The following is a 55,408-nucleotide window of genomic DNA, read 5'->3' on the forward strand; positions in this document are numbered from 1 at the left end:
TTTGCGCGAACAAAACTACCAGATGCAGCAGTAAGCTTACTTCGTGCCGCATAAAAGCTTGTTTTTGATAAGGCATGTTGCTGGCAAAACTCAGTAATAGTTAAATCGCTGGCTTGTTGTTCTTCAATAATACTGCGCCATTGTTCAAGGCTACGCATTTTTCTCATGGCTATCTCCTAATTGAAATTAAGAAATAGTTTAATCGGTTTGACGAGTTACTGGCAGGTGCACTTTGCTAGACGCTTACAATACAACAGATTATTGTTCTTTTTATTTTTTATAGCTGAAAAGTCCAGAGGACGATCTGGAGTTAAGATACGTTCAATCAGTCAATGCACGCTTCACAGCCTAAACCATAATAAACAGCTATGTCCACTTTCTTAAGAAAAGCAGGTGTTCGTTTAAGGTGGAACAAACTAACATAATTCTCTCTTAGCAGAATTTAACTTAAATCTAATTACTTCAACATCCTTTAATATATTTCATGTGCACTTTATAACCAATAAATGCTAGCTTAGTGGCAAATTAATTGAAGGAAATAATTATGAAACTTGAGTCTTTAGCGCTGCATCACGGTTATGAATCTGAACCTACAACTAAATCGGCGGCGGTGCCGATTTACAATACATCATCGTATACGTTTGATAATACTCAGCATGGTGCTGATTTATTTGATTTAAAAGTACCCGGGAATATTTATACCCGTATTATGAACCCGACTAATGCGGTGCTTGAACAGCGTATTGCGGCCATGGAAGGGGGCATTGGTGCGCTTGCTGTGGCCTCTGGTATGGCGGCCATCACTTACGCAATTCAATGTTTATGTGAAGTGGGCACTAATATTGTCAGTACCAGCCAAGTGTATGGTGGTACTTATAACTTATTTGCCCATAGTCTACCTCGCCAAGGTATTGAAGCGCGAATGATTAAAGCGGATGACTTTGCCGGTTTTGAAAACGCGATTGATGAGAATACCCGTGTGGTTTTTTGTGAGTCGATTGGTAACCCTGCAGGGAATATTGTTGATATCGCTCGATTAGCTAAAATAGCCCATAGCAAAGGCGTGCCGCTGATTGTAGATAACACGGTAGCAACGCCGTATTTATGCCGGCCATTTGAGTTGGGTGCCGATATTGTGGTGCATTCGCTTACTAAATATATTAACGGTCATGGTACTGCTATAGGCGGCATGATTGTTGATTCGGGTAAGTTTGACTGGAAAGCCAATGCCACTCGTTTTGCGATGATGAATGAGCCTGATCCGTCGTATCATAATGTGGTTTATACCGATGCTTTTGCTGAAGCGGCGTTTATTGGTCGCTGCCGCGTTGTTCCACTTAGAAATACCGGTGCGGCACTTGCGCCTAAAAACGCCTCTGACATTTTAATTGGTCTTGAAACTTTAGGGCTAAGAATGCAGCGCCACTGTGAAAACGCGCAACAGCTTGCTGAATACCTAGATAATCACCCTAAGGTGCTTTGGGTTAATTACGCGGGGTTAGCGTCAAGTCCCTATAACGCAATGAGTAAAACAACCACTAGTGGCAAAGCGTCTGGTATTTTAAGCTTTGGGATAGCGGGTGGCCTTGAAGCTGGCACTCGCTTTATTGATGCGCTGAATATGATTTTACGTTTAGTAAATATCGGTGATGCAAAGTCATTGGCTTGCCACCCAGCATCAACCACGCATCGACAATTAAATGATGAAGAATTGGCGAACGCAGGGGTTAGCCGCGATTTAATTCGTTTATCAGTGGGTATTGAAAACATCGACGATATCATTGCTGATGTAAGCCAAGCGCTCGATAAAGCTTAGTAATGTTAGCTACAGGGGTAAAGCGTGATCCACATTAATGTTTAAACATGCATTTTATGTTTTGCTTGTAAGGTAGGTTTTATTTATGACCTACCGCACAAATTTACGTTTATATTCGTATATTGATTTAAATAAAATGGAGTGCCTGTACATGAAACTATTAATTTTTTTAGGTTCAGTTCGAAAAAGTTCGCCACCTAAGCCGGCACGTCTCGGTGAAAGAGTTGCCAAGGCATGCCAACGCTGTTTGCTTGAGCAATACAGTGACCACGATATTGAACTGATAGATCCGCTAGACTACGATCTGGACCCTATATTTAAACCGCACTTTGCTTATTCACAAGCCGAGGTGCCTAAAAAACTCGATGACCTAGCGGAAAAAATTAAAGCCAGCGATGGTTTTATTATGGTCAGCCCTGAGTACAATCATTCAATGAGTCCAGCATTGGCTAATCTATTAAACCATTTTGGTAGCTCTTTATTTGCTTACAAACCCAGCGTTATTGTTACGTATTCTGCGGGGCAGTGGGGGGGCGTTCGTGCCGCTGTTGGGATGCGCAGTTTTTTAAGTGAACTTGGGTGTTTGCCGGTGTCGGCTATGATCCATGTGCCAAAAGCGCAAGATGTATTTATTGAAAGTGGTGAAACAAACAAAGAGGCAGAGCAAGCATCATGGCGCGAATATTTTTCGCGGTCGTTTAATCAGTTACTGTGGTGGGCTGAGGCAGCAAGTAAGCAACGTGAGCAGCTTGACCCTAAGCAATTAATTAAAGACTTTAAACGCGACCCGTCGCAACGCAATGCACCTTAATAATAAGCTATGGGGTATTAGCATCCTCTCTTGGAGTATCTAAAATAGCTTGTTTCTCTTGGTCTGATAAAATGATCCAGTCAAATATTTCGTCGCTAGTTCGGCCGCAGCCGCTGCAATAGCCTTTGAGACGGTGGCATTTCCCAATGCAGTCGGTTTTTAATAGCGATGAACTTTTTTGGGGTGTTGAATTCATAAATCCTTAGCCAAGTAGGTCAACATTTGCTGACCTGTTTTATGGTTTTAATGCTATTTATTTGCTACCGATTTACCTACTTCAAATGAGGTAGACCAAGGCGTTGAGCGAGATAATGTTTTTCCGGTATGAATTGAAATAGCTGGGTTTTTTTCATCAAGTACAAAGGTAGTGCGTAATGAATCAGCAGATTCTTTTTGTTGTTCGTGCCAGTTATTTTGCGCTAAACAAGCTCGGGTGAAATCAACAGCCTTTTGATGAATGGCCACCGCTTGCGTTTTTTCTTGGTAATTATCTTGGCAACGATAAGTCACTGTATCGGCATCCAAAGCACTGATTTGGCATGCTTCACCAACGAGATTGTATTTAGCTGTCCAGGTTTCTGCGTACTTTGTATTTACACGGGTGCGCTTTAACACTTCAAAACGTGAGTCGTAGGCGGCTAATAAACCATTGATTTTTTCACAAGGCGTGAGGTTATCAATACTTGCTTTTTGCTCTGTTGTTAAGCTGCTACAACCCGATAAAATAAGGCCTGTTAATAATACCGATAAATACTTTTTCATAGTGGACTATCCTTTTGTGATAGCTAATCCTTCGTAGTTGCTTAAAGGATACCTAAGGGCTTGAAAAAATGCCATTAAAGACGTGAAAATAAAATTATTGCATGACTTATATCAAACGTTTTAGCGCAATTTTTAAATTTTTTTGCCCCAAAACTAAGTATTTCTTTAAGCAAACGCAGCCACTTATAGATTTTGAATAGGCACATTTTTTATTGTAACGCTACCTGAACCATCAGCAAGTAAAGTAAAATCGCCTGCTTTGTTAACATAAATACCACCAGATCCATCGGTTACTGTTACTTTGCCGACAATGTTTTGCACATCGATATTACCCGATCCATCATGAATGATTACATCACCTTGAGTGTTTGCCAGTTCAATACTGCCAGAGCCGTCATGGATGTTTACACTGTCAGTAATATTGCTCGCAGTGATTGCGCCTGAGCCATCTTCAATGGTTAATTGACCCGAAATATTATTGATTATAATTGCGCCAGAACCATCATGAATGCTAGTTTCAGCTGCATTTTCAATCGAGATCTCGCCTGATCCATCGGTAATATCAAGCAAGAATGTTGCTGGTAGCGACACCGTTAGATCTATGCGCGTATGATCTTCACTGTGGTTATCACAATTATTCGCAGTTAATTTTGCTGAGTTGCCACTTTTATCTAAAGTAAGGCAGTAGTTGTCATGCGCTTCATATTGATAAATTTCAGCCTTTACCGTCACAGTGTCGGTATTACTGCCTACGATATGTAAAAAGCCCGAACCTGCTTCAACGTTTAATGCTGATAGTGATTGAGCATCAAGGGTAAGCTTTTTTGTGTCTTGTAGTGTCATCTCGTTATTCCAAGCCAAAGCTTGAGCAGATAGCAGTACAGTGCCAATCAGAGTCAATCGTGTGAATGCGTTAATCATTATTATTCCCTTTCATTTTTGTGGTGTTTTTAGTTTAGTCGTATAGAGCGACTAAAAAGGTTTAAAGGGGATTTGATAATTTTTATTTTAATGCGAAAGTTTGATGCGCTTTGCTTAACTACGGTACATGAATTTACGCCCGAGAAAGTACGAAGTTTAGGCAACAAAATAATCTTTCCCAACCTGTATTCGCTTGCTATTTTAATGTTAGTGATAACGAGTGAGGAAATGGAACAAGGTGAAAGTAAACCAAGAGACGCAGCGTTAAAAATGCTCTCACTGCCAGAAAATAAAGCTCTTGCAGCAATAGCGTGATTTAGACTTTAAAAGCTGACTTGGATGCAGTCTAGCCTTTCATATTCCGCAGTTGCATTTTCTGTTTTAACTATTTTATTTTAAAAGACTTTTTGCTTGGTATTCAGCGCGGCGCCTCTTAGCCTTTTTGTAAACAACTTACTTAAAGGTCTTTAAACAAAGCGCTGAGCAAACTCAGCGCTTAATAAACAAGAGCAGATAAACTTACTTATGTCTTCCTTGCAAACACGCTACTACGTCTTGTAGCTCTAGGCCTTGGCGCTGTAGCAATACGATTAAGTGATATAACAAATCAGCTGATTCGTTGGTTAGCTCTTCGTTATCATGTTTCATTGCAGCTAAAGCGACCTCAACGCCTTCTTCACCCACTTTTTGACAACTGCGGCTTAAATCTTTAGCAAACAAAGAGGCGGTGTAGCTTTTTTCAGGGTCGTCGTTTTTACGCGATACAATTACTTGCTCAAGCTGCGCTAAGAAGCTTAGGCTTGGTTTTGCAGCATCACCAAAACAACTTTGTGTGCCTAAGTGACAAGTTGGCCCAAGCGGGTTAGCCAGCACTAAAATAGAGTCATAGTCGCAATCAGTATGGACAGACACTACTTCTAAGTAATTCTCAGAGGTTTCGCCTTTGGTCCATAAACGGTTTTTTGAACGCGAGTAAAACGTCACTTTTTGCTTTTCAAAGGTGACTTCCAGCGATTCTTGATTCATAAAGCCTTGCATTAAAATAACCCCAGTACGGGCATCTTGCACGATGGCAGGGATCAATTCGCTTTTAGCAAAATCAACTTGGGTAAGGTTTTGTTTGGTTAGTTGCATAGTCGCGCCGCCACTTGGTTATCTATTAAATATTGTTTTAATTCGCCGATGTTGATCACATTTTTGTGAAATACGCTGGCTGCCAGTGCGCCATCAACGTGGCTTTGTTTAAATACATCGACAAAATCTTGCATGGTGCCAGCACCACCTGAGGCGATAAGAGGAATATCACACAAAGCACGCATTTTAGACAGCTGCTGGTTATCGTAGCCATTGCGTACGCCATCTTGGTTCATGCAGTTGAGTACGATTTCGCCTGCGCCTAAGTCTTGCACGCGTTTTACCCATTCTTGCGTTTTATAACGGGTGCGGCTTGACGCATTAGGATCGCCAGTAAGCTGATACACTAAATATTCGCCAGTTACTTCATCGTAAAAGCTATCAATGCCGACAACGACACATTGTTTACCAAACTCATCATGTAGTTCTTTGATAAGCTCAGGGCGGGCAATAGCAGGGCTGTTTATACTGATTTTATCAGCGCCGCGTTCTAATACGCGTGCTGCATCAGCCACTGATTTAATACCACCTGCAACACAAAATGGAATATCAATATGACGTGCTATGCTCTCTACCCAGTTTACATCGAGAAGGCGTTTTTCAACACTGGCGCTAATTTCATAAAATACCAGTTCGTCAGCACCAGCTTCGCTATACGCTTTAGCCATTGTTAATATGTCGCCAACCACTTCGTGGCCTTTAAATTTAACGCCTTTGACTACTTGGCCGTCTTTAACGTCTAAACACGGGATTATGCGTTTTGATAACATGCCAACGCCTCCTCTACATTAAATGCGCCATCAAGCAGTGACTTACCTAAAATAACACCGCCTACACCAAGCTCTTTGAGCTTTTTAATGTCATCAAGCGAGCTTACACCCCCAGATGCTTGTACTTTAATATTGCTGTTGTGTTTTATTAAGTCTTCATATAATGCAAACGAAGGACCAGTCATGGTGCCGTCTTTACTGATGTCCGTGCATAGAAAATCAATTACACCCAGTGCTACATAAAAATCGACTAATTCAAATAAGCCGAATTCTGATTCACTTAACCAACCGTGGGTGGCAGGTGCCCAGCCATTGTCGGTTTTATTAACGTCGAGGGCGATAACAAAGTGCTTGGCACCGAATTTTTCAATCCAGCTTTTTACTTCATCACGTTTTTCAACCGCCATAGAGCCAATTACTACTTGGTTAGCACCGGCTTTAAGCCAGTCGCTTACGTCTTGTTCAGTACGAATACCGCCACCAACTTGATACGGTACGTTAAGTACTTTGGTGGCTGCTTGAATGTGTTGCCATTGTTTTTTATTAGGATCGCGTGCGCCTTCTAAATCAACAAGGTGTAATTTACCTGCGCCGCTTTGTGCATACTCTTGTAAGCGCGCACCAAGCTCAAACGGGTAAAACTGTGCGGTATCGTATTTACCTTGATATAAGCGCACAATTTGATTTTGTAATACATCTAATGCTGGAATAATCACTTGAATTCTCTTTATTAATTTGTGTTGATACGCTTTATTTATAGCTGCCAGTCTAAAAAGTTCTGCAATAACTGAGTGCCGACTTTAGCGCTACGTTCAGGGTGAAATTGCATACCCGCGTAGTTATCGTTGGCAACAATCGCTGAGAAGGTTTGCCCGTATTCGCCACTAACCAATGTTGCATCATTCACGGTATGAGCAAAACTATGCACAAAATATACTTGCTTGTTTGCATCAAGGCCTTTGGTTAAAGCATGTTCACGATTAACGGTGAGGTTATTCCAACCCATGTGCGGAGACGTTAAACTACCCACATCAAGTGCTTTAACGTGCCCAGGTATTTTGCCAAGGCATTGCACATTACCTTCTTCAGTGCTTTCGCACAGTAACTGCATGCCTAAACAAATCCCCATCAGAGGGCGTTGGTATTCATTGATTGCCTGTTGCCAACCGCCTTCTACCAAGCGCTTCATAGCAACAGATGCATGGCCAACACCTGGTAAAATGGCGCGTTCAAAGTTTTTAAGTTGCTCTGGCGAGGTGATCACTTCTGGCGTTTGCCCTAAGCGCTCAAAAGCAAAGCGTACAGAGTTTATGTTGGCACAACCGGTGTTAATTATGGCAATCATAAACACCCCTTAGAGCTTGCTGTTTGTTGGCTGGCGTCAGCGGCAATGGCCATACGTAAAGCGCGAGAAAACGCTTTAAACAAACCTTCAACTTGGTGATGACAGTTACCGTCGCTAACCGACAATATTAAGCTGATCGCTGCATTGTCGCTTAAGCTTTTGAAAAAGTGCTCAACCATTTGTACGTCTAAATCACCGGCTTTTTCACGGCTAAAGTTAGCGTTTAATACAAACGAAGCACGACCTGACAAGTCAATTTGTGCCTCTGCTTTGCATTCATCCATCGGTAGGGCAAAACCATAGCGAGCAATTTGTGATTTAGTACCAAGGGCTTGTTTAAGCGCTAAACCAAGGGCAATGCCGATATCTTCAACAAGGTGGTGCTCGTCAATGTGCAAGTCGCCGCTGGCTTGAATATCAAGGCCAATATTGGCATGGGTGCGAATTTGATCAAGCATGTGATCAAAAAAGCCAAGGCCGGTGCTGATCTCGCCATTTTTACTTTGATCTAAATTGAGTTTTACATCAATTTGCGTTTCTTTAGTGTTGCGAGTCACGCGGCCTTGTCGATCAGCGGTGGTAAGTTTAGTGACAATTGCATTCCAATCACCGTCATACAAAATACCTTCACAACACAAGTTTTGTGCAAGGCCAATATCTGTTTGGCGATCGCCAATCACAAATGAGCGTGCTAAATCGACTTTACCTGAGCGCATTAACTCGGTAAGCAACCCTGTTTTTGGCTTACGACAATCACAATTTTGCTCATTAAAGTGTGGGCAAATTAATACGTCGTCAAATTTAATGCCTTGGCTTGATAAAATAGCCATCATCTTATCTTGGGCAATATCAAAATCAGCCGTTGGAAAGCTGTCAGTGCCTAAGCCATCTTGGTTTGACACCATCACTAAACGATAGCCTGCGCTTTGTAATTGCAAAAGAGCAGGGATCACGTTTGGTAAAAACGCTAACTTTTCAAGACTGTCTACTTGCTTGTCGGTGATTGGCTCTTCAATAATAGTGCCATCACGGTCGATAAATAAATACGGGTTGCTCATGATACTTCCTGCTCTTTAAAAGTGGCTGATTGGCTTAGGCCATCTAACCATATTTTTACTTGTTCTAGTTCTTGCTCACTGCCGATTGAAATACGTAGCCAATCGTTTTCGCCGTATAAAGTAAAAGCACGCATAACTAAGCCTTGCTCAAGTGCGATATTAAAGCTGTTTTTATCGGCGAGCTTTAGGGTGACAAAATTTCCTTCGCCACTGAGCACTTGTAATACGGCAGGGGAGGCTTCGAGCCACTGCTTTAGCTTTGCCCTTAGTGCATTTAAAATACTTACTTGGCGACGCATTGAAGTAATGGCATCTGGGCTGAGTGCATTTGCAGCAATGCTTGCCACTACCGTTGATACTGGATACGGTGCAATCACTTTACGGATTGGCGCTAGTACTGACGATTGGGCAAGAGTAAAGCCTGTACGCAGGCCTGCTAACGCAAATGCTTTAGAGAGCGTTCTAAGTACTACTATGTTGGCAAATTCGTTGATGAGTTTGCTTGCACTTTGCTCTGGGCAAAATTCAATATAAGCTTCATCCACAACGACCAGTGCTTTATCGGCAAGTGCTGTTGCAATAGCCTTTATTTTTTCAAGCGGTGTTAAGCTGCCTGTTGGGTTATTTGGATTACAAATAAACACTAATTTGCTATTACCAACAGCGTTGATTATTTGATCAACAGTAGCATCGAGTAATAATGCTTGGCTTAAGCCATTTATTGCTACGTTGTGAGTGTCGGCGGTGACTTTGTACATGCCGTACGTAGGTAAAAATAAAGCAACCGAATCTTGCTCTGGTTGGCAATAGGTGCGTACCAGTAGCTCAATACCCTCATCCGCACCACGGGTCATAAGTACTTGTTCAGCAGTGAGTCCTGCGTAATCAGCATAGCGGTTAATAACATTCATAGGCTGCGGATCAGGGTAGCGATTTAAATCATTAATGGTGATATCGATACTTTTAACATACGGGCTTTCATTTGCATTAAGCCACGTTGTGCCGGTTAGTTTCTCACTTTTTGCCGAGCTATATGCTGCTAATGCATCAATATTGGCCGGTAATAAAGGATTATTGCTCATTGTTCATCGCCTCTAAACGCACCTTAACGGCATTTGCGTGGGCATCAAGTCCTTCTGCATCAGCCAATGGTAAAATTGCTTTTGATAAGTTTTTTAAACCATTTTGAGTAATGGTTTGTACGGTATAAGTGCGAAAAAAATCAAGTAAGTTTAAGCTTGAATAAGTGGCACTGTAGCCATAGGTTGGTAATACGTGATTAGTACCAGAGGCATAATCACCAGCAGATTCTGGCGTGTAGTCACCCACAAATACAGATCCTGCATTTTTAACTTTGTTTAAATACGGGTTGGCATCAGCCAGTTGCAGTATTAAGTGTTCAGGGCCGTATTGTGCTGATACAGCAAATGCTTGCTCGATTGAATCAACCAAAATAAGCGATGAATTAGCCAATGCTTTTGCGGCAATATCTTGACGCGATAGTTTAGCTAATTGGCGTTCAATGGCTTGCTCGGTGCGGGCAATCATACGTTCACTGTTACACAGTAAAATTACTTGCGAATCAGCGCCGTGCTCAGCTTGAGATAATAAATCAGCGGCAATAAATTCAGGGTTTGCGCGCTCATCGGCAATCACTAACACCTCAGATGGGCCCGCAGGCATATCGATCGCCATGCCTGGTATGGTCTGAGCTACTAGTTGTTTAGCCATAGTCACAAAGCTGTTACCCGGGCCAAAAATTTTATTCACCTTGGGCACTGAGTCTGTACCATAAGCCATTGCGGCGATTGCACCTGCGCCGCCACTTTCTACGATTGTTTTGATACCGCATAGTTTAGCCGCATATAAAATTGCTGGGTTTATCGGTAAATCACCTTGCACCGGTGTTGCTAACACTACGGTTGTCGCACCACTTAGCTGCGCCAGTACACCTTGCATGATCACTGATGAAGGCAATGGCGCACTGCCACCTGGCACATATATTCCAACGGCTTCAATGGCTTGGTATTTTAGTTCACATAACACACCGGGCTGAGTCGACAATTTAATATCTTTGGGTAGCTGTGCTTGGTGAAAACGTTTTACATTAGCGTAGGCTGTGTCTATCGCGTATTTAAGCTCAGCGCTTAACTGCTGCTCAGCGGCATTGATCTCACTTTGCGGCACTAATAAGCGCGGATTTTCGCGGTTATCATATTGCTTAGCCATGTCGAGTAAGGCTGTGTCGCCTTGCTCTTTTACGTTTGCCATAATTGCTTGGCAAATAGCTTCTACTTCCACACTTGCACTAACAGCAGGGCGCATTAGCGCCGCTGCTTGTGCATCTTTGGAAACCTCATTCCAGCGCAACATTGACTTACTCCATCATTTTTTCAATTGGCATAACGAGGATAGAGTTGGCGCCTAGCGCTTTTAATTGCTCCATTGTTTCCCAAAATAATGTTTCACTGCTCACCATGTGCAGGGCTACGTACTCATCAGAGCCAGCAAGAGCTAATACCGTTGGTTGGCCAGAGCCTGGTAAAATATCGCAAATTTCATCCAGTTTATCTTTTGGCGCGTGCAGCATGATGTATTTGCTTTCTTTGGCTTGTCTCACGCCGCGTAAGCGTGGCATAAGTTTGTTGATAAGCGCTAGTTTGTCAGCATCTTGTAAGTCTTTATTTTGGATAAGGCAGGCGTTTGATTCTAAAATAGTATCGCCTTGCATAAGGCCGTTGGCTTCAAGTGTGGCACCGGTAGATACTAAATCACAAATTGCATCGGCAAGTCCTGCACGTGGTGCGACTTCTACAGAGCCAGTCAGCATTACTGTGCTGGCGTTTATGCCTTCACGCTTTAAGTATTGAGTTAAGATTTCAGGGTAGGTGGTAGCAATGCGTTTGCCTTCAAACCAGCTTTTATCTTGCTTGCCAAGTTCTGACGGCCATGCAAGTGCAAGGCGACAGTAGCCAAAATCAAGTTTAGACAGTTTAGTTACTTCACTTGGTACGCCTTGGCGCTGGCGCTCAGCTTGTACTTCAACGAGTACGTTTTCGCCTACTATGCCTAAATCACACACGCCGTCCATTACCAGACCTGGGATATCGTCATCGCGCACCCGTAGTACGTCAATCGGCATATTGGTCGAGTGGGCAATCAAACGTTGCTCACGCAAGTTAAGTTTAACACCTAGCTGTTTTAGTAAGTCTTGGCAATCTTTAGAAAGGCGGCCACCTTTTTGGATGGCGATACGTAGACGGTTGCTATTACTCATTATTCATTTTTCCTTTAATTTAAAAACTAAAAACCCCGAGGGAACCTCAGGGCGAAAAATGAATCATTGTATGTTGACTCGCCAGAGGTTCCTTTTAGGAATAACCTCTCAGCGAAAGACCTGACAGGTTATTCCGGTGAATGGTGGTGATGATGTACTGTTGTCAGGTTTAAGCGCATTATAATATATCCTAAATAACTTTCGTTTTATCATTGCTTCATGTAAACAAAAGTGTTTAATCTGTTTAAGTAAATTTCACATATAGAAAAACACATTTGTGGGGAAGCTGGCAAGTTTTTTTTGCATAAATTAAAGAATAAGCTATAACGGCCGATGATAAGAGTAACCAAAGGAGGAACGTATGGATATTATGATCCCTTATTTAGGGCAGATCACTCGTTTGCAACTTGAGTCGAAAGGCGCTTTTCATATTGCGGGGCTAAAAGATTCGAACGCGCAGCGAATTGAACGTGAAAAGCGGCAAAAACGTCAGTTGGAGCGCAAAGAACTACTGTCTAAAGAAAAGCTTGAAACAGCTAAGAAAGAGCGCAATACAGACGAGGAAGACGAAACCCATTTAGACACATGGGCGTAATATTTCTAGGATCTTATGCATAGAAAATGCATAACTAATTCTAGCACCGTAAGCATTAGCTTGCGGCGCCAGAAGTAAGTTTAAATGTTAGTTTTGTTGTTTGGCACTAATGCTACTGTGAATTAACGGCGAAATAGTGAGCCCTTGCACAATAATCGAAAATATCACCACAACGTAGGTAACAATAACAAGCAGGTTGTGTAAATCAGAGCCGCCCACAAATACCTGATCACGAGGAATTGCCGCAGCCATTGCTAAAGCAAGGCCACCGCGTAGGCCGCCCCAGGTTAAAATTTTAACTGAGTGTTTGTCGTATTTTCTAAATTTCTTAAATACCACAAATGGTGCGCCAACACTGATAAAGCGAGCAAGTAATACTGCAGGCACCATTAGTAGTCCTAAACCAATTTCAGCTAGGCTGATGGGCATAGTGACAATTAGCATCCCGATAATCAAAAATAACAATGCATTCAAAAAGCTGTCGGTGGCGTGCCAAAAGTCTTTTACGTAGCGAGTGTCTTCAGGCCCGGTGCGCTCTGTCGCTTTAGTACGGGTTATATTACCTAACAATATACCGCTAGTTACCATCGCCAGTGCGCCAGATATTTCCCATATATTGGCAGCGGCGAATCCTGCTGTCGGTATAGTTAAGGTTAGTAACAAGCGAATATTTACATCACGACTGTTGATGATCAGATAATGACCCACTAACGCAATCACTAAACCAAATGCAATCCCTCCCAGTGCGTCGACAAAGAATAGCTCTGCAATGCCTGCTGCACTGGCTTCAGTGTCGAGAAAAGCCACGGCAAAAATAGTGGTAAAAATAACTAAACCAATACCGTCATTAAATAATGATTCACCTTCAACTTGCACAGAAATTCCTTCAGGGGCACGCATTTGTTTAATAATTGCAAGCACTGCAATTGGATCGGTTGGACTTATTAATGCACCAAACAATAAACAATAGATAAAAGGCACCGCAAAGCCTAACGCGGCAAATAAGTAAAAGCTTAAAAAGCCAATGATAAAGGTTGAAGCTAAGGTCGAAAATAACACCAGTACGGTAATTTCAAAACGTTGTTTTTTGAGTGCCGCAAGGTTAATTTCCAGTGCGCCTGCAAACAGTAAAAAGCCGAGCATGCCTTTGAGTAATAATTGATTAAAATCGATACTTGAGACTATTTGTGTAATCTCCAGTGCGGTTGAATCGCCCAATAATTTTACCGCGAGTATTAATAACAATGAAATCACTACTGAGCCAGTTGTTATGGCAATAGTGGTTTGCATTTTGAGGATATACTGGTTAGCAAATGCGATAAAAATCGCTAATGCAGATAAAAAACAAATGAGGTACCAAGCATTCATTGTTTGACCTTAAATAATATATTGGAATGAGCAAAAAGGAATGTACTTTCGCGCAGGTATGTTACTCCTGAGACTTTCAAATGTCACCGCGATAATACTGTTAATTACACTTTTAATAGGCGTTTATGCTACTGACGCAATGACAGCGAAATTAATTGATGGTTTTGTTTGAAGTTTTATGGGTATGAACAGCTTCTAAACGTCAACAGCTTCTTTTTCTAGTCGTCAACATTTGCAGTTTGCTATCTATATCGGTAGTCCTATTGCCAATTAATTATAGAGCCGAGTAGCAATGACATTTAATGTATTACCAATAATAAAAACAAATGATATGTAACCACATGTTAATTTAATGTAATTATTTATTTACAGTTTTCCGGGGTTTTGTTAGTGATTAATTAACAATGTTGGTTTAAGTTGTTGTTTTAAAATGTTTCTGTTTTGGTTTTTTGTTATTTAATGTTAATTTTTTGTTTCATTTTCAATTTCACTGAAAGCAGTATAGGCTGAACTTGAATCGGGAACGGGTAGTGCCGGTTTAATACAAAAATATTAAATAAATAACAACTTAAATGGAGCGTAAACGTGAATTTATCTAAAATCACATTAGCAACACTTGCTGCTCTTGCGGTAACGCAAGCATCAAGTGCAGTAGCTGCAAATAAACAATATCTAAATGAACAAGCAGCCCTAACTACAGCTTTGCAAAATAGTGCGTCATCGGTACTTATGGCAAGCCCAATGCAGTTAGTTGGTTTAGATGCTGGCAATGAGTTAGTCGTATTAAAAGAAGTAAAAAGTAACAATGGTGATACGACACGCCGTTATCAACAACAGTATCAAGGATTACCAGTCATTGGTGATACTGTGAGTTTAACGTTTGATAATAACGGCCAATTAAAACGCGCTCATGGTGCTGCTGTATATGATATTAGTAGTGATATAAGCTCAGTGATGCCAAAACTCAGTAAAAAAATGGCTATTACACAGGGGTTAAAAAACTCCCCCGCAGCGGCTAAATCAGTAAGTCTTAAAAAACACAATGAACAATCGCGTTTAGCGATTTGGCTTGATGCGCAACATGTCGCACATTTAGTGTATGAAGTATCGTATGTTACTTATGGTGCTAATCCTTCTCGACCTTATCAGATCATTGATGCGAATTCTGGTGAGGTTTTGCATAGCTTTGATAACCTTCAACATGCCAATGCGACAGGCCCTGGTGGAAATTTAAAAACAGGAAAGTACATTTACGGGACTGATTTTAGTAGTTTAGATGTGTCGCAGTCAGGCAACACTTGCACCATGAATAACGCAAATGTTAAAACCATTAATTTAAATGGTGGCACCAGTGGCTCTTCAGCGTATTCCTTTACTTGCCCCGAAAACACCTTTAAGGAAATAAATGGCGCTTATTCGCCATTAAATGACGCGCACTACTTTGGTAATGTCATTTTTAATATGTATAACGACTGGATTGGTTCTCCTCCGCTGTCTTTTCAATTGCAAATGCGTGTTCATTACGGCAGTAATTATGAAAATGCTTTTTGGGACGGATCAGCAATGACTTTTGGTGATGGTCAAAATACCTTTTATCCATTAGTTAGTTTAGATGTTTCTGCTCATGAAGTTAGCCATGGTTTTACTGAACAAAATTCAGGGCTTGTATACAGTGGGAAATCGGGCGGCTTGAATGAAGCGTTTTCTGATATGGCTGGTGAAGCTGCCGAGTTTTATATGCTAGGCACTAATGATTGGTTAGTTGGCCAAGAAATTTTCAAAGGCAATGGTGCATTGCGTTACATGAATAACCCGACCCAAGATGGTAGTTCAATTGATAACCAATCGAGTTATTATTCTGGGATGGATGTACATTACAGCTCAGGTGTATTTAATAAAGCATTCTATAACTTAGCAACTAAAGCTGGTTGGGATACTAGAAAAGCTTTTGAGGTTATGGCGCGTGCAAACCAATTATATTGGACCGCTAGTACTAATTGGGACTTGGCTGGTAATGGTGTAATGGATGCGGCATGTGATTTAGATTACAGCCCAGATGATGTACAAAGCGCACTTGCGGCAGTGGGTGTAACGTCAAATTTAAGCCCTGGTAGTAGTTGTGGAGGAGTAGAGCCACCAATTGACGAGCCACTTAGCAATGGCGTGCCACGCACTGGGATCAGTGGTACAGAAAAACAGCAACTGTTCTTTACCTTAGAAGTACCAGCTAATGCCACTAATTTGCAGTTTAACACGGTAGGTGGCAGTGGTGATGCGGACTTGTATGTAAAATTTGCGCAAAGACCAACACTGAATAGTTTTGATTGTAACAGCACGACTTCAACCAGCACTGAAAGCTGTGCTATCAGCAATGTTCAAGCAGGTACTTACTATGTAATGGTTGAAGCCTGGAACCAAATATCGGGCGTTTCACTCACGGGGAGTTTTGATGGCGGTGATACGGGTACTACACCAATAAACCGTACTGAAACTAATGTAAGTGTTAGCTCAGGTGGTTGGACTCGTTTTAGTCAAGAACTAAGCGCAGGTTATTCAACATTGAATGTTGCTATAGCGGGTGGTTCTGGTGATGCAGACTTGTATGTTAATTTTGGCTCGCCATCATCAACATCGTCTTATCAATGTCGACCATATAAAAATGGTAACAACGAAAGTTGCGAAATTACTGCTCCACAAGCGGGCACTTGGTATATTGATTTACAAGGCTACAGTGCGGCAAGTGGCGTAACGTTAACAATAACGGCTAACTAATCCCTCACCTAAGGGAGCATTCGCTCCCTTTTTTACCCTTATATTTTCAGAGTCTGAATTTGGGTAAACACAGAAAAAAAGGAAACTGTTATGAATATCTTTGCACCAAGCGTCCTGCTTGGCACTGTGTCATTATTGGTAAGTCAGCTGGTAATAGCACAAGAGCCTGACAGTATTTGGGTAAGTATTGACCCTGTAGCAGCTAAACATTACAAATTAAACCAAACAGCTCATAAACACAGTACCGAGCTCCTCGCTCCACAAGCATCCAGCTTATCTTCTATTAATTTTATGCGTATTAAACAGACTGAAGTGGCTAATTTAAGTGAATTTATGCACGACAATTACCATCGCTGCGGTGGCTTTGTAGCACATGAATCATTGCTTGAGGCGCAGCTTTATACTGAGCAATTAGCTAAAGTACAGAATCAGTCAATCAACAGCTTGGCTATTAACTACACAATAGATAATGCGCAAACGGTACAGACACTGATCAATAACATTAGTCCTAATGATCTAACCAATACCGTTAATTCGTTGAGTGCTTTTAATAATCGCTATTACTCAGTACAAAGTGGAGTTGATGCATCTCAATGGTTAAAAGATTATTGGCAACAGTTAGCGAGCAACCGCGCTGATATTAGTGTTGATTACTTTAGCCATAGTTGGTCGCAATCATCTGTAATTGTGACTATTCAAGGCAGCGAAAAAGCGGATGAAATAGTAATTGTTGGCGGTCATTTAGATTCAATTAATCAATCAAATCCTAGTAATGGCAGAGCGCCCGGGGCGGATGATAATGCCTCCGGTATTGCGGTCTTGTCGGAAGTGCTTCGGGCAATCGTAGATAATAACTATCAACCACAAAGAACAATCCAAATTATGGGTTTTGCAGCTGAAGAAGTAGGGCTGCGAGGTTCAAAAGCGATTGCAACGGCGTATAAATCACAGGGCAAAAATGTGGTAGGTATGGTGCAATTTGATATGACCGGTAATCATGGCAGTAGCGATGATATTGTGATGATGACAGATTATACTAACAGCGGCCAAAATCAGTTTTTGGGACAATTGATCGATACTTATTTACCCACCCTAAGTTATGGTTTTGATCAGTGTGGTTATGGCTGTTCAGATCATGCTTCGTGGTATCAGCAGGGCTTTGCCGCCTCAATGCCATTTGAGTCGCGCATGGCTGATATTAACCCGCTAATCCATACAGCAAACGACAGTAATTTTGATGCTGATCATGCGAGTAAATTTGCCAAGCTTGCGGTGAGCTACTTAGCTGAAATGGCTAAAAATGCCGGCTATGAAGTACCACCCACTGACAATGAACTGGAAAATGGTGTCACAGTGTCTGGAATTAATGCGCTTGCTAAAGAGCAAGTTTTTTATACCTTAGCAGTCCCTGCAGGAAGTAGTAATTTAAACTTTACTACAGCAGGTGGCAGTGGCGATGCTGATCTATACGTTAAGTTTGGCGCACCGCCTACTTTACAAGACTTTGACTGTAACAGTACTAATTCAAACAGTAATGAAGCATGCGCTATTAGTAATATACAATCAGGTACATATCATGTCATGGTTGAAGCATGGAGCGCTATTACCGGTGTTTCCTTAACGGGTAGTTATGATGGTGACAATAATGTACCGACACCGGTTAATCGTACCGAGACGAATGTCAGTGTGGCAACAGGAGGTTGGACTCGCTTTAGTCAAAATATCAGTGCGGGTTACGCGTCGTTAAATATTTCTATTTTAGGTGGTAGCGGGGATGCTGATCTGTATGTGAATTTTGGTTCGCCGTCATCAACGTCAACATATCAATGTCGACCTTATAAAAATGGTAATAATGAAAGCTGTACTATTAGCAATCCCCAAGCTGGTGCTTGGTATATTGATTTACAAGGTTACACTGCGGCAAGTGGTATTACTTTAACGATCAACGCACAATAATAACAATAGCAAAGGAGCATTGCTCCTTTGCTATTTGCTTTGCGTATTCACTTGCCCTTGGGGCTAGGCTTACGTAAAATCCCGCTATTATTTTTAGCAAAGCGATCGTTATTATCAAACAGCTTTTTAGTGCAGCAGGCCCGTTAGCGCAATCTCTAGATGGTTATACGCCTCGCCAACCGCAGATCGATATGGCGGTTGCGGTGAGTGATGCATTGAAAAACCGCTCGCAATTAGTGGTTGAAGCGGGCACTGGTACAGGTAAAACCTACGCTTATTTAGCCCCCGCGCTAAAGTCTAAAGGTAAAACAATAATTTCAACCGGCACGAAAGCGCTGCAAGAACAATTATATCACCGTGATTTACCTCAATTAGTCAAAGCGCTTAGTGCGAGTAAAAAAACCGCGCTGCTAAAAGGGCGCAGTAACTATCTATGTACTTATCGGCTTAATCAGCATGTTGCCCATGTACCGACCGATGATTCTGATGTGATGCATCAATTGGCCATGGTGGCTAAATTTGCCAGTGAAACGCACACCGGTGATCTGGCTGATTGTATTGGTATCGAAGAAGATGCCAAAGTATTACCTTATGTAAGCTCCACTGCGGATAACTGCTTAGGTAAAGAGTGTCCTGATTTTCAAGATTGCTATATTCGCAAAGCCCGCTTAAAAGCGATGGATGCCGATATAGTAGTGGTTAACCATCATTTGTTTTTTGCAGACATGGCGGTAAAAGATACCGGCTTTGCTGAACTCATTCCCACAGCTGATGCCTATATATTTGATGAAGCACACCAATTAAGTGAAATTGCCAGTGATTACTTTGGTGAGAGTATCAGCACTAAAAAGCTGGTGGACTTAATTAATGATTTACGAGCAATTTATCGCTCTGACATTCCGGATATGTTGCAACTTGGTAAAACCTTAAATAAGCTTGAAACCAGTGTTGCAGACTTGCGCTTACAATTTGGCTTAGATGGTAGCCGAGGTGATTGGCGACAAATGCTGGCAAGTAAAGAAATTTGCGCCGCGTTACATAGGGTGATCAGCGATTTAGACTTTTTGTATCAAGTACTCAAACATTGTTTAGACCGTAGCGATAAAATAGAACACCCATTTGAGCGTACCTTAGCTTTTAAAGGGCAATTAGAGCGGGTGTTTGATATAAGCCAAACAGGTAACAGTTATTGGTATGAAACAACACGCCGCTATTTAACCGTACATATAACTCCGCTTAACGTATCAGTTAAATTTGCGCAAATGATGGCAGACACGGGGGCTGGCTTTGTATTCACCTCAGCGACTCTATCTGTCGATAATGCACTTGATCATTTTAACGCAAGCCTAGGCCTTAAGCCTGCCAAAAGTATGATGGTTGATAGTCCGTTTGATTATTATCAGCAAGCCTTATTATGTTTACCGCGTTATTTGCCTGAAACACATGCAGCGAATATGCCTCATGCGATTGTTAAGCTTACCCTCGATTTAATTAAAGCAGCAAAAGGGCGCTGCTTTGTATTGTTTACCAGCTATCGGATGATGCATTTAGTCGCCGAAGGGCTAAGTACGCAGATTGATTATCCTATTTATATGCAAGGGCAAATGTCTAAACGTATTATTTTAGAAAAATTTACCCGCCATGGTAATGCCGTATTATTAGGTACTGCGTCGTTTTGGGAAGGAGTTGATGTCAGAGGTAGCACACTCAGTTGTGTTATTATTGATAAGTTACCCTTTGCAGCACCCGATGATCCACTGCTCCAAGCTAAAATGCAAGATGCGCAATTACAAGGACATGATCCTTTTGCTTATATTCAATTGCCACAAGCGGTGATTGCACTAAAACAAGGCGTTGGACGACTGATCCGCGATAGTAAGGATAAAGGGGTGTTGGTGATTTGCGATAACCGTTTAGTGACACGCCAATACGGCCAAGTCTTTTTAAAAAGCTTGCCGCCGATGCGCCGCACACGTAGCCTTCAAGTGGCCAGTGAATTTTTAGAACACATTAACTAGAGAAATAATTACCATGAATAACGCAATCAGTACTAGTGATATTAATCTATTAGCATTTGACGCTTCTACCGAAGCATTGTCTTTAGTGCTCAATTATAATGGTCAGTTATTTCACCATTTTGAAGTATGCCCGCAACAGCATAGTCAAAAAATCTTACCGTTGGTTGATCAGTTGTTAGCTAAGGCAAATTGCCGTTTAACTGATTTAGATGTTATTGGTTTTGGCCAAGGCCCAGGTAGTTTCACTGGCGTGCGTATAAGTGTCGCCATTGCGCAAGGCTTAGCTTATGCATGTAAACTGCCACTAGTTGGTGTGTCAACGCTGCAAATGATGGCGCAGCAAGCTTATCAACAAACCGGTGAAAAAAGTGTATTTAGTGCTATTGATGCGCGTATGGGAGAAATATATTTTGCCCATTATAGACTCAGTGATAATGGTGTGATGACCTTACAAGGTGACGAACAAGTATTAAAACCCGCATTATTATCTCTTGCAGACGAACCAGGGATTGCAGTGGGCACTGGCTGGCAAACATACCCTGAGGCACTGGCAGATAACCCACAAATAGCTATCAATAACGACATCATATTACCTGATGCCGGTTTTATGTTGGCTACAATTAGCGATGATTTCAGTGCGCAACGTACGGTCAGTGCTGCGCAAGCTCAACCTAAATATGTACGTGATACAGTAACCTGGAAAAAATTACCTGGACGCGAATAAACTGATTAATAAAGCAACTTGCAAGGTTATTAAATTTGGCACATAATTTAATAACCTAAGTAACGAGACGCAACTTTGAATCTACCTATTGGCTCAGGGTTTTACTCGGGAGACATACCCGGTAAAATTACCTCAAGACAGATCAACACTAATAAACCTCAGGGTTTATTGGAGCAATCTGCTGCTGATAATAAACAGTCTGCGGAGTTTGTTAAATCAAGCCAAGCAGGTATTGCGCTGGCTGATAAGTTACAAAGTGATACTGCCCAACCTAGTTACCGACAAACGATTTATGACCAACCGACAGCCAAAGTAAGTCGTGCTATTTCAACCTACACCGAGTTTGCTAATTTAGAACGCCGAGCTGAAGTACAAAACTTAATTGGTGTGGACATTTACGCTTAACAATTAGACAGTAATTTAACTCTGTGTTGATGTGCTTGTATTTGGCAAAAGTTTACCTCCAGCTGTGATTAAAAAAGCCCAGATACATTATGACTGGGCTTTTTATAATTAACCTTTAATGTTGCAGTTAGCCTCTCCCCTCAGGAAAAGCAACATGCCAATTAAACATTACTGCTGTTCAATAAAGCCGATCAGTTTATCGGCAATATCAGTATTGTTTTGTGAGCCGATAAATTTATCAGCACCTTTACCATAGGCAAATACTTGTACATCAATAGCAGTGTGACCGCCGGTAGTCCAACCGGTGAAACTGGCTCTACTGATAATATCTTTAATGGCAAGATTAAGTGGTTTATCACCTAATTTTTTTGCTTGTTCAAGCTTGATCTGGTTTTCGGGAGTGTATTCTATATTCGTGTTAGCAGTCCAAATGGCTTTTAAATCATCAGACTCTGACATTAATTTAGTTAATTTAACGGCTGTGGCTTTCACGCCTTTTACTACCTCGGTTTCCCATTTATATTGACCATGCGCACCTAATGTTAAACCACCTGTTGAGTGATCTGCGGTGATCACCAATAAGGTATCCGGGTTTTTATCAACGTACGCTTTTGCTTGCTCGATTGATTTAGCAAAATCATCCATTTCCGCCATTGCACAGGCAATATCATTGGCATGGCCACACCAATCAATTTGGCTGCCTTCGATCATCACGAAAAAGCCATTTTTGTCATTTTCATCAAGTAACTCAAGCGCTTTATTGGTCATTTTTGCTAAGCGTGTTGGGTTATTATCTAACGCAAAGTCAAGCCCAACTGGAGCAAATAATCCCAGCGCAGGAATTTGCTTAATATCTTTTAACGCACTAAAGTCATCACTGTATTGATAGCCCGCTTGCTTAAATTCTGCAACTAAATTACGGTCTTCACGGATGTAATATTTAGTACCGCCACCGAGCATTAAATCAACGGGAAGTTTTCCGGCAATTTTATTATCAATGTAATCATTGGCAATTTCATCGTAGTTACGACGAGATTCATTATGTGCAGCGAAGCTTGCAGGCGTGGCATGATTGATTTGTGAGGTTGCAACTAATGCGGTGATCATGCCTTTTTGTTTGGCAATTTCGAGCATGGTTTTTACCGGTTTTTTATCGGTATCAACTGCAATTGCACCATTATAGCTTTTATGGCCGGAGCTCAAAGCTGTTGCGCCAGCAGCACTGTCAGTTACATAGGTATGGTCGTCAGGGTAAGTATGTGCCATACCTTTAAGAATTGTATCAAACACCGTACCTTCAATTTCTTTGGTCGACGGATCATCTTTAAAGTAGCGATATGCTGTAGTATAAGCGGGGCCCATGCCATCACCAATCATATAAATTATGTTTTTTGGTGCTTGCTCTGCGTATGCACTTGCTGAGCATAATAATGCCAAGAGGCTTATTTGTTTCTTCATCTTTGTACCCTGTTTATTATGTAGTGCCATTGTATACGCAATGTAGTATAAATAAATGTCTTTTACGTTAAACAAACTAAAAACAAAGGGGAATTACGCAGTGCATCCATTTTCAGTTCAAAGTGGCGCATTAACACTTCATGGCCTAACATTTGGGCAAGGAAAAGAGGTTGTCATTGCATTACATGGTTGGCTTGATAATTGTCATAGTTTTTTACCCATGTTAGAACATAACACCTTAACTGCAACTTGGTATTGTGTGGACTTTCCAGGACATGGTTTATCAGATTGGCGTGGAAGCGATGCACACTATTATTTCACTGATTACATTGATGATATTTATAATTTGATCGAAAAACTGGGAGTTAATAAAGTACATTTAGTTGGTCATTCTATGGGCGCAATGGCCGCAGGGCTTTTTGCTAGCTGCTTTCCTGATAAAGTAAATACAGTTACTATGATTGAAGGACTGGGAGTTGTCACAACACCCAGTGAAAAAGTGGTTGAGCAGCTTAGAAATGCAATTTTGAATCGACGTCGTGTAAATAAAAAAGCACCCCGACAGTACGAGTCAAAACAAATAATACACCAAGCACGGGCGACACAAAGTGACTTACCTTTGGATTTAATAGCACTTTTGATGGACAGAAATATACGAGAAACTGAACATGGATGGCTGCTAAGAACTGATCCAAAGCTTAAAAATCATTCAGGTTTTAGATTTGATGAGCAACAATGCATAGCGGTAATAAGCGAAATAAATGTGCCGTGCCAATTAATTCTAGGCAGTAAAGGATATCAATTTATTAGTGATAATTTAAATAAATATGCTAATTATTACAAAAGCTTAACAGTAAATGAAGTTGAAGGTGGCCACCACTGCCATATGCAAAGCCCTGAGCAATGTTTACAGCAGGTTCATGCATTTATGCTGCAAACTGGTGCATGTTAATTGTATATTTGCACAAAATGTGGGAATATTTGCGAATTAGAGTGATTGCTCAATTGTGAAATTGCCTTACTTAGTTTAAGGTTTAATAAAAATAAATTATAAATAGAACAGGAGCTAAGAGTGGAAAAAATTTGGCTGAAGCGCTACCCAGAGGGTATGCCTGAAACAATCGATCCTGAGCACTACAACTCGTTGTTAGAAGTGTTTGAAAAAAGCTTCACTGACTACAAAGACTTGCCTGCTTTTACCAATATGGGTAAAACATTGAGCTATGATGAAATAGACCAAGCAACAAAACGTGTTGCCGTGTATATTCAAAAAGAGCTGGGATTGAAAAAAGGCGATAAAGTGGCTGTAATGATGCCAAATTTATTACAAACACCTGTTTCAATACTCGGTATTTTACGTGCCGGTTGTGTCGTAGTTAACGTTAATCCGCTTTACACTGTACGTGAGCTTGAACATCAATTAAATGATTCAGAAACATCAGCGATTTTTATACTGGCTAACTTTGCAGACACGCTTGAAAAAGCATTGCCGCACACTAAAGTAAAACACATCGTAGTTACCCAAGTGGGTGATATGGTGGGTGGCTTTAAAAAGCACTTGGTTAACTTTGTTGTTAAGCATATTAAAAAAATGGTGCCAAGCTATTCATTGCCTAACCCCATTAAGTTTGAAGCCTTACTTGCAGCGAACGAAAAAGATTACATTAAACCTGAAGTGTGTTTATCTGATATTGCTTTTTTACAATATACCGGTGGCACAACGGGTGTCTCTAAAGGTGCGATGCTGACCCATGGCAATATGGTAGGTAACTTAGAGCAGGTTTCTGGTTGCTTAGATCAAGTGTTAGAACGTGGCAAAGAAGTTGTTGTCACTGCTTTACCGCTTTATCATATCTTTGCACTAACAGCGAACTGCTTAACGTTTATGAAGTATGGCGGATTAAATTTATTGATCACCAATCCGCGTGATATGAAAGGCTTTGTGAAAGAATTAGGCCAACATAAATTCACCGCGATCACGGGCGTAAATACATTATTTAATGGTTTGTTGAATACACCGGGTTTTGCCGAGCTTGATTTTTCAAGTTTGAAAATGTCCCTTGGTGGTGGTATGGCTGTACAGCGACCTGTTGCTGAAAAATGGCAAAAGATCACCAGTAGCAAATTAATGGAAGGGTATGGTTTAACTGAGTGTTCGCCATTAGTTACTGTCAGTCCTTATGATCTAGATTCATACAATGGTTCGATTGGTTTACCTGCACCTAATACTGAGATCAAGTTGATGTTAGATAATGGTGAAGAAGCAGCCAAAGGTGAGCCGGGCGAATTATGGGTTAAAGGCCCACAAGTGATGGTTGGTTATTATAATCGTCCTGATGCAACGGCTGAGTGTTTGCAAGATGGTTGGTTTGCCACAGGGGATATAGCCACTTATGACGATGAAGGATTCTTTTATATTGTTGACCGTAAAAAAGATATGATCATCGTATCTGGCTTTAATGTGTTCCCAAATGAGATCGAAGAAGTGATTGCAATGCATGAAGGTGTTTTAGAAGCAGCAGCAATTGGTATCCCTCATGATGTTAGCGGCGAACAAGTTAAAGTTTTTATTGTTAAAAAAGACCCATCTTTGACTGAAAAAGATATAATAAAACACTGTCGTGATAATTTAACTAATTACAAGGTCCCTAAACTGGTTGAGTTTAGGGATGAATTGCCAAAAACAAACGTTGGCAAAATACTCAGACGAGCCTTGAAAGATTAGCAAGCTAAAAAAGCCGACATATGTCGGCTTTTTTATTGTAGGAGATTAAGTGCAATATCAATTGATCCAAACCCAAAATCAATTAAATGAGTTTGTAGAGCAGATCCGTAACAAACCCATCTTAGCAATTGATACAGAATTTATGCGTCGTCGTACTTTGTATCCTGAAGTTGCCCTTATTCAAGTTTATGACGGCGAACATTTAGCATTAATCGATCCGCTAGCCGAGCTATCATTGTTTGATTTTTGGCAGATTCTACGTGATCCTGCGGTGTTAAAAGTCTTGCATTCACCGTCGGAAGATATTGAAGTATTTCAAAAATACGCCGGCTTCGTACCAGCTCCCTTATTTGATAGCCAATTTGCCTTGCAATTATTAGGCAATGGCAACTGCATGGGCTTTGCTCATATGGTAAAAAATTTACTCGATATTGAAATCGACAAAAGCGAATCACGGACCAATTGGTTACAGCGTCCGCTAACAATTAAACAACTCGATTACGCTGCAGCTGATGTATTTCATTTATTACCGTGCTTTAAAATTATTATTGAACAAATCAACGACGCTGGTTTCTTTGATATTGTGATCAATGAAAGTGAGTTGATTGCACAAAAACGGGCTTATCAAACACCGGATGAACATCTGTATCGAGACATTAAAAATGCTTGGCAATTAAAACCTGCGGATCTTGCTGTATTAAGAGAGCTTGCGGCTTGGCGTCGTAACAAAGCGATACGCAAAAATTTAGCGCTTAACTTTGTATTAAAAGAGCATTGCTTGGTTGAATTGGCAAAACGCAAACCAACGAGTTTAACTGCAATGCGTAATGTCCCAGAAGTCGATAGCATCGAAGTTAACCGCTCGGGCGTTGAAATCTTAAAGTGTATTGAAAAAGCTAAAGTGATCCCTGTTGCAGATTTTCCTGAGCCACTAAGACGACTTATTGACTTTCCAAGTTATAAAAAAGTAGCCAAAGAAATTAAACAAAAAATCACTGCAGTTGCTAAAAAACAGGGCATTCCAGAAGATGTATTTGCATCTAAAAAGCAAATCAACCAGTTGATCAGTTGGAATTGGAAGTTAACCAGCGCTGAGCGTGAACAGACTCCAAAGCCCGATTTACTTAACTCATGGCGTTATGAATACTTAAAAGACACACTGAAAGAGTGGGATGTATAATTATTAAGAGTTCATAGGGACTAAGATAGTTAATGTACTATTGTTAGTCCCTACTGTTTGTGTCAGAGGAGGGAGAAAGTTACTTTATTCGCCCATTTTAGCGAGGATCTTATCTAAATTAACTTTAGATTTAGCCACGCTTTGCATTGGTGTTAACCCATTCGGGTATTCTTCTTGCTCTACGACTAGCCACTGAGTGGCGCCATCAACAATCAATGTTTCTATTATTTTTTGCCATGGATAATCATTTTCACCTAATATAGGACTTAAGCCATCGTTAGGATGGGTGCGAACTTTTAAGTGGGTTGCCAGGGTTCGTCCTGGGTATTTTTTAATGAAATATTCAGGATCTTTTCCTGCATAATGTACCCAACCTATATCAAGCTGCAGTGGCAGGGTATTTGGCGTATTACTGGCAATAGCGTCCCAGTATGTCGCGTTTTGGAATTGACTAAACTCCTTATTATGGTTGTGAAAACCGATGTGCATAGCATAGCGCTGAGCGATTTCATTAACCTGAACGAGTTGTTCGGTCAGAGAGGTAATTCCTTGTGGGTGCCAAGCTCTTTCATCCCAAGGTACAAATAAAATCGAGACACCAAGGGTTTTATAAAACAATAATGTGTCTGTTAAGGTGTCATCCGTTAAGGAGTCAAAGCCGATATGTGCGCTACTAGCGACTAAATTTAGCTTCGCGAGTTTGTCCTGCAGTGCACTTGGATTGTTCTTATAAGGCCCAAAGTCACCTGCAAATTCCACACCTTGAAAGCCCATATCAGCAATAGATGAAAGGGTGCCATCAAAATCCGCTTTTAAGGCATCTTTAACAGACCAAAGCTGAACACTAACGGGGAGTAGTTGTTTGCTTGTTTTTGCATAGATAGACAGCGAGTTTAAAACACAAAAAATAAACAGAATTGAAATAACATAATTAAATAATGATTTGATTTTGAACATAAAAAACACCTAGGAGGAAAAGCAGGGAATTGCTCCCTGCTTAGGGCTGGGCTAGCTAAAAAATAACTTAGCGTTAACTGGCAACTGAATCTTGATAAGCATACTCGGTCAAACCCAGTTCAGCTAAAACGCTATCTAAATGGGCTTTTGCTTCGTCAGTAGGTCCTGGGTAATCGCCTGCAATAGGCACATTGCCTAAATAGCCAATATCTTTACAACCTTGCGGTGTACAAAAGTAGGCACCAAGTACAAGGTTTTTAAAGCGTAAAAAAGCATTACCAATGCGTTGAAACTGCGCAGGGGTTTCATCATCAAAATAAGCAATATCATTTAAGATGGCTGTTTGTTGCTCTTTTTTCAATGCGACAAATGGTGCTTTATAACGCAGCACAGCCTCATCATCGATCCATGCTAAGCCGTGTAAAATAGTAACGCGGTCTTTTTGTTGACCGTTATAAGGTGAGCTTACCCACTCATCAATCACACTCGGTACATTTACCTCAGTTGCACTTGGGTTGTTACCTTCGCTAGGCACGATATAATCGGCTAACACCGCAACTAAATTTAATTGTGCTTGAGTTAATGTCAATGGCCAAGGTGATTGTGGTGGCATAACCATATTTGGATCAGTGCCATAACCTTTAGCTGTTATAGGTTGTAAATCTAAGTCAGGCCAATGTCCTTTATCACTAATTTTCTCTTCTAACGCTTTACTACATCCTGCTGAAAGTGATACGGCGGAACCTGCGGCTAATAAACCAAGCCACTTTAACGATTCACGACGTGTCATGCCGGAAATATATTTGTATGAGTCAACACGATCTTCATTATGCATGTTACAGCGCTCCTTGTTCTATTTGTTTGGCTATCCAGGTTGAATTACGCATTGCCAATGTCATGATGGTTAATGTGCAATTTTTATGTGGATTAGAGGCAAATACCCCTGCATCCATCACAAATAAGTTGTCGCAATCCCATGTTTGGCCCCATTGATTGGTCACTGAATCCTTTGCTGAGCTGCCCATGCGAGTGGTGCCTACTTCATGAATGATCTCGCCACCTTTTGAAATTGCTTTTTCAGCAGCAGGTAATTTGCCCACAGTAGCCCCTAGATTTTCAAGGATCTGTTTCGCTGTTTTTAAGCCGTGCTCAATTTGTTTTAGCTCACGATCTGACCATTTGAAATGAAATTTCGAAACCGGAATGCCCCATTTATCTTTAACATTTTCATCAATTTCCATGTAGGTATCATCGTTGGGGAGCATTTCTCCGCGCAGCGCAAAGCCAACATAAGATCCATAGGCATCACGAACTTGTTGTTTTAGCTCAATACCATAACCACGTTTATCGCCAGAGACTCCAGAGCCAGGTTGATTAAAACCGCTACTGATCTCAAAGTGATAACCACGAGGAAAATCAAGCTCACCTTTGGCATGTGCTTTGTGTCCCCACCAAGGAATAAATAAATGGTTCCCAGTGTGGCCATCTTCGTTATAACGTGGGCGACCTTTTAATGCTGGAACTTGCGCACCAAGCCAAGCACCGGTTGAATCCATTAAGTTACGACCTACTTGGCCACTTGAGTTAGCTAAACCTTTGGGATGCTTGGCGTGTTTTGAATTTAGCAAAATTCGTGCGGATTCGCAGGCACTAGCAGCAAGGATCACGATATCTGCTGTCAGTGTTTTTTCAGCTACGGTTTGCTTATCTATATAAGTTACACCCGTTACTTTACCGTCATCATTAACAGCGACTGATTTAACCATTGCATCAGTAATTATTTCTAAATTCCCAGTTGCTTTTGCCATAGGTAATAATGAGGTTGTAGTTTGAAACGCCGCACCGATTGAGCAACCATGGCCACAAGGTGTTGCATAAAAGCATGCCATACGATCATCTTTTGGCCGAGTTAATACTGCTCTGTGCATAGGCACGGCAGCGATACCCAGTTTTTTCGCACTGGCAGCAATCAGTAACTCAGGAATTCGCGGCGTTGGTGGTGGCTGTAATACCCCAGGTGCAGATGGTGGCATATCATCAAGGCCGGTATTGGTGCCGCAAATACCCACTAGTTCTTCCGTGATGTCGTACCATGGTGCGATATCATCATAAGTGAAAGGCCAATCTGCGCCGTTGCCATCTTGGCTTTTACCTTTAAAATCATGTTCACTAAAGCGTAATGAGTAACGTCCCCAGTGATTAGTTCTTCCACCTAACATGCGTGCACGCCACCAGTAAAAATCAGTGCCTTTGGCGTTAGTGTAAGGCTCATCAGGAACTTGCCAGCCACCATCGACGGTTGCATCGTAAAAGCCAAAGTTTTTGTCTTTATTTCCTGCGCCCATTAAAGGAGCTTCACTGTTACGGCGAAACATTGGGCTTTCTTTTTTTGGATCGTAATCACGCCCCGCTTCAAGTAATAATACTTTATGGCCTAGTTTAGTTAAGGTATAAGCGGCCATTGCGCCACCTGCGCCGGAGCCAACAACCAGTACTTTATGATCAAATGTAGACATGCTTATAGTTCCTTAATTTTTATATTTTTAAACCACACTTTGTCACCATGATCCTGTAAACCTATGCGACCTTCCTTTGCTGTTGCGAAGTTAGACCAAGTTGCAAATTTACTGTTTTTAACCAAGGTATTCCAAGTACTACTGCCCACAACAATACTGGCAGTGTTGACATCATTTTGCCAAACTTGTAAATGGTCATTAAGCATTCTAATACGCACCGTGTTCCACTCAGTTGCAGGTTTGTGAGCTGAAGTAGGTGGCGTAAATAAATCATAAATAGAGCCAGATAAATGAGAATCTATTTTCGTATCTGAATGACGTTCGTTATCTATAATTTGGATTTCAGGGGCGTGCGAGTAAATATATTTACCCAACTCATCGGCTAGAACAAAAATGCCACTATTGCCAACTTCACTAATTTTCCAATCTAGTTTCAAGTCAAAATTGCGATAGACTTTTTTAGTGAGTATGTCGCCGCCGCCTTTAGTGAGTAACATTGCGCCATTGTCTATGGTCCATTTTGGGCTGAGTGTCTCACTTTTGAAATTGCGCCAGTGCGACATATCTTTGCCATCGAACAGTAATTGCCAGCCAGCTGTTTGTTCTTCTTTAGAAAGTTGGTTATCGGGTGTCTTAGCAAAAGCACTGCTACTAAAAGCCAGTGCAATTGACAACACAGAGATTGATTTAAGCATATAATACCCCTTATTTTTGTGTGTTACTTGTTGCTATTAAACGTATTTTTCAACGTTTTTATTTTTTGTTATAAACAGATGAAGACCAATAAATACAATGATCAGGACAATCGGAAAAACCAGTAGATTTTGTAATACAGCTTGTCCTGCGAGCACTTCAACTTGTTCTACACTGACACTAGTTGTTTGTGCTTGTGTTCGCGCATTATCAATCCAATGGCCTATGACGGGGTTCCAGATGCTCATTGCAAACATGCCAGCTCCACCAATTAACGACATGCCAAGTGCACCTGTTTTTGGGGCATACTCAGCGACACAACCGATCATGGTTGGCCAAAAATAAGTAACGCCAACGGCAAATAGTGCTGCGGCAAGGTAGATGGTATTACCTTGCGCTTGGCTCATTAAAAATATCCCTAGTGTTGAAAAAATGGCTGAGCCCAGTAGGACACCCGATGGACTAAAGCGGTGCACAATCGGGCCCGCAAAAAACCGACCTAATGCCATCAATCCGGTGATCAAAGCTAAAATAACCATAGGCGAAGCGCCTGACGAGCCAAGGATTTGCTCAATCCATTGCTGTGTGCCAAATTCGGTGACTGCTGTCAGTGTCATGCAAATAATGAGAAACAAATACAGCGGCGAGAGTAAGTGTTTTAAGTTGCTGGTGGTTGAATTTTGCTGTGTATCAAACTGTGGAAATTTCGCTTTAAGCATCATCGCACCATAAATAATGGTGGGCACAAGGATCAGCGAAACTTGCCATTGCCAGCTGAAGCTAGCGGATGTCATTGCATTTGAAGCTAATGCACCAATTACGATCCCGCCAGGAAACCAAACATGAAAGCGGTTTAACATAGTGGTGGTGTTTTTAGGATACATTTGGGCGATCAGTGGATTACAACCGGCTTCAACCGATCCATTGGCAAAGCCAATTAAAAAGGTCGAGATCAATAATCCCCAAAAACCATCTGCAGTGATAGTTAAAATAAGTCCGCATAGGTGGCAAATAAACGCTAATGCAACCAACTTTTTAGCACCAATCGCGTTATAAATGATGCCCCCGAGCATGGTTGCAACCGGAAACCCTAAAAATGCCATGGCATTTACCCAGCCTAGTTGTGTACCAGTGAGGCCGAACTGCTCGCCTAGTTGTCCTAAAACGCCAGCCCTTATTGCGAAAGTCATTGATGTGACAATTAATGCAATGCAGCAAAGCCGAAAAATAATACCATTATTGTTGTTATTCATTGTGTGTGACCCTGTTTATTAAATACCTAATATCCGCTTATTTCGCTGATCATTTGTGTCCATTGCGCTAAAGTCATCAAATGCTTTAGCCGTAGGGCGGATCAAATGCTCTTTTATAAATTGTGCGCCTTCTTTCGCCCCATCTTCAGGATGTTTAATGCAACACTCCCACTCCAGAACTGCCCAGCCATCAAAACCATATTGCGTTAATTTGCTAAAGATACTTTTGAAATCAATTTGGCCATCACCTAAGGAGCGAAACCGACCAGGGCGGTCTTGCCAATCTTGATAGCCACCATAAATACCGCTGCGACCATTTGGATTAAACTCTGCATCTTTGACGTGAAATGCTTTAATACGATGGTGATAAATATCAATAAATTCTAAGTAATCAAGTTGTTGTAAAATAAAATGGCTGGGATCATAAAGAATATTTACCCGTGGATGATTATTTGTCGCAGCTAAAAAGCGCTCAAACGTTACGCCATCATGTAAATCTTCCCCTGGGTGAAGTTCATAGCAAACATCCACATCCATTTCATCAAAGTAGTCGAGGATTGGCAGCCAGCGTTTCGCAAGTTCTTGGAATCCTTGCTCTACCAGTCCTTTTGGACGCTGCGGCCAAGGGTAAAAAGTATGCCAAAGTAGCGCTCCTGAAAAAGTCACATGGCTTTTTAAGCCCAAATTTTTACTGGCTTTAGCAGCCATCATTAACTGATTGATGGCCCATTTAGTTCTGGCTATAGGATCACCGCGTAGTGCTTGAGGGGCAAAATTGTCAAACATGTCATCATATGCCGGATGAACGGCTACGAGCTGCCCTTGTAAATGAGTTGATAACTCTGAAATTGTAAGCCCCGCCTGCGCAGCAATACTAGTCACTTCATCGCAATAATCTTGGCTTTGGGCTGCTTTTTCTAAATCGAAAATACGAGAATTTGCAGTCGGTAGCTGAATTGCTTTGTAGCCTAAATTTGCTGCCCACTGACAAATAGTGGCAAAGCTGTTGAAAGGAGCTTCATCGCTGATGAATTGCGCTAAGAAGATCGCTGGACCTTTAATTTGTTTCATTTTTTATCCAATTTTAAATGGTTGCCACTTAGTGTCTTTGCCCGACGCTGCTACAGCATTTTCTATAAATGCCATTCCGCGAATTGCTTCTTTAATACCAGGCACGTCAAAGTCATGGTTAGATGCTGAGTATCCGGCTTTTTTTGCGTGAATTTGTTTTGCAAAATTGACATAGATATTGGCAAATGCTTCAAGGTATCCTTCTGGATGACCTGCAGGTGTTCGCAGTGAATTTTGTGCCGCAGTACTTTTTAGACCTACACCTGCACGTAATAGGGTGGTTGGCGCGTTATGACTTTTGAGCCACAAACTATTTGGTTCCATTTGTGACCACTCAAGACTTGCTTGATCGCCATAAATACGCAAATTAAGATTGTTTTCTTCTCCTAATGCAACTTGGCTGGCAAGAAGAACTCCCTTAGAGTTGTTGTTAAAGCGCAGTAAAACGGTGCCATCGTCATCGAGTGTTCTGCCTGCAACAACATGATTTAAGTCAGCGCATAGTGCGGTGATTTCTAGGCCGCTCACGTATTCAGCTAGATTTGCAGCATGCACCCCTATATCAGCTATACAACAACTAATACCGGCCTTATCAGCATCTAAACGCCATTTGGCTTGTTTGGCATTTTCATCTTCGCTGGTGGCAAGCCAACCTTGAGTGTACTCAACAATAATTTTACGAATAGCGCCCAGCTCGCCATCAGTAATACGTTGGCGTGCTTCTTTGATCATCGGATAACCAGTGTAGGTATGAGTTAATCCGTATAAACAATCACTGGCTTGCAGAGTTTTTTCTAATAACAGCGCTTGTTCTAAATTTAGGGTGGCTGGTTTATCTGATAAAACGTGAAAACCTGCTTCAATCGCACACTTTGCAATTGGGAAATGCAAATGATTTGGCGTCACTATTGCCACAAAATCAATTCGTTGATCGGCAGGTAACTTAGCTTCTTCGCTAAACATTTGTTGGTAGCTGTCATAGCAACGAGTTGGATTTATTCCTAGCATTGCAGCAGTAGCTTGGCTGCGTGTTGGATCTGAACTAAAGGAGCCTGCGACTAACTCAATTAAGCCATCTAAGCGTGCAGCAATGCGATGGATTGCACCAATAAATGCACCTTGTGCACCACCGACCATCCCCATGCGGATTTTGGCATTATTCATGAAAAAAGCTCCATGTCAGTAATCGTCTACTGAGTTTAGTTAATATCATGTTATTGATAATAGAGAATGAACAGCGTAAGGGATAATAAAAATTCGGTTGACAATGCAATAAAATCGGCGTTTTATGTATTATTATAAATTCATATTTATAGAATATATTATTATGGAAGTGCAAGGGATCATAAATAAAGCGGGTGTAAATCAACTGATCGCGGCATTTGATTTATTACCCGATATTTTGTTCTGGGTGAAGGATTCTGATAGTCGAATTCTGTACGCAAATCAACATTTTATTGAACATCAAGGGTATAAGTCATTAGAGCAAATTTTACTGAAAACTGATTTTGATTTTTCATCCAAGCACTTAGCATTTCAATACGTCAATGACGATAAACGTGTAATGAATGGCTATGTTGTTACTGATCGTTTGGAGCTAAACCAAACCTCAAATGGTGAATTGGCCTGGTTTTCAACGTCCAAAAAAGCAATTTTAGCTGACGATGGTCAAATACTGGGCACCTATGGCGTTACACGACATTTACAAAAAACATCAAAGGCTTTGTCGCATGTAAGAGCGATTGAAGGGCCAGTAAATTATATACGTGAACACTATCATCGTAATATCTGTATTGAAGAACTTGCCGAGCTTGCTCATTTATCGGTAAGTGCGTTAGAGCGGCGTTTTAAAAAACATTTAGCAAAAACACCTAATCAATTTATTAATGAAATACGTTTAGAAAACGCACGTAAGCTACTTGTTGAAACTCGTTTACCTATTTCACAAATAGCCTATCAATGCGGTTTTTCTGAGCCTAGCTATTTTAGTAAACAATTCAGACGCTTATTTGGTGAGATCCCCTCGCAAATGCGCGACCAAATTGAGCCCTAAGCCAGCCGTTTGGCTAATTGAATAGCGCCTTGCTCGGGCAGGTAATGCGCATCACATAGATAACCTTGTGCTTTGGTAGATAACCAAGGAGTAATTTTCTCGGCTGTGCCTCCCATTAATGTAATGTTGTGATAGCCGTGGCTAACTAAATGATCGATATAACGGGTAATATAGCGCGCTGCTTGCTCTAAAATAATAATGGCCCAAGGATCATCTTGCATTGCGAAAACTAAAGGCGCAAAACTGGCAAAGTAAGCGGGTTTGGCATTGAGTGCTAATTCTGTCAGCTGGTTACTTGTATCACAATTAAGCTGTGCCAATAAGGTATTTATTAATGGGCTTGAGGGGGATAAGCCATCTAAAACCTCTAATGCATAACGAAATAAAGTTAAACCAATCCAGCCTCCGCTTGCGCCATCACTTAATAATAATCCATGGCCCCCTAATTCAATAACGTTACCGTTTTTTATTGCTCCAGCACAAAAGCCAGTGCCTAAAATAATAATCGCACCACTGTTATCACCATGGGCACCTTGACAGGCTATGTGTAAGTCAGTTGAAAAGTTAAATTGTGCAAATGGATGCTGCCACTGTGCCATCTTTTTATTTGCACCGGCAATGCCAGCGCCAGCGAGTCCGGCATAGGCATAAATTGCCCCGAGTGTTGATAGCCCTAAACCAGCCTGTTGTAATGCGTGTGTTGTTGCATCAATAATGGATTGCTGCGCCACTTCAATAGAGGTTGCAATATTTGCTGCACCGCTTACTGCCTCAGCAAGTAGGGTGCCTTGTGCGTTTTCAAGCCTGACTCGGCATTTTGTACCGCCGCCATCAATACCTAAATACAGGGGAGGTTGAGAGTGGTTAGTCATTTTTAGCCTGCTCGTTAGTTCGTTGATTTAAAATTGCGTTAATTAATAACGGATCCACCCAGCCATCCTTGTTGTGTACGCCGGAGTAGGCATGTAGTGACACTAAATTATTGTTGGCAAGTTGCCAAAGTGTACTTGCATTATCAGTGGTTACGCCACCACCAATAACAATTTCTATATGATCATTGGCGTGGCTAATGATTGTTTGTAAATGATTAAGACCTTGCATAACGCCTTTATCATCAGTCCATTTAGTGCCATTTGTGAGGATACGATCAATGCCCAGTTCAGTTAATAGGCCAATTGCCTGTTCGCTGTCTGCTATACAATCAAAAGCGCGATGAAATGTCGTTGCTAAATTATATTTATGTGCGCAGGCAATAAGCGCTGTGGTAGCTGCGATATCAACGTCATTGGCGTTTAGCGCACCAAAAACAACACCGGTAGCACCTGCGTGCGCCGCGTGTGCTATTTGTGTAAGCATTAGCTTCAGTATTGTTGCATCAACAATAAATTGATTCGCAACAGGTCGTATCATGATAAGCAACTCGCCTTCTGAAGGCATTGCATGAGCTGCAATAGTCATTGCTGTTGCACTTGGAGTGAGACCTTCAAGTTGCATTGTGCTGCAAAGTTCAATTCTAGAGGCGCCAGCTGTAAATGCGGTTTTTACATTATCAGCTAACTGAATATGATCATCTGCGTTTAAACAGACTTCTAAATTTTTACGCATTGTTTCGTTCCAAAATACCAGCGATGTTGTTAACAATAAAATATTTAATAATAGTTGATACTATCAGAATAAATAAAACTTATTTATAAATCAGTTGTTTATTTTTATTTTTTACATTTCATGAATATGAAAAGTGTTTTTATATGCCATTAATTTAAGTTGATGACTATAAACTAGCTCAGCACTGATTGGATCTTTTTTTAACCTTAACGCCGATTTTGTCCTAGAGGCAACCGAATTTCTATTATCACTTTTTTCGACAGAACCCTATTCTTGAAAAGCAGTTTAACAAGATATTAACCCAGTTCTGAAATGCCTTAAGGTTTACCCACAGGGATTATCATGGGTTTTAAAGTGCTTTAACACAACTAACCACACACAATAATACTGGAGATAAACATGACCAATAATAAGAACAGTCGTGAATCGGCGGATCTTGCACGGCGGTTTAAGAAATCCGCGCTGCTGCTAGCGTTGATGGCAAACTGTCATGTCGTATACGCACAAGAAGAACAAAAAGCACCAGAAAACGACCTAGAAGTAATTGAAGTTAGGGGCATTCGCGCCTCGGCAGCTGAAAACTTAGCGATTAAGCGGTTGTCTAATGCAACCGTTGACGCCATTACCGCAGAAGATATTGGTAAGTTCCCAGATAAGAATGTGGCGGACTCATTGCAACGTGTGCCAGGGGTCATTATACAACGGGATGGCGGTGAGGGCGCCTCTGTCAGTATTCGTGGTTTATCATCGGACTTAACCTTCACCCAATTAAATGGCAACTTTATAGCATCGTCGCCCGGTGAACCATCGCGTTCATTTTCATACGCATTATTACCTGCAACTATGATCCAACGCGTTGAAGTATATAAATCTTCAGAAGCTCGCCTTGATGAGGGCGGAATCGGCGGTACGGTCTTGTTGTATAGCCGCAAGCCTCTAGATATGGATAAAAACTCTGGGATCATTAATTTTGAAACCAGTAATTCTGATATTACCGATAAGTATGAACCTCAATTTAGCGGTATTTATTCATGGAAAAATGATGATGAAGACTTTGGGGTTTTAGTGGGTTATACAAAACAAGACCGCACTAATCGCTCACAAAGCTCGCGTATCAATATCATGAATAAAAATTATCTTTATTCTGAAATGAAAGATAATCAAATGGTTGAGGGGGGGGCACAAGGTTATGCTGCACAAAGTATGGTTCAGGAAGTCTTAAACGAAGAGCGAAATCGAACCGGGATCCAGTTTACTACTCAATGGCGACCAACTAGTAACTTAGAGCTTGGCTTTAATTATTTTAATTTTAAATTGGGCCAAGACTCAATTTTAAATCAATTAGAATACCCAGAATGGAACAATAACGATAATTTCTGGACCGATGTCCGTGTTGATGAAGAGTCTCAGTTTGTTACAGGTATAGACTACTCTGTTGGTGCATCAGGCACTCAGGCTGTTTCTCCTATCCCACGTATTAATGGTGAATATACGATTGAAGAATCCAGCTCTGATACATATGATTTTTATGCTAAATACGAAGGTGATAATTACAACGTTAAGCTAGTGCTGGGCCATACCGAAGCTGAAGGTGGCCCTTCACAAAAGTATCGTGCCGCTTATTATGCAAATGAATCCTCGCTTTACTATGGTTACGATTTTTCTGATGGGCGCATGACCACCTATATGGATCCAAGTATGATCAGTAACTTGGCTGCAGGCATTGGTGGCGAACCCGATGTAACAGCCACCGATTCTAGTTTTGTGACCGGTACTCAAGAAGAAGATTACGGACAGATTGATTTTGACTATTTTGTGGATTATGGCGTAATTGAAACGTTGCATTTTGGTGCGAAATATCGCAAAGGTAAAATTCATCGCGATACTCGCAACAGCTTTTATCTCTCTCCAGATTTTGATATAGCAAAAGGTGAAGCTGAAGGCACCATTGATTTAGATGATGATTATTCTAAAAATGGCGGCATACCGGATATTGCAGATTTAATTTATTCAGATTCATTAGGTAACTTGTCTGATGTAATTAATACGAACTTATTCCCAGCCGTAAACTGGCATAAATACCAAGATTACCTGAATGAAAACTTTGTTCATTATACGCGTATAGAACCTAACTATGTTTATAGTGTTGAAGAAGAAATTACAGCGGCTTATATGCAAGCTGATTATCGTTTTTCACAAGTACGGGGTAACTTGGGTGTACGCGTAGTGCGCACCAAAACGACCACCGGATCATCAGATAAAATCACCTACCGATTAGATTGGAAGGACGACAATGGCAATGAATTACCAATCGACCAACAACGTGTAGAAGACTTTGTTTTTATTGAAAAAGAGAGTACAGAAACAAAGGTACTGCCCAGCTTTAATATAGCCTGGGATATCGATGACAACTGGGTACTACGTGGAGCGGCATCACAAACCATGGCTCGTCCTGGTTATGATGATTTAGGCCAGTTTCAGACTTTAACGTACACGTCGAATGAATACTCAACGGATCGCTCATCGGCAGACAATTTTGATGCAATTATTGATGGCGAAGGGTGGACAGGATCCGGTGGTAATAACCAGCTAGCGCCATTTGAGTCAACCCAATTTGATATGTCTTTAGAATACTACTACGGAGCTGGCTCTGGCTTTGGTATTGCGTTATTTAAAAAAGATGTTGATAACTTTGTTGTGCCTTTAATAATTGATGTTACCCGCAGTGCACCGGACATTTCATTTAATTTACCTAACGCAGGTGATGAGCAAGTAAATGTCAGTGGCGACAATTTTGCAGTTAGGGATTTTAGCACTGTAGCTAATGGTACGAATGCTTCTTCTGAAGGGGCTGAGTTTTTTATCCAACACTTCTTTGATAATGGCTTTGGTCTTTATGCTAATTATACCCGCAATAACACTAATCAAGCCAATGTAGAGCTTGATGGCGAAAAGGTGGGAGAGTCACCTTTGATAGGTAGTTCTAAATACCAAATGAATTTATCGGTATTTTATGAAGATGACTTATTCAGTGTTCGCGCCTCATACAATAAGCGCGGTCCAACGGTTCAAGGCTACAACGCCTCATGGGAAATGAACTATTACAATGAAGCCTATGATCAGGTAGACGTCAATGCAAGTTATAACTTGACTGATGCTCTCGTGTTATCTGCTTCCGTTATTAACCTCACTCAATCAGATACTTACATGCATCTAGGTGACGATACTAAAAACCGCTTTATTCAAAATGCATACAGTGGTCGTCGTTTTTACGCAGGTGCAACTTACCGCTTTTAATAGCGCAAGGTGAGACGGAACAAATAACCAAAATCGTATAGAGGAATAAACATGAATAAGCCCAAACTTAGTAAAATATCTAGCATTATGCTGGTAGCAATGATCGGCCTATCAGGATGTGGTGGTGCTGATGATCCGGATCCGACTGATATCCCAGCAAAAATTGATATTACCTCTGCTGATATTACCGGTAGTGCAGTGAAAGGGACATTAGGTTTTGCAACGGTCACTGTAAAGCAAATGAATGGCTCAGATATTAAGGTGACGTCTAATAGTCAAACCGATGCTGCTGGTATGGTAAATCTGAGCATAGAAAGTCAACAAGGCTTTGGTATTAACGGTATGTTTAAGATGACCGTTAATACGGATGCTAACTCAACGATGATCTGTGATGCGCCCAGCTGTGCTGAACACCTAATCGGTGAACAGATCAGTGGCACTGAGATTGCTGACCTGCAGTTAGCGACTTTAACATATGTTGATGTGCCTTTCGCATCCACAAGTGATGGCGTAGCAGACGCTAATTTTCAAGTAAATGCTTTAACTACAACCGCTACTAACTTAGTTGAGCAAGGTATTGTCAATGGTTTAAATGTTGCTGTGCGTGAGTTATATGAATTAGCTTTATCGGATAACTCGCGTTTAGTACTAAAAGCACTGGGGATCGACAGTAAAGCCAATGTATTTAAAACCCAATTGATCAGTGCCGAAAGCTACGATAATTTTGTAGTAGGCCAAGATTGCGATAGTGAAGGTAATTGTATTGACCAATTGGCCGACATTAATATTATTAAACTTTCTTTAGCTAACGCAGTATTTGCAAGTATTAGTAAAGATGAAACTGTCGCGGGTGTTATTAACGAACTTATTAGCGCGATTAACTTAGCCAATGACGGGGATGTAGTCGCTTTACAGCCATTGCGTGAGCGAATGTTGAAAACCATTGCTGGTTTTCCTTACCTAGATAAATTAGCGCTATCAGCTGAGGATGTCATTGATGTTGCGCTCCCTTTTCTTGAAAGTGCCGCATCTAGTGGCCCTGTTAAAGAAATTACCAATGCTGAAAATCTTGCTACAGCAACGATCACAGCTCGTAATCGCATAAGTGACAACGAAGCTGAAAGTAAAGCATTTGATGGTGACACGAACACCAAGTGGCTTGATCATAATGATTGGTCAGGTGCGCCAAGTGAGCAAGACCCATCTTGGATCCAAGTTGATTTCGCTGAAAAACATGCTGTTAATAGCGTGTTCATTACGAGTGCTAATGATGCTGAGTCTCGAGATCCTCAAAACTTTAATATTCAAGGTTCTGTCGATGGCGAAAACTGGCTAACCTTGGCTAAATTTATTGGTGAGAACTTTGATGAGCGTTTCCAACGACGTGAGTTTCGTTTTGACAATGGTTTAGAATTTTACTCATATCGTTTAAATATCACTAAAAATAGAGGTGATGATGGTTTAATGCAGTTATCAGAGATTGCTTTTGTGGGGCCTATAAATGCAAGTGTTGATCACGCAGAACCAATTGGCAGTGCTGTAATATCTGCAAGTGCAGGTGAGAGTTATGCACTGGCATTTGATAATAATGACGACACAAGTTGGGTCTCTGATGTGCCTTCAACTGAAGTACCCGTTTCGATAACAGCTACGCTCGCACAAGCCGCTGCCGTTGATAAGTTAGTACTGATCTCAGATGCTCAAAACGCAGATGGTGATCCCGCTACATTTTCACTTGCTGCAAGTAATGATGATGGGCAAACATGGGTTCATTTAGCTGATTATTCAGATGAAAAATTTGAACGTCGTGGTGAAAGGTTATCGTTTGCGACCAATAATACACTGGCATTTTCTAGCTATCGTTTAAGCATAACTAAAACCGCCGCTGGCGCTGGGGTAAAAATTGCTGAGATTGCCTTGGTAGGACCTAAAGTGGCAGATTTAAATCATGCGTTATCAGCCGATGCAATAATTACTGTTCGTAATCAGATTGGTGATGGTGAGGCGGGTGTTAAAGCGTTCGATGGTGATGTTGATAGCAAATGGTTGGACCATAATGATTGGACTGGCGCGCCAAGCGCTGAAAATCCATCTTGGGCAATGGTACAGTTCACTACTACGACAGCGGTTAATAAGCTGGCACTAACAAGTGCAAACGATGCTGACTCACGCGATCCGCAAAACTTTAACTTAGCAGCGTCAAATGATGGTGAAAATTGGATCACACTTGGTGCTTGGTTAGGTGAGAACTTTGAGCAGCGTTTTCAACGACGTGTTTTCACTTTTAGTAACGATTTAGGTTTTAGTTTTTATCGCTTCAATATAACTAAAAACCGTGGCGACGATACGCTGATGCAAATAGCAGAGATCGAGCTAATAGGTCCGCAGGTTGCTTCAGTTGATCATTCTGCAACTGCCTCATCAGTCCTTGCAGGTACTGGCGAGCAAGAGGGAGTGGTAGAAAGTAATGCAACGGATGATGATAAAGCGACGGTATGGACGGCAGCCACTGAAACTATGCCTGTATGGCTTGATGTTGCATTACCTCAAGCACAGATTGTCACTAATATCGCAATCACGAATGGCAGTGATAGTAACAACAAAGATCCGAAAAACTTCACCTTACAAGGCTCAAATGATGGCGGTAAAACATGGTTAGAAATAGCGAGCTTTAAAGACGAGGAATTTGAACAATTGAATCAACGACGTCTCTTTACAATAGGGAATGGTTTTGCCTTTAGCTTATATCGCTTAAGTATTAGTGCTAACAATGGTGATGCTCAGCAAGTTCACGTTTCTGAACTTGAACTAATAGGCCCACAGCAACCATTTTAGTTTTGATTGTTTGGTAGCTTGTAGGTGCTAAATAGCGCTTCAAGCTGCCTGTTTTTAGGTGAAAAGGTAAATAATATGTTGTTTAAGAATAAACTTTCACGATTAATAAGGTGCCCGGCCATCTTAATAAGCTTTTTATTATGCAGTTTTTATGTGACTGCTGGATCTGCAGCCGGATCACAACAGCGTGGTCTGCATATATTTTATTACAGTTGGTATGGCAACTTAAAAGTTGATGGTCAATGGGCGCACTGGGATCATCAGGTATTACCTTACGGTGATCAACCTATTGTTGGACGTAAAGGCTACCCTGGCGGCGATGACATTGGTGCTAATTTTTATCCTGAATTAGGTACTTACAGTGCAAACGACGAAGCACTTATGGATACCCATTTAGCGATGATGAAACAAGCAGGAGTTAGCGTAATTATATTAAGCTGGTGGGGCGATAGCGATTTTGGTACCAGTTCAGTGCCAGTTTTTATGGATAAAGCCGCTAAAATCGGCCTTAAAGTTAACTTCCATATTGAACCTATCTATCACAGTGCGGCTGAATTTTTACAGGTAGTAAAACAGCTAGACCAGCGCTTTGGGCAACATCCCGCTTTATATCATTACCAAGGCAAGCCATTATATTATGTTTATGACTCATACAAAATGCCAATCAGTGAATGGCAGAAGGTGTTGCTACCAAAAGGCGAATTAACAGTCAGAGGTAAAACGTATGATGCTAACTTTATAGGGCTGTGGGTTGATGAAGGTGAGGAGTCATTCTTTTTAAACAGTGGTATGGATGGCTTTTATACCTATTTTGCTGTTGATGGGTTTGTTTATGGCAGTACCACTAAAAACTGGCCATACCTAGCTAAGTGGGCAAAGCAACATAATAAACTATTTATTCCAAGTGTCGGTCCTGGGTATGCAGACGATAGAATTCGTCCGTGGAACAAAAAAAACTTCAGGGCACGCGAAGCTGGAAAGTACTACGACACGATGTTTAAAAAAGCAATTGCAGTGGCTCCAACCTTTATCGGAGTGACCTCATTTAATGAATGGCACGAAGGGACTCAGATCGAGCCTGCGATTGAGAAGCAAGTGGGTGACTATAAGTATCTTGATTACGGCCCTTTAGCTGCTGATTACTATTTAAAACGAACTCATTATTGGAGTGAACGTTTTCAACAGTCTTTAAATATACGCTCAGTTAAAGATTAAACAGATATACCAACCCTATATGCAAGTCGTGGTTAAATTAAATCGCTTGCTTTTGATTTACAGCCGATGCTCGCAAATTTAATGAGGAACAATAATGATCACTAACAGACGTGACTTTTTAAAGTTATCAGCTATTTCAAGTGCTGTTGCATTAATACCGTTTAAGACAGTAGCTAAAAGTAAAGTTAATAAGCCTATCGTCGTCTCAACGTGGCAACATGGTATAGCGGCTAATAAAGCCGCGTGGCAGGTACTTGCTGAGCATGGTAAAGCCATTGATGCTGTGGAAGCCGGTGTGCGAATTCCTGAAGCAGACCCGAATGTGATGACAGTAGGATATGGTGGTTATCCAGACAGAGAAGGGAACGTTACCCTCGATGCCTGCATTATGGATGAAAATCAAAACTGCGGCTCTGTTGCATGTTTACAACATATTAAGCATCCCATCTCGGTTGCCCGGTTAGTGATGGATAACACCCCGCATGTGATGTTAGTAGGTGAAGGGGCGCTGCAATTTGCTAAATCACAAGGGTTTATAGAAGAAAACTTATTAACCCCGCAAGCTAAAAAGGCCTGGCAAGATTGGCTGGTGGAATCAAAATATGCGCCCGTGATCAATATTGAAAACCACGACACAATCGGCATGTTAGCGCTTGATAGTAGTGGCGATTTATCTGGGGCGTGTACCACTAGTGGCGCGGCCTTTAAAATGTCAGGCAGAGTAGGTGATTCGCCCATTATAGGTGCAGGTTTGTACGTTGATAATGAAGTCGGTGCTGCAACGGCAACGGGCATGGGCGAGTTGATGATAAAAACGGTAGGCTGCCATTTAGTAGTTGAAATGATGCGCCAAGGTATGACACCTACTCAAGCGTGCAAGGCTGCAGTTGAGCGAATTGCCCACAAGCTGGGTGATTATAAACAGTTTCAAGTCGGTTTTTTAGCCTTGAGTAAATCTGGTGAATATGGCTCTTATTGTATTCAACCTGGTTTTAATTATGCAGTAACCTCTAAGACAGGAAGTAAATTACTAGATGCGGCGAGTATTTTGTGAATTATTAAGGAAGCAACGAAATTTTTAATTATGATTTTTATTGAATAATTTTATATAAAGTAAAGGGTGAATATTTACCGTTTAAATTGTTTTTTATTGTGGCTTACGCCGATTTTATACTGATTCACACCGAAAATATATTATCACTTTATATACAGTAACCTTATCCTAACTGTGACCTTTACAATTTATTAACCGCATGAGTTAGTGGCTGTAAAGATATAATAAATCACTCGACGTAACTAGAAATTTACTGAGTGAAATATAACACACACAATGATGGAGATTGGTATGGCTGATTATAGTAACATTAATAAATCAACTGAACTTTCACGAAAATTTAATAGATCAGTATTATTTTTAGCATTAATGGCTGCCTGCAATGTCGCGTATGCAGATCAAAAAGATAATCAAAATAACGATGACTTTGAAGTGATTGAAGTGAGAGGTATTCGTTCTTCAACTGCTGAAAATTTAGCAATAAAACGACTCTCTAATGCAACTGTTGATGCGATAACAGCTGAAGATATCGGTAAATTTCCAGATAAAAATGTTGCTGATTCATTGCAACGAGTTTCAGGTGTATTGATTGACCGTGACGGTGGTGAAGGCAGTCGAGTAAGTATTCGTGGCACATCACCAGATTGGACCCTCACACAGTTAAATGGCAATTATATTGCTTCTTCTGGGGCTGATGTGCCCACTCGAAGTTTTAATTATACGTTGTTGCCATCCAGTATGATTAGTAGTGTGGAAGTATTTAAAAGTGCAGAAGCGCGTATAGATGAAGGGGGGATTGGTGGGACTGTTATATTGCACACCCGCAAGCCATTAGATATGGAGGCTAACTCAGGCGCACTTAGTCTAGAGGCAACCTATGATGATGTGTCTGAAGACACCAAACCACAAGTGAATGTGCTGTATTCATGGAAAAATGATGAATCAAATTTTGGTGTACTTGCCGGGTTTACTCGCCAAGATAAAACGGTAACAACCATTACTAATAATGCTTCGCACTGGCGCTTTCATTCTGACACAGTCGAAGGGGCAGAGCGTCCTGCCATTGTTGACCAAGCAACAGGCGAAGTTTACAACAATGTATGGGCACCTCGTGCAATGAGTGCAGGTAACTCAACAGAAGATCGCACACGCGATGGTTATCAAGTCGCTATTCAATGGATGCCTACAGATAAATTAGACTTAAACCTGAACTACTTTGGTGCAAAATTAGATTATGACTCATCGTCGCAGAGCGTATTGTTTGCGGAATGGAATGACAATCATAACCCCTATTACGGCGTTGTTTTAGACGGTGATACGGTTGTAGCTTACGGTAATGCAGATAATGGTTTACTTAATGATAATAACTGGGGAGATGCTGATGTCAATAATGGCGTAGCCGTTCGCCGTGGCTTATTGTCTCCTCAATTAACAGGGAGAGAAAGGATCGGTGGTTCTAAATCAGATAGTTTTGATTTTGAAGCCAAATATTATGGGGATATATTTACTGCTACTTTTAAAATCGGCCATACAGAGGCTGAAGGCGGAACTTCACGTGAAACTTATGCTAATATAGATGCACGCCAAGGATCTGTGAATAGCTGGTTGTGGTCAACCGTGGGTGGTAAACCAAGCTATGAAGTATCAACCGATCTAGCGTCTGATAAACAAGCTTATCAATATTATGACTGGTTTGATTCCTACTCTTCTGAAAATAAAGATACTGAAGATTACGCACAAGCTGATCTGCAATTTGATATCGATACAGGGATTTTTACTACCTTTTTTGTTGGGGCTAAATACCGCAATCATGAAATTAAGGGGATTAAAAATGATTTTCGTTGGGATGATGGCATCGCTGATAACGGTGGTTACCGTGGTTATTTGTCCGGAAACGAATGGTTTCATAACCCAGATTTTCATCCTGATCCAGAAACGTTAGTAAGCAATACCGTGGTAGATAACAGTGCCGGAAACACTGGCGCTTTTAACTTTTTAGCATTTGATTTTGCTGCATTAGATAGCTATCTACGCAATAACTTTACGCAAACCGTTGTGCCATCTTTAGCTGGGACATATACACTAGAAGAAAATATTTGGTCTGTTTATGCGCAAAGTAATTTCCAGTGGCAGGACTTTCGCGGCAATCTCGGTGTACGCTATGTTAATACCGATTTAAGTACGCTTACGTATGATGATGTTATTGGTCAAGATAATAATGACACTACGCCTAATGAACGCAGCAGCGATGATGGTGAATTATTACCAAGCTTTAACCTTGCATGGGATGCGAATGAAGATGTTGTTGTTCGATTTGCTGCTGCCAGAACGATGTCTCGTGTAAGCTATTCTGACCTGAGCCAAGCCGAGTCATATGGTCCTCCTGTTAATATAAACTCACCAGACTCTTGGACAGGGCGAGGAACTGGTACATCTGTAAATACAGGCCTAGATCCAATGATTTCTGATCAGTTCGATCTAGGTATCGAATGGTATTACGGTGAAGGCTCAGCACTAGGTGCGACATACTTTACTAAAGATATTGCTAATTTGCCCATTTCTGCTGTTGAAATAGTTCAACGAGAGCATGATTGTTGTAATGGCCCCATAGAAGTTGAAATGAATACTAAAGTTGGCGGTGGTGACGCTCAATCACAAGGGGTTGAGTTGTTTTTTCAACACTCTTTCGAGAGTGGCTTTGGGGTGTTAGCTAACTATACTTTTACAGATACAAGTACCAGCCAAGTGTCAACGAGTGGACAAAAAACAGATGCTGAAATCCCAGGAACAGCCAAACATCAATATAATCTTTCAGTGTATTTTGAAAATGATGACTTTAGTGTAAGGGCATCCTATAACTGGAAAGATGATCGGGCTAATGGCATCCATCAAGGTTACAATTTATACACGAAAGATTATGGTCAGTTAGATATTAATGCGGCTTATAGTTTGACTGAGCAGTTGTCATTAACAGCCTCTGTGGTTAACTTAACTGAGGAAGTTGAAGAAGGTTATTGGAAACAAAGTAATCGCTTTACTTATAACCAGTATTCAGGACGACGCTTTTATTTAGGTGCTAATTATAGTTTCTAAAAATTATAATTTATAATATAAATTTAAAGGGCATTCTTTAGTTGGGATGCCTATTTTATTTAAATTGCAAGGTTTATTAATCAGACTTTAATTAAATAATAAAGCTAAGTAGTTAAAATAAATATTAGATTTTTTATGCTATTAAAATGTGAAAAGGGCGCTGTAATAGCGCCCTTTTAGTTATTTCTTTTCTTTCTCTTCGTCAGGTAAAGTGACGTTGAGTTCTAATACCGCTAAGTCATCTTCGTTTTGATCGAATTGGACTTGAACCGCGTCATTACTGATGTTGACGTATTTACGGATAACATCAAGAATATCCTGTTTCAATTGTGGCAAGTAATCAGGTGTACCACGCTGTGAGCGCTCATGCGCAACAATGATCTGCAATCGCTCTTTTGCTAGTGACGCTGTATTTTTCTTTTCTGAGCGGAAGTAGTCAAGTAGTGACACGTTAACCTCCAAATATCCGTTTGAACAAACCTTTCTTTTCTACATCTAAGAAGCGAAATTCGACTGTTTCACCTAATAAGCGATTAATTGCATCGGCATAAGCTTGCCCAGCATCAGACTCTGTATCTAATATAACTGGCTGGCCTGAGTTTGATGCACTTAATACCGCTTGTGATTCAGGTATTACACCTAACAATTCGATAGAAAGAATATCTTGCACATCTTCAACTGACAGCATTTCACCTTTAGCTACTCGCTCTGGGTTATAGCGAGTCAGTAATAAATGTTCTTTTATGTTTTCAAGCCCTTCTTCAGCACGTTTAGATTTGCTATGCAAAATACCTAAAATACGGTCTGAATCGCGAACTGATGAAACTTCAGGGTTCGTTGTTACAATTGCTTCATCAGCAAAGTACATTGCCATCATAGCGCCGGCTTCAATTCCTGCTGGCGAATCACAGACGATATAATCAAAGTCTTTTTTCAGCTCGTTTAATACGCGTTCAACACCTTCGCGAGTTAAAGCATCTTTATCGCGAGTTTGTGAAGCAGGTAATAAAAATAATTTATCTACCCGTTTATCTTTGATAAGTGCTTGATTTAAATTTGCTTCACCGTTTATAACGTTAACAAAATCATAGACAACGCGACGTTCACAGCCCATGATCAAATCAAGGTTACGTAAACCGATATCAAAATCTATAATGACTGTTTTATAGCCCTTAAGTGCTAAACCTGTGCCAATTGCAGCACTTGATGTAGTTTTACCTACACCACCTTTACCTGACGTAACGACAATGACTTTTGCCATAAGATTTATCCTTTAACCAAAGCTGAAATTTCTAATGATTCATTTTTTTGTTGGATTTGTGCAGCGTTGCCCCAGAACTCACCTTGCAGAGAATCGCTGATCCAGTAGTTGCCATTTATAGAAACAAGTTCTGCTTCTAATTTTTGGCAAAAAATGCGTGCTTCGTTGTAACCTTGTGCGCCTGCTATTGCGCGACCACGTAATGTGCCATAAATATGTACATTGCCATCAGCAATCACTTCTGCACCATGGCTTACCGCACCAATGACGATTAAGTCACGGTCTTTAGCATACACTTGTTGACCAGAGCGCACTGTGCCATTGATAACTTGGGCAGGTAAGTAAACTGTTTTCTCAACAATTGAAGTATTACTCTGCTTTGTAACAGGTTCACTCTTAACGTCTTGTGAATAATTTAAAACTGAGAGCCCAGCGGCTTTGGCTTGCGTATGTTGCTCATCAGAGCCATTACAGACTCCAACAGCATTAAAGTTCATTCGTTCTAATAAAGACTTTAGATGAACAAAATCAACAAGATTATTTTTTATCTCAATTAAATTAACAACAATAGGAGCACCCTCAAAAAAACGAGGGGCTTGGGCAATTTTTATATACAGTTGCTCAGCTAACAGGTTTATATCAGTACTATAAAGATGTAAAACTGATAACGTAAAAAGATTCCCTTTTAGCTCAAAAGTTTGGTCCGACATACACGCTCAATTGAATAGTGTGATCAGAAATCAATTTTAGATAAACGCAGGCTGAATAAGGCCTGTGTTTATATGGATAAGGTGAAATTTCTAATCTAATTTTTCTAACTTATTATGACTCTCATGTTATAGTGTGCAGCACTGTTAAGCAAGATTTTATAGGGTCATAATGCTGACTGCGGTATATAAAAGTAAGAAAAAAGCGGATACCTTCCTTTTTGTAGAAAAAAGAGATGATTTTAGCAAGGTACCGGAACCTTTAATGGCTATGTTCGGTCAACCTCATTACGTAATGTTAATTAATTTAGCAAAACGAACGCATTTAGGCGGGGCTGATTTAAGTTTGGTTGAGAAATCATTAACTGATGTCGGGTTTTATCTCCAGTTACCGCCACCTGAAGCTAACTTGCTAGCTGAGCATAGAAAACAAAATGGAGTTGATAGTGACTAAACATATAATGACTAAATTGGCTGCAATTTTATGTAGTGCCTGTATCAGTACATCGGCACTGGCCAAGACCCAAGCACAATTTGATGAATATGTTGCAGGTTTAAAACAAGAAGCAGCACAAAAAGGCTACGATAGTCAATTAATTGAAGATGCCTTCGCTACAGCACACTTTAAAGAAAAGGTAATTTCTGCTGATAAAAATCAGCCTGAAGTTAAAGAAACCTTAGAGACTTACTTACCAAAGCGTGTGCCACAATGGAAAATTGACCGCGCACGTAAACTATACGCTGAAAATAAAGATATTTTAGAACAAATTGCAGCCGAGTACGGCGTGCAAGCTCGCTTTATTGTTGCGTTATGGGGCCTTGAAAGTAATTTTGGTAAAATCCAAGGTGGTCACAACGTTATTTCATCGGTAGTCACGCTGGCTTTTGATGGCCGTCGCGAAACTATGTATAAAAACCAACTATGGGCCGCGCTTGACATTCTAAAGGAAGGGCACATTACTTTAGATAAATTCAAAGGTTCATGGGCAGGTGCAATGGGGCAAACGCAATTTATGCCAACCTCATTTAATGCCTACGCGGTAGATTATGATAAAGATGGTCGAAAAGATATTTGGACCACCCAAGTTGATGCCTTTGCATCAATAGCTAACTATTTAAAGCAAGCTGGCTGGAATAGTGATCTTACTTGGGGTCGTCAAATTAAGTTACCACAAAGCTTCGAACCTAGCTATGTATTGCAACGTGGCACTAAAACACGTACTCAATGGTTAGAGTTTTGGGCTGATTCAGAGCGTTCGTTAGCTGATTGGCAAGCTTTAGGTGTACGTAAAATGGATGGTACTGATTTACCAGCCGTAGATGTAACGGCGGCATTGGTTATGCCTGATGATATGAATGGCCGTATGTATTTAGCTTATGATAATTACAAAGCGTTAATGCATTGGAATCGCTCATATTACTTTGCCACCAGTGTTGGTTACTTGTCTGATCGCATTGGTTACCCAGCGATTTAATAAGTAATTAGGTGCTAGGCTCTAGGTAATTAGGTACTAGAGCGTTTACAGAAAGCGCGAGTTTATCTCGCGCTTGCGTTTGTAAAAAACATCAATGCAAAATATTTTTAAGTGAATTATTCACATCGAAGTTAAGAGACGTTGCGCTATAGATAAGATATTAAACGTTTTGTGCAATAAGGGCTGGGTCAATTATTTTGATGTCTGAAGATAATATTTGACCTCTTTTGTTCTTTTAGGCTATCAATACTTTTGGAAAATCAGCTAACACCCCAAAGCAAAACTCTAAAAATATTCAATAAGGATATATATGGATGAAAATTTAATCTTACAAACAGTTGATCTGGCGCAGAATTTATTTGCAAAAAATTACTGTAACTTCATTAAAGAAAAAGAGAGAACCGTTACCGTAGAAGGTGAAGAGTTTGAACTGTTAAGTTTTGAGAAGATGATTGAGTTAACTAACATAAATGACATGGAAGTTAGCGAAGTTCGCGCCTTAAAAGCATATGCAAACACATTAAAAGATGTTTTAGGTCCGACTGTTTATGATCAAAAAGGGCACGGTTGGTCCATGTTGATGTTATCTGCAAGTCTCACTATTGGTAAAAATACCGAAGGTGATTTGCTATTTTTAGATAGACACAATAGTAAAACGCTGTGTATTTTTCGTCACGATGATGCCAGCATATTTAAAACAAAAGTAACTTTGTATAAATTAATTAAAGCGTATTCTGAATAAATTCGTTCTCGTTTTTTAACAGACTCACACAATAAAGCTCATTTGAAATTATATCTGGGCTTTTATCTATACTGAATTCTCACATACATAATTATCAAGACGTAAGTAGCTACGCTTTGCTAAATCCCCCAGTGTCAGAATGTTGTCGCCTCTAACTTGAGGCGACAACTAACTTGAAAAACTCCGCTTTAGAGTAACACAGATTCTAGACTCACGAAGTTGGGGATATTATTACCTAATAGCCAATGCTTATCAGCCAACGACTCGCGCATGTGATATCACCAGTACCAAAAATAGGCGTTTAGAATCGAGTGGTCTAGAGGTTAGAGACCTCTGGCTAACCGATTATGTGCGGTTATTCGTCTAGCCATGGTGGCCTTACATAAACTATTTTACTTACGTAGTCTAAATCTTTAACCCAAAATCGATCTCTACAACCAAGCTTCCATAATTTAGCACCAGCATCCATTGTGCAAGGGGCTAGGTCTTTTTCGTTCGACAAAAAAGGCCACATTAAATAAGTTGCAACTTCGTCACACTTAGTAAGGTAGATTGCCCAGTTTTTTAAGACTTCATAATGCTCCCTGTCATAGGGGAAGTTATCAATCCAATACTCACCAATCGCTTCATAAAGGACACCAAATAGTTCGTTATCAGATATATCAGGGAATTCTATACCTGATGGAGCAATTTCAACTTGAAAGCCGCTATCAATAAAGGCAATAATTTCGGCATTATAGTCTTCCTCTAAAAGGATTGGTCGAAGACTCAATATGTGTAAGGAGACTAAATTCTTGAGTTCCTGATCATCACACCTAATCTGCTCACTCTTTGGTATTCTGTAACCCCACCTAGATATAGAGTCAGTTTCACTTACTATATTTAAAAGCCTATTCCTTATATCTTCGTGTTCATCAAAAACTCTCCATGCTTCATCGAGATCTTCTTCATTCTTAATTCCATCAAAGAAGAAATAATGATCGACCTCATTTTCAATATCAATTGAGTCAGGATCTTCGCTATTTCTCTTTAGGATTTCTTCCAATAGTCTTAATTCTTGATTCATCGCGGTGATCTCAAAAGTATGTTCGCTTTGTTATGCATGCGTTTCCTCCTGAATCTCAGCCAACAGGTCAGTAATCCCAATATCCACGCCTGCCTGCGATAGCAATGTAGAAACTTGGCCACGATGATGAGTCTGATGGTTAAAAAAATGAAGAACTAGACTCGAATATCGTTTGGTAGCGGAGATCCCCTTGGTGTTTTGGTAGCTGAGAATGAAATCCAGATCACTTTCAGATAGCTCGGCTGTCCAGTTGATAATTATCCGATCCAACCAAAACCGGTGCTCCGATAGGCTACCAATGTCATTGAAGGCTATGTGATCCAGGCTCTTTGGATTTGGAATATCAGCTACCTCCTGTAAAGACCGCAAGCAGGCTGGATGGGTAGCAAACCGTTTTAGCCAGATAGTATCACCAACAATGATGTGATTAAGAGTTCCGAGAATGGATCCAAAAAAGGCCCCACGGTCTTGGGCCAGATTAGTTGCACAGAGCTGACTCGAAGCCTCATACACCTTTAAATTCATCCGCTGATTATAGGCCGCCAGCAATTCAAAGTGATCTTTCAGGCTCATCATAGATCCTTATCATGGTTAACGAGTCTGTAGAATTACTCGTTTTTAATTATCGCTTAAAGGGTAAGAAAGCACTACCCTATTGGTACCAAAATCTATTACTGCTTTATATTTTGAAAAAAATGGCGAACCTAATAACCCATGAACACCCTTTTCACCTCCAGCAACCTGAACATGATCTAGATTAAGTGATACAAACTCTGGGTATTCATATAATCTACCTCCCAACTCAATTTCTGGCACCACTATATTTCCCATTTCGTGTTCAGAAGTGCCAAGCCCAGCAGCGCTTTCCTCACTAGAGACTTCTTGGATTCCTAATTCAGCAAGACAAGCCTTATTTAGTACAGATGATCCAGCAGCAGTATCCAATATAAAACGTAATAATTTACCATTAATTTTTGCTTCAACAATTTGATGGCCAGTTTCTGACATTTCAAACTCAAGAAAAATATTTCCTTTAACTAAATCCATGAATATTCCTTATTTTAAATTTCATTACTGAATGCTAACGAGGCTATAGAATAACTCGTTTTTAATTTATTTTTATTGATGCATTAACCATAGCCGAGTTGCTATTTTGATTCAATTGATAACTGACTTTCACGTGAAATATAAAAAGAGGGGTTGGTGTTGTTTTAATTGGTATTTTGGAAGATATTACAGGTGTTTGAGTGGCTTATTTTAGTGGGAAAGGGCTCAAAAAAAGGAATTAACATTGCGCTAGGCAGTAACTACTTAGCTTCACAAGGTTTAGTGTCATTGAGAGATATTTGGATCAATATTCATTACGGGAGATGAACCGCCCATTGCGGACCCGCATGATGGGTGGTGTGGGGGCTGGAGG

At 40.8% G+C, this 55,408-nt stretch carries 49 protein-coding genes; 20 read left to right on the forward strand and 29 right to left on the reverse strand.

Features of this window, described 5'->3' with window-relative positions; all coding sequences use genetic code 11:
- Positions 1-167 (reverse strand): IS66 family insertion sequence element accessory protein TnpA (gene tnpA / locus H5158_RS23760; RefSeq protein WP_409076822.1); only part of this gene is annotated, 167 nt, incomplete at its 3' end.
- Between the two features lie 377 nt (positions 168-544).
- Here tnpA and H5158_RS13940 point away from each other — a divergent pair.
- Both H5158_RS13940 and H5158_RS13945 read left to right on the forward strand, forming a co-directional pair.
- Positions 545-1,816 carry an O-acetylhomoserine aminocarboxypropyltransferase/cysteine synthase family protein gene (locus H5158_RS13940; RefSeq protein WP_182740259.1) on the forward strand — a complete coding sequence of 424 codons (1,272 nt, stop codon included), beginning with the start codon at positions 545-547 and terminating at the stop codon, positions 1,814-1,816.
- Positions 1,817-1,967: 151 nt separating this feature from the next.
- Complete coding sequence (locus H5158_RS13945) at positions 1,968-2,627, forward strand: NADPH-dependent FMN reductase (RefSeq protein WP_149980197.1); 660 nt, start codon at positions 1,968-1,970, stop codon at positions 2,625-2,627.
- 7 nt (positions 2,628-2,634) lie between these two features.
- Here H5158_RS13945 and H5158_RS13950 read toward each other — a convergent pair whose 3' ends face one another.
- From H5158_RS13950 to hisG, 11 genes are all read right to left on the reverse strand, one after another.
- A complete protein-coding gene (locus H5158_RS13950) occupies positions 2,635-2,823 on the reverse strand; it encodes a DUF1289 domain-containing protein (protein ID WP_149980198.1) in 189 nt (62 codons plus the stop codon).
- A 53-nt stretch (positions 2,824-2,876) separates the two neighbouring features.
- The gene (locus tag H5158_RS13955) at positions 2,877-3,389 is read right to left on the reverse strand and encodes a hypothetical protein (RefSeq protein ID WP_182740260.1); all 513 of its coding nucleotides are present in this window, start codon (positions 3,387-3,389) and stop codon (positions 2,877-2,879) included.
- A 183-nt stretch (positions 3,390-3,572) separates the two neighbouring features.
- Positions 3,573-4,310 carry a hypothetical protein gene (locus tag H5158_RS13960; RefSeq protein WP_182740261.1) on the reverse strand — a complete coding sequence of 246 codons (738 nt, stop codon included), beginning with the start codon at positions 4,308-4,310 and terminating at the stop codon, positions 3,573-3,575.
- A 519-nt stretch (positions 4,311-4,829) separates the two neighbouring features.
- Positions 4,830-5,444 (reverse strand): bifunctional phosphoribosyl-AMP cyclohydrolase/phosphoribosyl-ATP diphosphatase HisIE, encoded by a 615-nt coding sequence (gene hisIE / locus H5158_RS13965; RefSeq protein WP_145235744.1) that lies wholly within the window; start codon positions 5,442-5,444, stop codon positions 4,830-4,832.
- Positions 5,435-6,214 (reverse strand): imidazole glycerol phosphate synthase subunit HisF, encoded by a 780-nt coding sequence (gene hisF / locus H5158_RS13970; protein ID WP_182740262.1) that lies wholly within the window; start codon positions 6,212-6,214, stop codon positions 5,435-5,437. Before hisF ends, hisIE begins: the two co-directional genes overlap by 10 nt.
- Positions 6,196-6,930 carry a 1-(5-phosphoribosyl)-5-[(5-phosphoribosylamino)methylideneamino] imidazole-4-carboxamide isomerase gene (locus H5158_RS13975; RefSeq protein ID WP_149980202.1) on the reverse strand — a complete coding sequence of 245 codons (735 nt, stop codon included), beginning with the start codon at positions 6,928-6,930 and terminating at the stop codon, positions 6,196-6,198. The genes hisF and H5158_RS13975 overlap by 19 nt, the downstream gene beginning before the upstream one ends.
- 38 nt (positions 6,931-6,968) lie before the next feature.
- On the reverse strand, positions 6,969-7,559 hold the full coding sequence (gene hisH / locus H5158_RS13980) for an imidazole glycerol phosphate synthase subunit HisH (RefSeq protein ID WP_149980203.1): 591 nt from the start codon (positions 7,557-7,559) through the stop codon (positions 6,969-6,971).
- A complete protein-coding gene (gene hisB / locus H5158_RS13985; protein WP_182740263.1) occupies positions 7,556-8,617 on the reverse strand; it encodes a bifunctional histidinol-phosphatase/imidazoleglycerol-phosphate dehydratase HisB in 1,062 nt (353 codons plus the stop codon). The genes hisH and hisB overlap by 4 nt, the downstream gene beginning before the upstream one ends.
- Positions 8,614-9,699, reverse strand: a complete 1,086-nt coding sequence (gene hisC / locus H5158_RS13990; RefSeq protein WP_182740264.1) for a histidinol-phosphate transaminase — start codon at positions 9,697-9,699, stop codon at positions 8,614-8,616. Before hisC ends, hisB begins: the two co-directional genes overlap by 4 nt.
- On the reverse strand, positions 9,689-10,990 hold the full coding sequence (gene hisD / locus H5158_RS13995; protein ID WP_149980206.1) for a histidinol dehydrogenase: 1,302 nt from the start codon (positions 10,988-10,990) through the stop codon (positions 9,689-9,691). Before hisD ends, hisC begins: the two co-directional genes overlap by 11 nt.
- Positions 10,991-10,994: 4 nt before the next feature.
- Positions 10,995-11,894: an ATP phosphoribosyltransferase gene (gene hisG / locus H5158_RS14000; protein WP_145235723.1), complete on the reverse strand. Its 900-nt coding sequence runs from the start codon at positions 11,892-11,894 to the stop codon at positions 10,995-10,997.
- Between the two features lie 361 nt (positions 11,895-12,255).
- Between hisG and H5158_RS14005 the strand changes: the two genes are divergently transcribed.
- Positions 12,256-12,489 (forward strand): hypothetical protein, encoded by a 234-nt coding sequence (locus H5158_RS14005; protein WP_182718775.1) that lies wholly within the window; start codon positions 12,256-12,258, stop codon positions 12,487-12,489.
- A gap of 87 nt (positions 12,490-12,576) precedes the next feature.
- On the opposite strand, the gene H5158_RS14010 is transcribed toward H5158_RS14005, so the two are convergent.
- Entirely contained in the window at positions 12,577-13,857 is a 1,281-nt protein-coding gene (locus tag H5158_RS14010; RefSeq protein ID WP_182718776.1) for a sodium:proton antiporter, read from the reverse strand.
- A gap of 585 nt (positions 13,858-14,442) precedes the next feature.
- On the opposite strand from H5158_RS14010, the gene H5158_RS14015 reads away from it, so the two are divergent.
- The 5 genes from H5158_RS14015 to H5158_RS14035 all read left to right on the forward strand — a co-directional run bounded on the left by H5158_RS14015 (position 14,443) and on the right by H5158_RS14035 (position 21,732).
- Complete coding sequence (locus tag H5158_RS14015; RefSeq protein WP_149980208.1) at positions 14,443-16,629, forward strand: M4 family metallopeptidase; 2,187 nt, start codon at positions 14,443-14,445, stop codon at positions 16,627-16,629.
- 90 nt (positions 16,630-16,719) lie between these two features.
- Complete coding sequence (locus H5158_RS14020) at positions 16,720-18,585, forward strand: M28 family metallopeptidase (protein WP_182740265.1); 1,866 nt, start codon at positions 16,720-16,722, stop codon at positions 18,583-18,585.
- Positions 18,586-18,776: 191 nt separating this feature from the next.
- The gene (locus H5158_RS14025) at positions 18,777-20,603 is read left to right on the forward strand and encodes an ATP-dependent DNA helicase (protein ID WP_220491309.1); all 1,827 of its coding nucleotides are present in this window, start codon (positions 18,777-18,779) and stop codon (positions 20,601-20,603) included.
- Positions 20,604-20,616: 13 nt separating this feature from the next.
- Positions 20,617-21,327, forward strand: a complete 711-nt coding sequence (gene tsaB / locus H5158_RS14030; protein WP_182718779.1) for a tRNA (adenosine(37)-N6)-threonylcarbamoyltransferase complex dimerization subunit type 1 TsaB — start codon at positions 20,617-20,619, stop codon at positions 21,325-21,327.
- A 75-nt stretch (positions 21,328-21,402) separates the two neighbouring features.
- Positions 21,403-21,732 (forward strand): hypothetical protein, encoded by a 330-nt coding sequence (locus H5158_RS14035; RefSeq protein ID WP_149980212.1) that lies wholly within the window; start codon positions 21,403-21,405, stop codon positions 21,730-21,732.
- A gap of 168 nt (positions 21,733-21,900) precedes the next feature.
- Here the strand turns inward: H5158_RS14035 and H5158_RS14040 are convergent, their stop codons facing one another.
- On the reverse strand, positions 21,901-23,190 hold the full coding sequence (locus H5158_RS14040) for an alkaline phosphatase (RefSeq protein ID WP_182718780.1): 1,290 nt from the start codon (positions 23,188-23,190) through the stop codon (positions 21,901-21,903).
- Between the two features lie 100 nt (positions 23,191-23,290).
- Between H5158_RS14040 and H5158_RS14045 the strand changes: the two genes are divergently transcribed.
- The 3 genes from H5158_RS14045 to rnd all read left to right on the forward strand — a co-directional run bounded on the left by H5158_RS14045 (position 23,291) and on the right by rnd (position 27,095).
- Positions 23,291-24,142, forward strand: a complete 852-nt coding sequence (locus H5158_RS14045; RefSeq protein WP_182740279.1) for an alpha/beta fold hydrolase — start codon at positions 23,291-23,293, stop codon at positions 24,140-24,142.
- Between the two features lie 120 nt (positions 24,143-24,262).
- Positions 24,263-25,915, forward strand: a complete 1,653-nt coding sequence (gene fadD, locus H5158_RS14050) for a long-chain-fatty-acid--CoA ligase FadD (protein WP_182740266.1) — start codon at positions 24,263-24,265, stop codon at positions 25,913-25,915.
- 49 nt (positions 25,916-25,964) lie between these two features.
- Positions 25,965-27,095, forward strand: coding sequence for a ribonuclease D (gene rnd, locus H5158_RS14055; RefSeq protein WP_145235687.1), 1,131 nt, complete (start codon positions 25,965-25,967; stop codon positions 27,093-27,095).
- Between the two features lie 84 nt (positions 27,096-27,179).
- Here the strand turns inward: rnd and H5158_RS14060 are convergent, their stop codons facing one another.
- From H5158_RS14060 to H5158_RS14090, 7 genes are all read right to left on the reverse strand, one after another.
- Complete coding sequence (locus H5158_RS14060; RefSeq protein ID WP_182740267.1) at positions 27,180-28,052, reverse strand: sugar phosphate isomerase/epimerase; 873 nt, start codon at positions 28,050-28,052, stop codon at positions 27,180-27,182.
- A 73-nt stretch (positions 28,053-28,125) separates the two neighbouring features.
- Positions 28,126-28,887, reverse strand: a complete 762-nt coding sequence (locus H5158_RS14065) for a gluconate 2-dehydrogenase subunit 3 family protein (protein ID WP_145235681.1) — start codon at positions 28,885-28,887, stop codon at positions 28,126-28,128.
- Between the two features lies 1 nt (position 28,888).
- The gene (locus H5158_RS14070) at positions 28,889-30,568 is read right to left on the reverse strand and encodes a GMC family oxidoreductase (protein WP_182718783.1); all 1,680 of its coding nucleotides are present in this window, start codon (positions 30,566-30,568) and stop codon (positions 28,889-28,891) included.
- A gap of 2 nt (positions 30,569-30,570) precedes the next feature.
- The gene (locus tag H5158_RS14075) at positions 30,571-31,263 is read right to left on the reverse strand and encodes a DUF1080 domain-containing protein (RefSeq protein WP_182718784.1); all 693 of its coding nucleotides are present in this window, start codon (positions 31,261-31,263) and stop codon (positions 30,571-30,573) included.
- A 36-nt stretch (positions 31,264-31,299) separates the two neighbouring features.
- A complete protein-coding gene (locus H5158_RS14080) occupies positions 31,300-32,514 on the reverse strand; it encodes a sugar MFS transporter (RefSeq protein WP_182740268.1) in 1,215 nt (404 codons plus the stop codon).
- 18 nt (positions 32,515-32,532) lie between these two features.
- Positions 32,533-33,585, reverse strand: a complete 1,053-nt coding sequence (locus H5158_RS14085) for a sugar phosphate isomerase/epimerase (protein ID WP_182740269.1) — start codon at positions 33,583-33,585, stop codon at positions 32,533-32,535.
- Between the two features lie 3 nt (positions 33,586-33,588).
- Positions 33,589-34,749 (reverse strand): Gfo/Idh/MocA family protein, encoded by a 1,161-nt coding sequence (locus H5158_RS14090; RefSeq protein ID WP_182740270.1) that lies wholly within the window; start codon positions 34,747-34,749, stop codon positions 33,589-33,591.
- Between the two features lie 163 nt (positions 34,750-34,912).
- Here H5158_RS14090 and H5158_RS14095 point away from each other — a divergent pair, with 163 nt between their 5' ends.
- Entirely contained in the window at positions 34,913-35,638 is a 726-nt protein-coding gene (locus H5158_RS14095; RefSeq protein ID WP_182718797.1) for an AraC family transcriptional regulator, read from the forward strand.
- On the opposite strand, the gene H5158_RS14100 is transcribed toward H5158_RS14095, so the two are convergent.
- Together H5158_RS14100 and H5158_RS14105 are read right to left on the reverse strand one after the other, a co-directional pair.
- On the reverse strand, positions 35,635-36,510 hold the full coding sequence (locus H5158_RS14100) for a BadF/BadG/BcrA/BcrD ATPase family protein (RefSeq protein WP_182740271.1): 876 nt from the start codon (positions 36,508-36,510) through the stop codon (positions 35,635-35,637). The two genes, H5158_RS14095 and H5158_RS14100, sit on opposite strands and share 4 nt — an antisense overlap.
- Positions 36,503-37,243 (reverse strand): copper homeostasis protein CutC, encoded by a 741-nt coding sequence (locus H5158_RS14105; protein WP_182740272.1) that lies wholly within the window; start codon positions 37,241-37,243, stop codon positions 36,503-36,505. The genes H5158_RS14100 and H5158_RS14105 overlap by 8 nt, the downstream gene beginning before the upstream one ends.
- A 399-nt stretch (positions 37,244-37,642) precedes the next feature.
- On the opposite strand from H5158_RS14105, the gene H5158_RS14110 reads away from it, so the two are divergent.
- The 5 genes from H5158_RS14110 to H5158_RS14130 all read left to right on the forward strand — a co-directional run bounded on the left by H5158_RS14110 (position 37,643) and on the right by H5158_RS14130 (position 48,737).
- Positions 37,643-40,540, forward strand: coding sequence for a TonB-dependent receptor (locus H5158_RS14110; protein ID WP_182740273.1), 2,898 nt, complete (start codon positions 37,643-37,645; stop codon positions 40,538-40,540).
- Between the two features lie 51 nt (positions 40,541-40,591).
- Positions 40,592-43,375, forward strand: coding sequence for a discoidin domain-containing protein (locus H5158_RS14115; RefSeq protein WP_182740274.1), 2,784 nt, complete (start codon positions 40,592-40,594; stop codon positions 43,373-43,375).
- 153 nt (positions 43,376-43,528) lie between these two features.
- Positions 43,529-44,590 (forward strand): alpha-mannosidase, encoded by a 1,062-nt coding sequence (locus H5158_RS14120; RefSeq protein ID WP_310736705.1) that lies wholly within the window; start codon positions 43,529-43,531, stop codon positions 44,588-44,590.
- Between the two features lie 94 nt (positions 44,591-44,684).
- Positions 44,685-45,644 carry an isoaspartyl peptidase/L-asparaginase family protein gene (locus H5158_RS14125; protein WP_149980228.1) on the forward strand — a complete coding sequence of 320 codons (960 nt, stop codon included), beginning with the start codon at positions 44,685-44,687 and terminating at the stop codon, positions 45,642-45,644.
- A 291-nt stretch (positions 45,645-45,935) separates the two neighbouring features.
- Positions 45,936-48,737, forward strand: coding sequence for a TonB-dependent receptor (locus tag H5158_RS14130; protein ID WP_182740276.1), 2,802 nt, complete (start codon positions 45,936-45,938; stop codon positions 48,735-48,737).
- A 180-nt stretch (positions 48,738-48,917) separates the two neighbouring features.
- Here the strand turns inward: H5158_RS14130 and minE are convergent, their stop codons facing one another.
- Genes minE through minC form a run of 3 tightly spaced genes read right to left on the reverse strand, consistent with a single transcriptional unit; the run spans position 48,918 to position 50,708 of the window.
- A complete protein-coding gene (gene minE, locus H5158_RS14135) occupies positions 48,918-49,187 on the reverse strand; it encodes a cell division topological specificity factor MinE (RefSeq protein WP_145235646.1) in 270 nt (89 codons plus the stop codon).
- Position 49,188: 1 nt separating this feature from the next.
- Positions 49,189-49,998 carry a septum site-determining protein MinD gene (gene minD / locus H5158_RS14140; protein ID WP_145235643.1) on the reverse strand — a complete coding sequence of 270 codons (810 nt, stop codon included), beginning with the start codon at positions 49,996-49,998 and terminating at the stop codon, positions 49,189-49,191.
- A 5-nt stretch (positions 49,999-50,003) separates the two neighbouring features.
- A complete protein-coding gene (gene minC / locus H5158_RS14145; protein WP_145235640.1) occupies positions 50,004-50,708 on the reverse strand; it encodes a septum site-determining protein MinC in 705 nt (234 codons plus the stop codon).
- A 169-nt stretch (positions 50,709-50,877) separates the two neighbouring features.
- Between minC and H5158_RS14150 the strand changes: the two genes are divergently transcribed.
- From H5158_RS14150 to H5158_RS14160, 3 genes are all read left to right on the forward strand, one after another.
- Entirely contained in the window at positions 50,878-51,159 is a 282-nt protein-coding gene (locus H5158_RS14150; protein WP_145235637.1) for a YcgL domain-containing protein, read from the forward strand.
- A gap of 4 nt (positions 51,160-51,163) precedes the next feature.
- On the forward strand, positions 51,164-52,180 hold the full coding sequence (locus tag H5158_RS14155) for a lytic transglycosylase domain-containing protein (protein WP_145236295.1): 1,017 nt from the start codon (positions 51,164-51,166) through the stop codon (positions 52,178-52,180).
- A gap of 310 nt (positions 52,181-52,490) precedes the next feature.
- Positions 52,491-52,922: a hypothetical protein gene (locus H5158_RS14160; protein ID WP_182718794.1), complete on the forward strand. Its 432-nt coding sequence runs from the start codon at positions 52,491-52,493 to the stop codon at positions 52,920-52,922.
- 355 nt (positions 52,923-53,277) lie between these two features.
- Here H5158_RS14160 and H5158_RS14165 read toward each other — a convergent pair whose 3' ends face one another.
- The 3 genes from H5158_RS14165 to H5158_RS14175 are packed head-to-tail and all read right to left on the reverse strand — an operon-like array spanning position 53,278 to position 55,035.
- Complete coding sequence (locus tag H5158_RS14165; RefSeq protein ID WP_182740277.1) at positions 53,278-53,988, reverse strand: hypothetical protein; 711 nt, start codon at positions 53,986-53,988, stop codon at positions 53,278-53,280.
- Between the two features lie 30 nt (positions 53,989-54,018).
- The gene (locus H5158_RS14170) at positions 54,019-54,561 is read right to left on the reverse strand and encodes a DinB family protein (protein WP_149980233.1); all 543 of its coding nucleotides are present in this window, start codon (positions 54,559-54,561) and stop codon (positions 54,019-54,021) included.
- Positions 54,562-54,606: 45 nt separating this feature from the next.
- A complete protein-coding gene (locus tag H5158_RS14175) occupies positions 54,607-55,035 on the reverse strand; it encodes a retropepsin-like aspartic protease (protein ID WP_182740278.1) in 429 nt (142 codons plus the stop codon).
- Between the last annotated feature and the right edge of the window lie 373 nt (positions 55,036-55,408).

This window comes from Pseudoalteromonas sp. SR45-6, assembly GCF_014163545.1.
Lineage (GTDB): Bacteria > Pseudomonadota > Gammaproteobacteria > Enterobacterales > Alteromonadaceae > Pseudoalteromonas > Pseudoalteromonas rhizosphaerae.

What these genes read in the sequence shown, in the direction of transcription:
- H5158_RS13940 (WP_182740259.1), top strand. Translation starts at nt 545, where the DNA reads ATGAAACTTGAGTCTTTAGCGCTGCATCACGGTTATGAATCTGAACCT.
- H5158_RS13945 (WP_149980197.1), top strand. Translation starts at nt 1,968, where the DNA reads ATGAAACTATTAATTTTTTTAGGTTCAGTTCGAAAAAGTTCGCCACCT.
- H5158_RS13950 (WP_149980198.1), bottom strand. Translation starts at nt 2,823, where the DNA reads ATGAATTCAACACCCCAAAAAAGTTCATCGCTATTAAAAACCGACTGC.
- H5158_RS13955 (WP_182740260.1), bottom strand. Translation starts at nt 3,389, where the DNA reads ATGAAAAAGTATTTATCGGTATTATTAACAGGCCTTATTTTATCGGGT.
- H5158_RS13960 (WP_182740261.1), bottom strand. Translation starts at nt 4,310, where the DNA reads ATGATTAACGCATTCACACGATTGACTCTGATTGGCACTGTACTGCTA.
- hisIE (WP_145235744.1), bottom strand. Translation starts at nt 5,444, where the DNA reads ATGCAACTAACCAAACAAAACCTTACCCAAGTTGATTTTGCTAAAAGC.
- hisF (WP_182740262.1), bottom strand. Translation starts at nt 6,214, where the DNA reads ATGTTATCAAAACGCATAATCCCGTGTTTAGACGTTAAAGACGGCCAA.
- hisH (WP_149980203.1), bottom strand. Translation starts at nt 7,559, where the DNA reads ATGATTGCCATAATTAACACCGGTTGTGCCAACATAAACTCTGTACGC.
- hisB (WP_182740263.1), bottom strand. Translation starts at nt 8,617, where the DNA reads ATGAGCAACCCGTATTTATTTATCGACCGTGATGGCACTATTATTGAA.
- hisC (WP_182740264.1), bottom strand. Translation starts at nt 9,699, where the DNA reads ATGAGCAATAATCCTTTATTACCGGCCAATATTGATGCATTAGCAGCA.
- hisD (WP_149980206.1), bottom strand. Translation starts at nt 10,990, where the DNA reads ATGTTGCGCTGGAATGAGGTTTCCAAAGATGCACAAGCAGCGGCGCTA.
- hisG (WP_145235723.1), bottom strand. Translation starts at nt 11,894, where the DNA reads ATGAGTAATAGCAACCGTCTACGTATCGCCATCCAAAAAGGTGGCCGC.
- H5158_RS14005 (WP_182718775.1), top strand. Translation starts at nt 12,256, where the DNA reads ATGGATATTATGATCCCTTATTTAGGGCAGATCACTCGTTTGCAACTT.
- H5158_RS14010 (WP_182718776.1), bottom strand. Translation starts at nt 13,857, where the DNA reads ATGAATGCTTGGTACCTCATTTGTTTTTTATCTGCATTAGCGATTTTT.
- H5158_RS14020 (WP_182740265.1), top strand. Translation starts at nt 16,720, where the DNA reads ATGAATATCTTTGCACCAAGCGTCCTGCTTGGCACTGTGTCATTATTG.
- H5158_RS14025 (WP_220491309.1), top strand. Translation starts at nt 18,777, where the DNA reads ATGGCGGTTGCGGTGAGTGATGCATTGAAAAACCGCTCGCAATTAGTG.
- tsaB (WP_182718779.1), top strand. Translation starts at nt 20,617, where the DNA reads ATGAATAACGCAATCAGTACTAGTGATATTAATCTATTAGCATTTGAC.
- H5158_RS14040 (WP_182718780.1), bottom strand. Translation starts at nt 23,190, where the DNA reads ATGAAGAAACAAATAAGCCTCTTGGCATTATTATGCTCAGCAAGTGCA.
- H5158_RS14060 (WP_182740267.1), bottom strand. Translation starts at nt 28,052, where the DNA reads ATGTTCAAAATCAAATCATTATTTAATTATGTTATTTCAATTCTGTTT.
- H5158_RS14065 (WP_145235681.1), bottom strand. Translation starts at nt 28,887, where the DNA reads ATGCATAATGAAGATCGTGTTGACTCATACAAATATATTTCCGGCATG.
- H5158_RS14070 (WP_182718783.1), bottom strand. Translation starts at nt 30,568, where the DNA reads ATGTCTACATTTGATCATAAAGTACTGGTTGTTGGCTCCGGCGCAGGT.
- H5158_RS14075 (WP_182718784.1), bottom strand. Translation starts at nt 31,263, where the DNA reads ATGCTTAAATCAATCTCTGTGTTGTCAATTGCACTGGCTTTTAGTAGC.
- H5158_RS14080 (WP_182740268.1), bottom strand. Translation starts at nt 32,514, where the DNA reads ATGAATAACAACAATAATGGTATTATTTTTCGGCTTTGCTGCATTGCA.
- H5158_RS14085 (WP_182740269.1), bottom strand. Translation starts at nt 33,585, where the DNA reads ATGAAACAAATTAAAGGTCCAGCGATCTTCTTAGCGCAATTCATCAGC.
- H5158_RS14090 (WP_182740270.1), bottom strand. Translation starts at nt 34,749, where the DNA reads ATGAATAATGCCAAAATCCGCATGGGGATGGTCGGTGGTGCACAAGGT.
- H5158_RS14095 (WP_182718797.1), top strand. Translation starts at nt 34,913, where the DNA reads ATGGAAGTGCAAGGGATCATAAATAAAGCGGGTGTAAATCAACTGATC.
- H5158_RS14100 (WP_182740271.1), bottom strand. Translation starts at nt 36,510, where the DNA reads ATGACTAACCACTCTCAACCTCCCCTGTATTTAGGTATTGATGGCGGC.
- H5158_RS14105 (WP_182740272.1), bottom strand. Translation starts at nt 37,243, where the DNA reads ATGCGTAAAAATTTAGAAGTCTGTTTAAACGCAGATGATCATATTCAG.
- H5158_RS14110 (WP_182740273.1), top strand. Translation starts at nt 37,643, where the DNA reads ATGACCAATAATAAGAACAGTCGTGAATCGGCGGATCTTGCACGGCGG.
- H5158_RS14115 (WP_182740274.1), top strand. Translation starts at nt 40,592, where the DNA reads ATGAATAAGCCCAAACTTAGTAAAATATCTAGCATTATGCTGGTAGCA.
- H5158_RS14125 (WP_149980228.1), top strand. Translation starts at nt 44,685, where the DNA reads ATGATCACTAACAGACGTGACTTTTTAAAGTTATCAGCTATTTCAAGT.
- H5158_RS14130 (WP_182740276.1), top strand. Translation starts at nt 45,936, where the DNA reads ATGGCTGATTATAGTAACATTAATAAATCAACTGAACTTTCACGAAAA.
- minD (WP_145235643.1), bottom strand. Translation starts at nt 49,998, where the DNA reads ATGGCAAAAGTCATTGTCGTTACGTCAGGTAAAGGTGGTGTAGGTAAA.
- minC (WP_145235640.1), bottom strand. Translation starts at nt 50,708, where the DNA reads ATGTCGGACCAAACTTTTGAGCTAAAAGGGAATCTTTTTACGTTATCA.
- H5158_RS14150 (WP_145235637.1), top strand. Translation starts at nt 50,878, where the DNA reads ATGCTGACTGCGGTATATAAAAGTAAGAAAAAAGCGGATACCTTCCTT.
- H5158_RS14160 (WP_182718794.1), top strand. Translation starts at nt 52,491, where the DNA reads ATGGATGAAAATTTAATCTTACAAACAGTTGATCTGGCGCAGAATTTA.
- H5158_RS14165 (WP_182740277.1), bottom strand. Translation starts at nt 53,988, where the DNA reads ATGAATCAAGAATTAAGACTATTGGAAGAAATCCTAAAGAGAAATAGC.
- H5158_RS14170 (WP_149980233.1), bottom strand. Translation starts at nt 54,561, where the DNA reads ATGAGCCTGAAAGATCACTTTGAATTGCTGGCGGCCTATAATCAGCGG.
- H5158_RS14175 (WP_182740278.1), bottom strand. Translation starts at nt 55,035, where the DNA reads ATGGATTTAGTTAAAGGAAATATTTTTCTTGAGTTTGAAATGTCAGAA.